Below are 54,875 nucleotides of genomic sequence, written 5' to 3' on the forward strand. Positions count from 1 at the left end.
GTGGCGCATTACCTTGATCATCAGGTCCGTGCCGATGTTGCCCGAACCGATGATGGCTACCTTGTGCTTGCCGGGCGGATGGCTGCCGCCGGCGCCTGCTTTCATGTCCATGTTGTCTCCGTGCCCGGGCAGTCCAGTGCCGCCAGGCATTCCGTATGCCGCTCCCTCAGCGGCCGAGTTCCTTCGCTGTCTTGCCCGCGATGCCAAACTGCGTCTTGGGCACCTCGGTGATCATCACGCGCACGCTCTCGATCGGCGCACCGATCGATTCCACGGCGGCGTCCGTCAGCGCGCTGATCAGGCGGGCCTTTTGTTCTTCGGTACGGCCTTCGATCAGAAACACTTGCATGATGGGCATGGCTTTTCTCCTGCTGGGTGGGTCGAGTGGGCTACATCGTACAGCGCCACCATCACGCTCGCCGCGCGCATCAGACGAAGCGCATCGATACGGTGCCGAGATGCTGGTAGCGCACCGTGATGTTGTCGCCGGCCGCCACCGCGACGGCCTCGGTCACGCCGCCGGTCATGATGAAGGCGCCCGCCGGCAGCTCGCGCCCGCGCGCACCGAGCATGTTCGCCAGCATGGCCACGCTGCTGGCCGGATGGCCGAGCACGGCGGCACCGGCGGCGGTGGCGACCACCTCGCCGTTCTTTTCCAGCACCACGCCGAGGTTCTTCAGATCAATCCCCTCGGCGCAGCGATGCGTGCCGCCCGCCACGAAGCGGGCCGACGAGGTGTTGTCCGCAATCACGCTCTTCAAGTCGAAACGGAAGTTCTCGTAGCGCGAGTCGATCACCTCCACCGCGGGCAGCACGAAATCGGTGGCGGCCAGCACGTCGCCGATATGGCAGCCCGGCCCCTTGAGCGGATGCTTGAGCACGAAGGCGATCTCGGCCTCCACCTTGGGATGGATCAGCGATGCGGTGTCAATGGCGCCGCCGTCCATGCAGGCGCCGTAGTCGGTCAGGAAGCCGTAGACCGGATCGGTCACGCCCATCTGGCGCATCTTGGCGAAGGAGGTCAGCCCCATCTTGAGGCCGGCGATGCGGGTGCCGCGCACTTCCTTGCGTGCCCGGATCGCGTCCTGGATGGCATAGGCGTCATCCCAGTCCATGTCGGGATGGGTGTCGGTGATCTTGCGCACCGGCTCACGGTTGAGCTCGGCGTTTTCCAACTGCTCGGCGAGCTGCTGGATGATGTCTTGGGTGAGGTTCATGGCGATGTCCCGGGCTGCCTATCTAGATCTGGGGTCCGTTCAAATGAAGCGCACGCCGGCCGAGCCGATGCCGCCCAGGCTGATGCGAAGCCGGTCGCCGGCCTGGACCGGCACCATCGCGGCGAGCGAGCCGGACAGGATTACCTCGCCCTTCTTCAGCCCGATGCCGAGGTGGCCCAGCGTATTGGCCAGCCACGCCACGGCGTTGGCCGGATGGCCAAGCGCGGCGGCGCCGGCGCCGGTGGCGACGATCTCGCCGTTCTTCTCCAGCGTCATGCCGACCGTGCCGAGATCGAGGCCGCGCGGGTCCACGGCCGCATCGCCCAGCACGAACACGCCCGAGGACGCGTTGTCCGCCACCGTGTCCTGGATGCGGATCTTCCAGTCGCGGATACGCGAGTCAACGATCTCGAAGCACGGCAGCACGTAGGCGGTGGCGCGCAGCACATCGGCATTGGTCACGCCCGGGCCTTCCAGGTCTTCCTTGAGCACGAAGGCGATCTCGCCCTCGGCCTTGGGCGCGATCAGCGTATCGGCGGCGATGGCCGCGCCATCGGCGTAGACCATGCCGGACAACAGGTGCCCGAAGTCCGGCTGGCGCACATCGAGCATGTCCATCACCACCCGGCTGGTCACGCCGATCTTCTTGCCGATCACGCGCTCGCCGGCGTCGAGCCGGTGCTGCACCATGGCGAGCTGGATGCGGTAGGCATCGTCGATGGAAAGCTCGGGGTAGCTCTCGGTCAGCGGCGCAATGGCCTGCCGCGTGGACAGCGCGTGGTGCAAGCTGGCGCCGATGTCGAGGATTTGTTCGGGTTTCATGGCCTGCCTCACAGTTTCACGCACACATTGCGCAGCTCGGTATAGAACTCCATCGAATGCACCCCGCCCTCGCGGCCAATGCCGGATTGCTTGGCGCCACCAAAGGCGGTGCGCAGGTCGCGCAGGAACCAGGCGTTGATCCAACAGATGCCGACGTCCAGGGCGCTACCCATGCGGTGGGCGGTGCCAAGGTCGGACGTCCACACGGTGGCGGCCAAGCCGTAAGGCGTGTCGTTGGCAAGGCGGATCACTTCGTCCTCGGTATCGAACGGCGCGATATGGCAGCAGGGACCGAAGATCTCCTCGCGGATCACGGCCGCATCCTCGGGCAGCCCGGTCCAGATGGTGGGCTGCACCCAGGCGCCTTCGGCCAGCGCGCCGGGCATCTCGGGCACGCCGCCGCCTGTGACCACAGTGGCGCCCGCCTCCGCCGCCTTCTTGTAGTAGGAGAGCACCTTGGCACGATGCTCCAGCGACACCAGCGGGCCCATGTTCACGCCCTCGTCGCCCGGCCGGCCAATGCGCAAGCCCTCGGCCCCGGCCTTGAGCGCCGCGACGAAGCGCTCGAAGATGGGCCGCTGCACGTAGACGCGCTCGGTGCCCAGGCAAACCTGGCCGCTGTTCTCGAAGGCCGAGCGGGTGATGCCGGCGACTGCCTTGTCGAAGTCCGCGTCGGCGAACACGATGCCGGCGTTCTTGCCGCCCAGTTCGAACGAGACGGGGCGCACGCCATTGGCGGCGGCTTTCATGATGGCCTCGCCGGTACGGGTCTCGCCGGTAAAAGTGATGCCGTTCACATCCGGGTGCGCGGTCAGGAAGGCCCCTGCGGAATCCGGGCCGAAGCCGTGGACCACGTTATAGACGCCCGGCGGCACGCCAGCCTCGTTCATCACCTCGCCGAGCAAGGTGGCGGTGGCGGGGGTTTCCTCGGACGGCTTGACCACGACTGCATTGCCGCATGCCAGCGCCGGGCCGACCTTCCAGGTCATCAGCAGCAGCGGCAGGTTCCACGGGCACACCACGCCGATCACGCCGCGCGGAGAGCGAACCGCATAGTTGATGGCCTCGCCGCCGTCCGGCGTGGCCATGGCGAAGCTCTCGGTCGGCACGTTCTTGACCAGGTCGGCGAAGACCTTGAAGTTGGCCGCGCCGCGCGGGATATCGACATGGCTGGCGAGGGACAGGGGCTTGCCCGTGTCGGCGATCTCGGCTTGCAGGAAGTCGTCGAAGCGGCGGTTGATGCCGTCCGCTACGGCGTGCAGTATCTCGACACGACGTGCCACGGTCATCTTACCCCACGGGCCTTTCAGCGCTTGCTTTGCCGCTGCGACCGCGGCATCGACCTCGGCCTGTCCGGCTTCGTGCACACGGGCGATCAGGCTGTTGTCGACCGGGTTGCGGTCGTCGAACTGGCGGTTGGTGGCCACCCATTCGCCGTTGATGAAGTTCTTGAACTCTTTCATGTTGTCTCGCTGGTTGCGGCAGGGTGTGCCGCGTCTTGCTGGTGATTCGCCTTTCTCCCCTCTCCCGCAAGCGGGAAAGGGGAGAAAACACTCGGCATCGGCGGTGACGCCGCGCCGGGAATCAGGTCAATACACTCAGGAACGCATCGTTCAGCTTCCGGTCGTGATAGAAGATCGCACGGCCCAGTTCGTTGTCGGTCCAGGTGATGGTCGGCTTGTCCGGATAGTGGATATACCCGCCGGAGAAGACCTCATTCCGGTTGCCAGAAGGGTCAAAAAAGTAGATGGTGGCGCCTCGCGTAATGCCATGCCGCGTCGGCCCGATATCGAGCGACACGTCCTTCTTGGAAATGATGTCGGCGGCCTTCAGCACCTCGCCCCAGTTGTCCAGGTTGAACGACGCGTGATGGAACTTGTTCTTCTCGGCATGACGAATGAACGCAATGTCATGCGCCTTGTTGGAACAGGTCAGGAAAGCGCCGATCATCATCTTGTCCGGGCCGGCCACCACTTGCTCGGCCAGCGTGAAGCCAAGCACGTCGCGAAACAGCCTGACGGTGCCATCCAGATCGTCGCCATACAGCAAGCAGTGATCGAAGCGGCTGGGCGCCATGCCGCGCAGGTCGTCCGGCCACGGGTCCGGGTTGCTGTCGCCGGTCAGGCAGCCCAGCTTGTCCTTGTCGGCGAAGAGTTCGATCGGATGGCCGGTGGGAATGGTGAAGCGGAAGCGCACGCCGGTGTGCGGATGCTCGCCGACAGGAATCCACCGGCAGTCCGATGCGAGGCCGGACTGCTCCACCTCCCGCGCCAGCCGTTCCAGCGTGCGGCCGCTATCGACGCGGAAACCCATGTAGTCCATGCCCGGGCTGTCGGCCTCGCGCAGCACCACGCTGTGGTGGTCGTGCTCGTCCCAGGCCTTCAGGTAGACGCGCCCTTTGTCGTCGCGCGCGGTTTCGATCAGTCCGAGTACTTCGGTGTAGTGTTTCAGCGCCGGTTCGAGTTCCAGCACGCGCAATGCCACGTGCCCGGGGCGCAATACGCCTGTCAATGCCATGACGGTCTCCTTGATGATGGGGTTATCGGTCCATCTTTTTATTGCTACGTTTTGCTGCAAGCTTGCTACGTTGATCCCTTCGCTTCCTGTGCCCTCTGCCGCTCCCGCTGCCGGTCCAGGCAGCGCTGCAGCAGCGCCACCGGCCGCAGGCTGATATCGCTGTCCGGATAGGCCTTGCACGCCAGCACCAGGCCACTGCCCTCCTCCTCAGCCGACAGGCAGGCCCGGCTCATCTTGCCGGTGCGGTAGCGGCCGGCCTCGATGCGCACCTTGCAAACCCCGCAGCCGCCGCCACGGCAGCCGGCGGGTATGCCGCGCTTGCCAAGCGCTTCCATCGCGCGCAACAGGTTCTGCTCCGGCGCGCACGGATAGCGCTGGCCGCTTCCCGCGATCTCCACGGTATGCATGGCGCCCTCTCCTTCAGATCTTGAACAGCGGGCTGCGCGCGCTGTTCTGCGCATCGCCGGCGGAGATGAACTTCTCGGTGTGGATGTCCTCCTCGAACAACCGGCCCTGCATCAGCGTGCGGATGCAGGCTTCAATCATCGGCGGCGGTCCGCACAGGTAGGCCTTGTGCCCCCGGAAGTCAGCGGTGGCGCCATTGGCGTAAAGCCCGTGCAGGACGTCATGCACGTAGCCGCGCGCACCATCCCAGCCACTGCCGGCCGGTTCGTCGGATAGCGCCGGCACATAGCGGAAATTCGGATGCGCGCCGGCCAGTGCGCGGAACTCCTCGTCGTAGTACAGCTCCGCGCGATTGCGCGCGCCTTGCACCAGCGTGATCGGCAAGGTCTCGCCGGCAGCCAGCATGTCCAGGATCATGGCGCGCGGGCTGGACAAGCCAGAGCCGCCCGCCAGGAACAGCATCGGCGCCTGCGCGGACTTGCGTACGAAAAAACGGCCGTAGGGCGCCGAGAAACCAAGCTCATCACCCACCGCGAGTTGCTCGTGCAGGTAGGCCGTAGCCTGGCCTCCTTCCACGCGACGCACATGCAGTTCCACCAGGTCGTCACCCGGACGGTTGGCCAGCGAGAAGGCGCGCGGCTGTTCGCAGCCGGGCACCCGCAGGTTGAGGTACTGGCCGGCCTGGAAGGCGGCTGCATTGCCGTCCTTCACGCGCAGCCAGATGCCCCGGATGGTGGGCGTCAGCGCACGGGTCTCCACCACTTCGGCGCGGTAGTCCGCCAGCGGCAGGCCGAGCGAGTCGGCATCCTCCTCGATGTCGGCCTCGATCACCATGTCGGACTGCGCGGTGGCGCAGCAGGCCAGGCACTGGCCGCCGTCGCGCTCGAAGTCCATCAGGGCGAAGCTGGACGCTTCGCCATGCTCGAACTCGCCCTCCACCACCTGCACCTTGCAGGTGGCGCACAGGCCGTGGCAGCAGGCGTGCGGCAGCCACACACCGTTGCGCAGGCAGGCATCCAGCACGGTCTGGCCGGGTGCGATCGGGATGGTCTGCCCGATCGGTTCAATGGTCAGGGAATACATCTTGTGTCTCCTACTTGCCTACTAGACGTTCTGATCGTTCCAGCCACGGCGCCGGCTTAGCTGCAACTGCCGTCGATGCCGTCCAGCCCCGGCGTGCGGAAGCGGATTACTGCCTTGTGGCCCAGGCCGTTCTCTTCCAACGTGCGGTCCAGCTCCGGCTGCCAGGGCGCGTTGCCGCGCAGCCATTCCACGCGGCTCCAGTCGATGCGGGCAAAGTCGGGGTGGTAGCCGTACACGCCGGGTAGCACGTTCTCCACGACATCGCGCAAACGCATCGACGGCGGAAAAGGCAGGCAATGCGGCGCGCAGAACAGCAGGTGGCGGTCCCAGCCGATGTACAGCAGGCGGTTGCAGTGGAACACGGCCTCGCGATCGGCCGGTTCGAACTCGTAGGGGCCAATGGATACGACGGACATGGTGGTCTCCTTATCTTCTGTCTCTTGTCGGTTGCGCGCTCAGGCCGCCGTGTCGGGCACGCCCTTCCAGGTACTCCAGTTCTTCTGATCCTGCGACCCCTCGAAATCGAGGTTGTCCGCGCCGACGTTGATGCGATACCACTTGAGCACATCGTCCAGCGAGGCGCCGCCGCAATTGCCCTGGTAGATCTGGTGCACGGGCAGCCAGGCCTGGGCGTACTTCTGCGGCTCGCCGTCGAAGATGTCCTTGCAGCCATCCGAGCAGAAGTGGAACTGCATGCCGTGGTAGGTGCTCTCGCGGTAGCAGGTCTGGGTGGGATCGTCAGGCTCCGAGAACACCATCGGGATCTGGCAGGTCTGGCACAGCATGGGCAGCGTTCCGTTATAGAAGCGCTCGCCTTCCTGTTGGCGTTCCAGCCAGTAGTCGAGACGCGGCTTGTAGTAGCGCGCGAAGGTGTCGGGATACTTCTCCGTCAGCCAGGCCATTTCGTCCTGCTTGGGCACCCAGGTATGGAAGCCGGCCGCGGCGGCGTAGTTGTAGAAGGTGCCCCAGGCCTCGTGGGTGATGCGGTCCTTGGTCTTGGTGGCTACCTCGTGGTACTTGGGCATGCGCAGGCCGTAGCGCTCCAGGTCCTTGAACAGCGCGCCGCCGGCCTGCTCGAAGTACATCTCCCAGGCTTCGGCCCACGACATCACGCGCTTGGGCAGCATGTAGTCCATCATCATGCCGACCAGCGTGAGCAGGCGGAAACCGCGCCAGAACCATTTGTCCAGCCACTTCTGCAGGATCGGGATATTGTCCGGGTCCTGCTGGCACAGGAACTTCACCACCTCCAGGCCCAGCGTCATATGGCGCGATTCGTCGGACTGCGCGGAGAAGCCGAACGTCACCGTAGCCATGTCGCCGTTGTAGGCCGCGCCCGACATGAAGGGCATGAACAGCAGGTTGGTCAGCACGTACTCGAAGGAGAACGAGATCGCGGTGATGAACTCGAACGGCCCGGCGCTCATGGCGTCCTCGAAATAGGACTTGGGCACGGACAGGTACCAGACCCGGTCGTGCATGTGCTGCCACTCGCCGAAGCCGTTGAAATACTTGTTGTAGACCGACAGCGTATGCATCTGGGTCTGGGCATGACGCAGTTCGTCGATCGACTGCATCTGCGCCGCGACCCGCGCACCGGCGCCGCGGAAGTGCCGCCCGAGATGGGCGTAGCCGCGGTGCGCCGCGTATTCCAGCGGGGTCACGCCGGTCAGGAACAGGCGCAGCGCATTCAGGTAGCGCGGGTCCGAGACGTTCAGGTGGCCGTTGTTCTGCACGAAGGAGTCGATGATGGCGTACAGCTTGCGCTCCTTCTCAGACTGGTATTTCCAGTAGGCGTCCATGGTCATGCGGAACGGGTCTTCCCACTTGTCCCAGTCGTGGATCTTGATGCCCTCGTACTTGTCGTAGGGAAAGACCTTGTCCATCGGCTCGTAGGTGGTTTCCCAGCCGAGGTCGCGGGTCATCGTCGCGTACTTTTCCCGCAGGTTCAGCTTCTTGCGTGCGTCCATGGTGTTCTGTCTCCGTTTGTCTTTGCTGTTGGCTGGCCGTCTCAGGCGTTCCAGTGCAGGGTGAAGGCGTCGTCGTCTTCGTCGATATTTCCCGACAGCGAAATCAGGTTCAGGTGGATCTCCTGCAGGTCCCACTCGCGGCCGAGCTTTTCCGACACCAGTTCGCGCACGATGGTCAGGTGGCCCGGCGCATCGATCTTCACCATGGCGGGAAACTGCGACACCACGGCGTGCGGGTTGGCCTCGGTGATGGCTTCGATGATGGGACGGGTGTCGTCGTTGCTTTGCAGCGCGATATAGACGTTGGCGGTCATGGCGGGCTCCTCAGGCGGCAAGGCCAAGCTTGTTCAGGCGTACGTCGAACTGCTCCAGGCACAGCACGACCACCTGCTCGCCACCTTCGCCCAGCAAGGTGTCGGCCACCGGCACCAGCGCCTCGGCCACCTGCGCGCGCGCGGCGCGAGCCCAGCCGGACAGCAGCACGCGGTTGGCGTCGGATTCGGCGGCGGCGGTCTGCACCACCGAGTCGACCCAGCGCGCATGCTCTTCGCGCCAGTCGTTCATGAACTCGGTCAGCACCGCCAGCCCGGTGCCGCAGGCGCGGACGATGGCGGCGTCGGCGTGCTGGTACACCATCGGGTAAAGCAGGCCGTCGAGCACCAGATTCTGGGTGACGAAGGTCTCGAACCAGTCCTCGATCACGAAGCTGCGCTCGACCATCCGGCGCATCGGCTGCCACGCGCCGTTCTCCATCCAGGCCACCTTGGCGCGCTCCAGCGCCACGCCGGTATTGCCGTCGAGCAACATGCCGATGCGCGTCAGGTACTGGGCGATGCCGAGACGGTCCATCGCGCAGTAGGTACAGGCCTGCGTGATGGCCGTGCCCCAGCCGTAGTCGGCGCAATAGAAGTTGTTCATGTTGGCGCCCCACTCCACATGGCGCAGCGGCAGCAGGCCGTCCGCCAGGCGGTCTTGCCATTCGGCGGGCAGCGCCTGCAGCAAGCCGCGCTTTTCCACGAAGGCGAAGCTCTTCTCGGTGGCGTCCTGCTGGCGGCCGCGCGCCGTCACGTAAGCGCCGTAGAAGTACTGGCGCGGGTCCTTGAGCGCGTACCAGTCTTTCATCACGATGGCCGTGCGGCGCTTGTCGTAGATCTCGTACTGCGGATCCCAGGTCGGGCGGTAGTGGAAGTTGACCTCCGACTGCACGTCGTAGGTTGCCTCCTGGTAGCGCGAGGCGGGCTTGTCGCCGAAGCGGCGGGCCACGTGGCCGTAGGTCTGGCGCAGTGGCTGGATCTGCTGGGTCTTGATGTCGACTTGCATCGCTTTGGTCTCCTGGGTCTTGCTGTTTTCTATTTGGGGGGAACGGGTGCGCGCGGCCTGGCGTGCTCAGTCGCCCTGGCCGGCCACCGGAGTTTCCGGGGGCAGGAAGCGCACGTGGTTGACGCTGCAGAAAGCCTCGAACATCGGCTCGGGCATGATCAGCTCGACGTTGAGCTCCGGGTCGGACACGCTGAAGGCGAACTGTACGAAGCCTTCGGGTGTGCGGCCGCCGACGCGGACGTAGCGGGGCGTGGCTTCAAACAAGGGGACCGACTGGTTGAACATGGCGCTGCTCCTTCGCTTGGCTTGTATGGCCTCTATTGCGAAGAGCGTGCCAGCGGGTGCAAATCACGACGGCACAAGGGGCCCTGGGAATCTTGCCGGACCGGCTTGCGCGTTTACCCGAAGCGATGCCCGCGCCACAGCTCTCTCAATTGATGAAGATGGCGGCGACATTTGATCAATTGATCAAATGTCGCGCCGGGCGGTGGTTTGCGGGAGTCGGCGGAATCGCGCGGCGCTGCAGCAGTGATGGGGACGGGGGGAGGTTAGAGGTAGGAGGGGGAAGGGATTGCAGGCGCATGCGGCGCAACAACCGGGTTGGTCACTTGCCTGGGGTGTGGATTGCTGACTGCATCAAATGATTAAATGGCTTTTGGGTAGTGGCTGGTGGGTGGCGCTGTTCGTTTGAGCGGCGTTGGTTTTTGCACCCAACAGCCGTACGACGTCCCGCTGTTGGGGTGGTCGGTGTTTTTTTGGGCGGCGATGGTTATTGCACCCAAAAGCCATACGACATCCCCCTGCGGGGGACGCCGGTCACTCTTCTTTGCCTCGGCGTAACTATTCAGCAGCCGGGGATAGGCGAAGGTGGGCAGCCAGAGAAGGTGCAGGTCAAAGCCGTGAAGAGCTCACGCTGCTGCTTGCGCAGCGTGGCGAGGTAAGAGCGGATGGTGCAAAACGCCTGCAGCCCATGTATGACGCGGAAGCCTCCGGAGATCTTCTGTTTGAGCTTGGGCATGCGGATATCCCGTTCGGCTTGGTTGTTATCGAACGGCACACGATGATCGGCGATGAAGCGCCACACCTCGGTCGCATATCGCTGGAGGCGAGCCAGCAGGTTGTAGGCGAAGGACTGTTTGGTCTTGCCGCGCGGGTCCAGGGCTGGATTCCGTGCCTGCGCAGGATTGTCCTGCTGTCCCTGCGCGATCAGCGCCTCAGCGCGGCGCCGGTAGTCGGCCAGGCGTGCTGGCGCCAGGCTGGTGTTGCCCCGCGTCAGATTGTCGTCGGCTTCGCGCTTGGCCTGGCGTAGCAGGGTGATCATGTCCTGAGCCCAGGTCTGTTGGGTGGTCTCCCAAATGTAGATGAGTTCGCGCAGATGATGCGCGTTGCACAGCGCGTGCTGGCACGCGTAGTCGGCATAAGGGCGCCAGCCGTCATGCACGGCCACACCGTCGAAGGCAGGCAAGATGTTGAAGCTATCCAATGCCTCTTTGCCACGCTTGGCGTGCGGGCCATACCAGGTCAGCCATATTGTCGAAGCGCTATGCAGCCACTGCTGCTTGCGCCCAACCCGCATGCCTGTCTCATCAAAGTGCACCACCGGCTCGGCCAGGATCGCTTGACGGATCTGATCAATTGCCGGTGCTAGCGCGCCGGCAGCCTCGTTGATGAAGTTTTGAATGGTGCCCGTGCTCACCGGCAGATCGAACAGATCTCGCAGGGCTTGTGCTGTACGGTCGATCGGCACTTGCTGGTACTGCGTCAGATAGACCCCCGCGGCTTTGACCCGAGGGCCATACTGCGCCGCCTGGCTGACCCCGCTCGGGAACTGGCTGGTATGGGTCTTGCCACAGCGGCACTGGGCAACTTGCACACGATGCTCGATCACTTCAAAGCGGATCGCGGGCAGATCAAACACTTGGCGGCCTTGCGGCAGCACGGTGACCTGATCTGCCGCAATGGCACTGCCGCAGACGTCGCAGCGCTCGGGCACCGGGTGCGTCACCGTGTGATCAGGGTCCTGCACCCGCTTGAGCGTCCTGCCCGGATGGCCGGGCTGACCACCCGGCGGGTTCGTGCCCGGCTCGCGCAGCGACTTCGGCTTGCGCTTCAGGCCGTCGGTCGAAGGCGGCTTGCTGGAGTTGTGGCTATCCTTCTCCAGCTTCGCCTCAAGCGCATTCAGCCGCGTCACCAGCTCAATGATGAGCGCGTCCTTCTGCTCTGGCGTCAGGTCGTTGAGGCTGGGGATCTTCGTCATGCGTAGCACTATGAAGCACTTCGCATCGGTTTACAACATCTGCTGAATAGTTACGCCTCGGCAAAGAAGACTAACGAGCTTGCCAAGCCCATGCCTGTGCCCGGCGTTCGCGAAGAAACGACTATAAAGGGGAGCGGCAGCGCTGCGATGACCGACAAGCCATTGGTGCGAGCTCGCGGCGATCGGCCTCGCTGCTGGGTGAGCCCGCTAACGAGCCTGCTCCGGGAATCGTCGGCGACAGTGGCGAGCGGCGTGAGCCGCATCCCGTTTGAGAGATCGAGTCGAATTCGACGCTTCCCATGGCGCTGCCGTTCATCAACGAGGATGGAGCAAGCCATGGCAATGCGCAAGCGAGACGACGAGGTGTTCCCGAACGCGGCGGGGATCGATATCGGGGCGTCGAGCCACTGGGTGGCCGTGCCGCGGCATCTGGCCGAGCAAGCTGGCTGCGAGCCGGTTCGCGAAGTCGGCGCGATGACGGACGACCTCAACGCCATGGCCAACTGGCTGCTGGCATGCGGGGTGGACACGGTGGCACTGGAGTCGACCGGGGTGTACTGGATCCCGGTGTACGAAGTGCTGGAGCAACGCGGGCTGAAGGTCTGGCTGGTCGATGCGCGGCAGATGAAGTACGTGCCCGGACGCAAGAGCGACGTGCAAGACTGCCAATGGCTGCAGAAGCTGATGAGCCTGGGGTTGCTGCGGGCGGCCTGGCGTCCCGGCGACGAGGTCTGTGTCGTGCGCGCGGTGGCCCGCCAACGCGAGGTGCTGCTCATCGAGCAGGCCAGTTGGGTGCAGCGCATGCAAAAGGCACTGGTGCAGATGAACCTGCAGCTCACCGAGGTGCTCAGCGACGTGATGGGCATGACCGGGCAGGCCATCATCCGCGCCATCGTGGCCGGCGAGCGCGACCCGAAGGTACTGGCCCGGCACCGTCACAGCCGCGTCAAGGCCAGCGCCGAGGAAGTCACCCGGGCGCTGACGGGTAACTGGCGCGAAGAGCATCTGTTTGTACTCGCTCAGGCGCTGGCCATGTACGACCACATTGCGCGGCATCTGGCCGAGTGCGATACGAGGCTGCAGGCCTTGCTGGGCAAGTTGGGCCACAGCAAGATCGACGTGGGCAAAGTCCCCCGAGCCGGCAGCAAGCTGCGTGCCGAATTCGATGTCTGCCAGGTCATGGCCAACTGGGCGGGCGTGGACCTCACGCGCATCAATGGGCTGGGCGCGACTGCGGTGCTGAAGATCCTCTCGGAGATCGGCCCGGACCTCAGCCGCTTCGCCAATGTCAAGCACTTCTGTTCGTGGCTGGGCCTGTGCCCCGGCACCAAGATCAGCGGTGGCAAGGTGCTGGCCTCGGGCACCAAGCGCTCGGCGAACCGGGCGCGCCAGGCATTGAAGTTGGCCGCCATGAGTCTGTCGCACAGCGACTCGGCGCTCGGCGCGTTCTACCGCCGGCTGTGCGCCCGCATGGACAAACCGCGTGCCAATACCGCTGTCGCCCATAAACTTGCGCGGATGGTGTACTTCATGCTGACCCGCGGCGAGGCCTTCGTCGACCAGGGCCAGCAGCACTATGAAGAGCAGCAGCGCCAGCGCAGTATTGCCGCCCTCAAACGCCGTGCCGCGGCCCTCGGGTTTCAGGTCAATCCGGTAGAGGTGGCCGCATGAACACAGCCACCTTCACTTCTGTTTCTCATGAGGGTCAGCAGCACTATGAAGAGCAGCAGCGCCAGCGCAGTATTGCCGCCCTCAAACGCCGTGCCGCGGCCCTCGGGTTTCAGGTCAATCCGGTAGAGGTGGCCGCATGAACACAGCCACCTTCACTTCTGTTTCTCATGAGCCAAAGGCCATCGTCGCTCAAAAAAACACCGACCACCCCAACAGTGGGACGTCGTACAGCTGTTGGGTGCAAAAACCAACACCAATCAAAGGAGCAGCGACCAACCCCACCCCAAATTACCCCCCCTCCCCCCCCCCGCCCCCCCCGCGTCTTCCACCGATACGCCAACTGCGGCCGCGTAATCCCCAACAACCGCGCCGCCTGACTCATATTACCGTTGGCGCGTTGCATCGCCGCTTCCATCAACACAGTCTCGACATCGCCCAGCGCGAGCTGCTGCTCCGCCATATGGTCGAGCAGCCCGTGCACCGCCGCTTCGCGCAGTTCCGGCAGCGTGCCCCTGACGCCCAGGCGCGGCGCGGTGTCCATCACCTGCGGCGCGCTGCTGGGCAGGAACAAGTGGTCCGCGGAAATCTGCCCGCCGTTGCTGGCCAGGATCACGCCGCGCTCGATCACGTTTTCCAGTTCGCGGACATTGCCCGGCCAGTCGTAGCGCCTTAGTTCCGCCAATGCGCGGTCGGTGATGCCGACGATCTTCTTGCCGTGGCGCGCGCCGTAGCGGGCAACGAAGCGCTCTACCAGCAGGCGGATATCGTCGAGGCGCTCGCGCAGCGGCGGGATGGTGACGGGATAGACGTTGAGCCGGTAGTACAGGTCCTTGCGGAAGGTCCCTTGCTTCACGGCTTCGGCCAGGTCTACGTTGGTGGCGGCCACCAGCCGTACGTCTACCTTGCGCGGCTCGGTACCGCCCACCCGCTCCACCTCGCCTTCCTGCAACACCCGCAGCAGCTTGGACTGCGCCGACGCCGACAGCTCGCCCAGTTCGTCCAGGAACAGCGTGCCGCCATGCGCCCGCTCGAAGCGGCCGGGGCGCGACTGGTGGGCGCCGGTGAAGGCGCCCTTCTCCACGCCGAACAGCTCGGCTTCGATCAGTTCATCGGGGATCGCCGCGCAATTGACGGCGATAAAAGGCTTGTCAGCCCGCGCGCTGACCGCGTGCAGCGCTTGCGCGAAGCGCTCTTTGCCGACGCCGGTCTCGCCCAGCAGCAGCACCGTCACATGGCTTGCGGCGGCGCGCTGCAACAGGCCCCAGGCAGCGCGGAACCCGGGCGCGCTGCCCACCAGATCGGCGGGCTTGCCGTTGTTGCGCTGCAGGGCGCGCAGGTGCTCGACCTCGCTTTGCAGCTCCAGGATGGTCTCGATCACCGGGTCGGGCTGGTAGAGCTTCAGCACCTCGGCGCCGTCCTCCCACGCTTCCGGCGGCTTGCCGACGATGCGGCAGTGATCGTGGCCGCAGGCGATGCACTCCACCTCGCGGTAGAGGATGGTGCGGCCCATCAGGGCCGAGGTATAGCCCGTGGCGTAGCCGATCTGCATCCAGCAGGCCGGCTCGTCGACGATACCGAACAGCTGGCGGTGAACGTCGCCTTCGAAGGAGTCCTCCCACAGGAATTCGCCGTCGTAGATGCCGGCGGCGATGTCGATATCCACCTTGACCGGGGTCACGCGCACCACGCCTTCGATGGTGTGCAGGCAGGGCCCGATCTCCAGCAGGCCGAAGTCGCTGTCGCCGGGGCGCAGCTTCTTGGCCAGCTCCGCGTCGCGCATGCCGGAATGGAAGCCCATGCGCATGAACAAGCCCCGCGCGCGCTCCATGCCCAGGGTATCCACCAATTCCTTGCGCAACGCGCCCAGCGCGCCGGTGTGGATCAGGATCATGCGCTGCTCGTCCAGCCAGATGGAGCCCTCCTCCATGGCAAAGCGCAGGCGCCGCGCGAGATTGGCCAGGCCATCGCGCATGGTGGCCGAAAACTTGTCGGTTGAACTGCTCATTGTCTCCTCTCTTGGCGGCCTCGAAATCTTGGCGCGCACGTGCTTTTTCTGGCACTGTATGCACATTATGTGCCATCGGCGCCCTCCGCCCGCGGCAGACGCCTGTCGCGCAGGCGAAATGTCGCCTATGCTTCCTTTACTGGATTCCCCTGCGCTTTCGCACTGCACCACAGACCATGGAAAAAACCGCATTTGTCTTTGCCGGCGGCGGCAGCCTCGGCGCCGTCGAGGCCGGCATGCTGCGCGAGCTGGTGGCGTGGGGCATCAAGCCCGACTTCGTCGTCGGCGCCTCCGCCGGCGCCATCAACGGCGCCTACTATGCCTGCAACCCGCACGTGGCCGGCACTACCCAGCTGGAAACGCTCTGGCGCGGCTTGCGCCGCGCCGAGGTCATGCCGTGGTCGTGGCGCAGCCTGTTCGGCATGTTGCGCGGGCAGCGCGCCCATCTGGTCGACTCCGCCGCGCTGAAGCGCCTGCTGTCCCGCCATTTCGGCGACATTCCGCTGGAGCGCGCCGAACTGCCGCTTTATGTGGTCGCCACCGACATGCAGACCGGCGCGGAGGTAGTGCTGTCCTCCGGCAGCCTGGTCCAGTCGGTGCTGGCCAGCGCCGCCATCCCCGGCGTGTTCCCGCCGGTGGCGCTGGGCGGGCGGCAACTGATCGACGGCGGCGTGGCCAATAACACGCCGATCTCCACCGCCATCCGCCTGGGCGCCACGCGCGTGGTGGTGCTGCCCGCGGGCTTTGCCTGCGCGGCGCGGCGCGAGCCGCGCGGCCCCATCGACCATGCCTTCAATGCGCTGTCGCTGCTGGTCGCGCGCCAGCTGGTACAGGACCTGGAGCGCTGGGCGGACCACGCGCATATCTCGGTGGTCCCGCCCTTGTGCCCGCTCGACGTCTCCCCGTACGACTACACGCAGTGCGGCACGCTCATCGACCGCGCGGCCGCCGCCACACTGGCATGGCTCAACGCCGACGGGCTCAGCAGCCGGCATATCCCCGGCGCGCTGCACCCGCATTCGCACGACGAAGCCAACCCGAGTTGCGACTTCGATCCGAACCAGGCGGCGCAGCACGAGCACGGCCAGCACAAGTCCCACGCCGGCCACACCCACGCTTCCGCCTCGCCGTAAGCCGGCTTCCGCACTGGCGAATTGCGTGCACGGCAAATCCCGCGAATGATGCGGGATCTCTACTTCCCGGATGGCAGGCACATGAGCGCAATTCTCGAAGGCATCAAGATACTCGACCTGACGCGCGTGGTAGCGGGCCCGTGGGCCACGCAGAACCTGGCCGACATGGGAGCCACCGTCTACAAGATCGAGAAACCCGGCGACGGCGACGACACCCGCAAGATGGGCCCGTTCCTCACCGACGCGCAAGGCGCGGCCACCAACGACTCCGCCTTCTACCTCGCCTGCAACCGCGGCAAGCAGTCGCTCACCATCGATATATCCAAACCCGAAGGCGCCGAGCTGGTACGGCAACTGGCCGCGCGCTGCGATGTGGTGGTGGAGAACTACAAGGCCGGCAGCCTGAAGAAATATGGGCTCGACTATGAGTCCATCCGCGCGCTGCGCCCCGATGTGATCTATTGCTCAGTCACCGGTTTCGGCCCCGATGGCCCCTACGCCGCCCGCCCGGCCTACGACTTCATCCTGCAGGGCATGGCCGGGCTGATGAGCACCTGCGGCCAGCCGGACGGCACCCCCGGCGGCGAACCGATGCGCACCGCCATCCCCATCACCGACATCCTCACCGGCCTCTACGCCACCGTCGCCCTGATGGGCGCGCTCTATCACCGCCAGGCCACCGGCGAAGGCCAGTACATCGACGCCGCCATGCTCGATGCCTCGGTGGCGGTCAATGGCCACCTGGCGCTGGGCTACCAGATGACTGGCAAGCTGCCCCGGCGCGCCGGCAACACCAACCCGGTGGCCGCGCCCTCCGAAGTGTTCGCGTGTCGCGACGGGCACCTGATCATCGCCTCCGGCAACAACGGGCAGTTTGCCGCGCTGTGCAAGCTGCTTGGCTGTCCGGAGCTCGCCGCCGATCCGCGCTTCGCACAGAACGTTGACCGGGTCGCCAACCGGGAGACCTTGCGCGAAGCGATTGCCGCGCGCGTTGCCGGGCGGGGTTCGGCTGAATTGCTGGAAACGCTGGAGCGTGCCGGCGTGCCTGGCGGGCCCATCAATGAGCTCGACGAGGTGTTCGAGGATGCGCAGGTCAGGCATCGCGGGTTGCTGGTGCGGTTGCCGCATGGGCGGGGGGTGGATGCGCCCAGCTTGCGCAGTCCGCTGCGGTTTTCGGCCACGCCGGTGGAGATGCGGTGCCCGCCAATGCTGGGGGAGCATACGGAGGGGGCCCTTCGGGCGGAGCTGGGGCTGGGTGAGGTCGAGTTGGAGGGGTTGAGGGAAAGGGGGATTTTGTAGATAGACTGGTACACCCTGACGGCCCGCTTCGCATCACGTGGTTGGGGAGGCCCTGGCGGGCCCACCCACCCACGTGGCGGGTGTCTTGCCTTACTTCGGCTGCGCCACTACCCGCAGGTACGGCTTGAGCGTCTTGAATCCTTGCGGGTACTTCTTCTTTGCGTCTTCGTCTGATACGGAGGTGGGGATGATCACGTCGTCGCCCGGCTTCCAGTTGACCGGTGTGGCTACCGTGTGTTTTGCGTTGAGCTGCAGGGAATCCAGCAGGCGCAGCACTTCGTCGAAATTGCGGCCCGCGCTCATCGGGTAAACCAGCATTGCCTTGACCTTCTTGTCGGGCCCGATGAGGAAGACCGAGCGCACCGTGGCGTTGTCCACGGCAGTGCGCGGGCCACCACTCGCGTTCGGGTGAATCATGTCGTAGAGCTTGGCGACCGTGAGGTCGACGTCGCCGATCATGGGATAGTTGACGGCGTGGCCCTGCGTTTCCGCGATGTCCTTGACCCAGTTCTGGTGGTCGCTGACGGGGTCCACGCTGAGCCCGATGATCTTGGTATTGCGCCGGTCGAATTCCGGCTTGAGGCCGGCCATATAGCCCAGTTCGGTAGTACAGACCGGCGTAAAGTCCTTGGGATGGGAGAACAGGATCGCCCATTTGTCCCCGATCCATTCATGGAAATTTATCTTGCCTTCCGTGGTATCTGCCGTGAAATCGGGGGCTTCGTCACCGATGCGAATCGACATATTCAGTCTCCATGTGATGGGTGGGTGCAAATCTACGGAAGGCCGACGATTGCGGCTGCATCCCGACGCTACGCTGAGGCTGCAGGCGTCTAGCCCAGTATAGTGGGCTGTGACCAGAAACAAGTATGGAAACAAGCGGCGCAAACGCTGCTCGGGTACAAGGGCGCTAGGCGTACTCCCGGATCAGGTCGCGGACCACGGGATACACCTCGGTCCGCCACAATTGCCCGGAGAACAGCTCATAGTGGCCGCACTGCGCCGCCGTGAGCTGCCGCCTGTGGCTCGGCGCGATGCCGCTGCACAAGTCTTGCGCCGCGTGGGTCTGGCCGCGGCCGGAGATGTCGTCCCGCCCGCCCTCCACGGTGAGCAGGCCGATGTCGCGAATGTCCCGGGGACGCACGGCGTGGCCCTGCACGCTCCAGTTGCCGCGGGCTAGGCGGAACTCCTGGAACACGATGCGGATGGTATCCAGGTAGAACTCCGCCGCTATGTCGAGCACCGAGTTGTACTCATCGCAAATGCGCCGGTGCGCCGGCGCATGCTCGGCATCGCCGTGCACCAGGTCAATGTAGTAGTCCCATTGCGCACCGACCATGCGCGCCGGATGCGCCATAACCAGGCCGGCATGCTGCAGGAAGCTGGGGTACACCTTGCGGCCCGCACCAGGATAACGGGCCGGCACCGTGCAAATCAGGTTGCTCTCGAACCACGCCAGCGGCTGGCGGGTGGCCAGGCGGTCCACGGCGGTCGGGTTGCGGCGGGCATCGATCGGGCCGCCCATCAGCACCAGGCTTCTTGGCACCGGCTCGCCGGCGCTGGCCAGCAGCGATGTCGCCGCCAGCGCCGGCACGGTTGCCTGGCAGACGGCGAGCACGTGCAGGCGCTGCCCGCCGATATGCCGGATGAACGCCTGTAACTCGCCGACGCAGTCGTCCAGGCGGAACGGCCCCTCGGCCGCGGGCACGTGACGCGCATCGCGCCAGTCCGTTACATAGACCTCATGAGCGGGCAGCAGCATTTCAACGACTTCTCGCATCAGCACGGCGTGATGGCCGGCCAGCGGCGCGCACACCAGCACCGCCGGCCGGCGCTCCGGCGCGGCGGCCGCCTCGTGGGCGAAACGCAGCAGACGGCAAAATGGCCGTTCCAGCACGACCTGCTCGTCCACTGCCACGACGCGGCCGTCCGCATCGAACGCGGTGATGCCGAAGGCGGGCTTCCCATAGGTCTTGCCCAGCCGGTAGAGATACTCATAGCCCGCAGCATAGCAAGACGCCCCAGGGACATGGGCGAACGGGCTGCCGGGGTCAGTGAATGCGTTCGTGGCCTGCGCGGCCCACGCTGTCCACGGCTCGATCAGCGAACGCTGGTACTCGATGAACTTGTACAGCATAGAGGTATGGGCTCGAGGAAGAATGCGCGGGAAGGTCTTTCAATATATGCCGGACCAGCGCATGCACAAGGCCGAACCGCACCACAGCCCAAGACGGCGCCCCGCTTCACCGGCCGATCAGCCAAAGAATGAACGACACCGCCGCGCTGACAAGCAGCGAGGTGGTGATCGGAAGATATAAGTGAAAGTGATGCCGATGGATAACGATATCCCCGGGCAAGTGGCCGAGCCCGAGCCCGGACAGCAAGGGCCAGAGGAGTCCTCCAGTTACCAGGATCAGGCCAAGGACGATAAGCATGCGCGACATGGACGGCCTCCGCATGATGGTTAGTGCACGACATCCGCTCGCGCTGGCGTAGCGTGGCGCGGGACTGTCGACTGTCAACGGGAGATGCTGCCGGCGAAGTAAGGCATGGATGCGGTGCTGCCCGGAGCGCTGAAGAGGGATCTGGGATTGGAGAAGATGCACGGTGCCCCCTATTTCCCCTATTCCCAGCGGTCATCCTTGACCTGCACCCTGCCGCCTGCGACCCGGACCGGGAAAATCGCCACCGGGTCGTACGCCGGCGGGGACAGCGCCGCCCCCGTGGTGAGGGAGAAATGCGCGCCGTGGCGCGGGCAGACGACTTCCTCGCCTTCGACGTCGCCGCCACACAAAGGCTCCGACTCGTGGGAACACATGTCCTCGACAGCGTAGTAGCTGCCGCCCACATTGAATACCGCGACCTGCACGCCGTCGACGTCAACGGTGCGGCACGTCCCGGGCTTGAATTCGTCGGCCAGGGCGACATCGGTCCATTCGCTCATCTCAGAGCAATCCCAGTTCCAGCCGCGCCGCCTCGCTCATCCGCTCTCGCGACCAGGGCGGATCCCATACCAGTTCAACGTCGACTTCGTCCACACCGCCAATTTCCATGATGGCACTCTCGACCACGCCGGGGAAGGTCTGCGCCACCGGGCAGCCCGGCGCGGTCAGCGTCATGCGGATGCCCACCTTGCCGGCGGCTTCGTCCACGGACAGGGCATAGACCAGTCCCAGGTCGTAGATATTGACCGGAATCTCGGGGTCATAAACGGTGCGCAACGCCTCTATCACCCGCCCCTCCATCGTATCGGGGTCAGGCTCGACCTGGTCTTCGTGTGCCTCGGCCTTGCGCAGCCAATCGATCATGCTCATTGCGTCACTCCGTTGATACCGGCTGGGTGCTGCCGCGCAAGGCGGCCTGCATGGTATGCCAGGCCAGCGTCGCGCACTTCACACGCGCCGGAAACGCCCGTACGCCGCCCAGCACTTCCAGCTTGCCCAACGGTGCGCTGGCCTGCGCCGGGCCGGATCCGGTCACGAGCGCATGGAAGCCGGAAAACAACGCCTGCGCCTGCGCCTCGGTCTTACCCTTGATCGCGTCGGTCATCAGCGACGCCGAAGCGGTGGAGATGGCACAGCCGGATCCCTCGAAGCTCGCATCCTCGATTACGCCATGACTGATCTTCAGGTACAGCGTCAGCCGGTCACCGCACAGGGGGTTGAACCCCTCGGCGCTGCGGTTCGCACCCGTCAGCCGCCTGCAATTGCGCGGAGAACGGCTGTGGTCGATCACGACTTCCCGGTAAAGATCGAGCAGATCGGACATCAGGCAAATACCTCCCGTGACTTGCGCACGGCACGGAACAGCGCATCCACTTCGTCCCGCGTGTTGTATAGCGCAAAGGACGCCCGCACCGTGGCAGGCACGCCGAACCGCTCCATCACGGGCATCGCGCAGTGGTGGCCGGCGCGGACCGCCACGCCTTCCAGGTCGAGGATGGTGCCGGCATCATGGGGATGCACGCCATCCAGGACGAACGAGAGAATGCTCGCCTTGTCCGCGGCCGTGCCGATGATGCGCAGGCCGGCAATCTGCGCCGCCTGCCCGGTGGCGTAGGCGAGCAGCGCGTGCTCGTGGGCCGCGATGGCATCCAGGCCTATTGCGCTCACATAGCCGATCGCGGCGCCCAGGCCGATCACGCCGGCAATATTGGGCGTACCGGCCTCGAACTTGAAGGGCAGTTCGTTGTAAGTGGTCTTGCGGAAGGTGACCTCGCGAATCATGTCGCCCCCGCCCTGGTAAGGCGGCATGGCATCGAGTAACGCAGCCTTGCCGTAGAGCACGCCAATGCCGGTGGGGCCGTAGAGTTTGTGCCCGGAGAATGCGTAGAAATCGCAATCCAGCGCCTGCACGTCAACGTTGAGGTGCGGCACGGCCTGAGCCCCGTCGACCAGCACCGGAATCCCCCTGGCGTGCGCCAGTTCGATGAGGTACCGCACCGGGTTGACCGTGCCAAGGGCATTGGAGAGATGGGTCACGGCAACCAGCCTGGTGCGAGGGCCAAGCAAACGCTCGAATGCCTCCAGCAGCAGTTCGCCCGCGTCGTTGATCGGCGCCACCCGCAGGATGGCACCGGTGCGCTCGCACGCCAGTTGCCACGGCACGATATTGGAATGGTGCTCCATCGCGCTGATCAGGATCTCGTCCCCGGGCCGCAGGCTCTGCCCGTAACTCGCCGCCACCAGGTTGATCGCCTCCGTGGCACCACGCACGAACACGATCTCCTCGCGCCGGGCCGCGTTGATCAGGCCTCGCACGGCGTCGCGCGCTGCCTCGTAGGCATCGGTCGCGAGTTGGCTCAGGGTATGCACGCCGCGGTGGATATTGGCATTGAGCGCGGCGTAGTAACGCGCCTCGCAGTCGATCACGCTCTGTGGCTTCTGGCTGGTGGCGGCGTTGTCCAGGTAAACCAGCGGCTTGCCGTTGACCGTCTGCCGCAGGATGGGGAAATCCCGGCGCAGCCGCATGACGTCCAGGCCAGCGGCCGGTACCGCGCGCTCCAGGGCCCTGAGTTCATGCGCGGCAGTGTTCATGTCAGCGCCTCCACCGGTTCCGGCAAATGGCCGCGCAACAGCGTTTCCAGCCGCGCGCGCAAGCAGGCCAGGCCCAGCCGGTCGACCATCTCCGCGGCGAAGGCGAAGGTCAGCAGGGCCCGCGCCGAGGCATCGTCGACCCCGCGCGAACGCAGGTAGTAGATCTGGTCGGGATCAAGCTGGCCTACGGTGGCGCCGTGGCTACATTTGACGTCGTCGGCGTAGATCTCCAGTTGTGGCTTGGTGTCGACTTCGGCGTTCTCCGACAAGAGCAGGTTGCGGTTGGACTGGTGCGCATCGGTATGTTGGGCATCGGGATGCACCACCACCTTGCCGTTGAACACGGCGCGCGAGGCGCCGGCCAGCACGCCTTTATAGAATTCGCGGCTCTTGCCATCCGGCCTGGCGTGGTCGATGCGGGTGTGGTGGTCGATATGCTGCCGGCCGCCGGTCATGTACAGCCCATCGAGCGAGCATTCGGCGCGCTCGCCATTCAGCCCGACCTGGATGTCGGCCCGCGCCAGGGCGCCGCCCAGGGCGAATGCACTGGAGGTGAAGCGGCTGCCGTGCCGCTGGTCCATATTCACGCCGGCGATGTGAAACGCCTTGAGGCTCTCTTGCTGCACCTTGTCATGTTCGACCTGCGCGTCACGCGCGGCGACGATGTCGGTGACGCTATTGGTGAAATAACCGAGGCCGTCCACCCCCACGTGGTGTTCCACGATGCAGACATGGCTGCCTGCTTCCGCCATCACGAGATTACGCGTGTGGGTGACCAGTTCCGGCTGAGTGGCAATGAACAGCAAGTGGATCGGCTGGTCGGGAGCAGTGCCGGCGGCCAGGCGGATATAGGCGCCATCGGTCATGAATGCGGTGTTCAAGGCAGCGAAGCCGGACGGGTAGTCGCTCATGCGGCGGCAAAGCAGCGCTTCCACAGGCTCCGGTGCGCGCTCCAGCATGGCGGCGAGGCTGACGAGTTCAACCCCTGCCGGCAGCACCCCGATGCGCGACCATTGCGGCTGGAGGCGGCCATCGACGAATACCATCAGGTGCGCGCCGGGCAGGGCGAGCGTCTCGATCCGCGCGGCCAGGGCGGCGTCCGGCTGGTCGCCGGACCGCGCCGGCCCCGCGGCAAAGCGGCTTCTCTCGATCGCGGCCACGCTGGTGTATTTCCAGTCCTCGTGGCGAAGCGTCGGAAACCCGGATTGCGCGAAGTGTTCCAGCGCCTGTTGGCGCGCGCGCGCGAGCCAGGGCAGCCGCCGGCCGGGCAATACGGCCTCGACGCGGGCAAACTCTGCAAGATAGTGTTCCACACCGGTTGCGCTCATGCCGAGGCCTCCGCGCCGGTGAAGGCCGGCGCCTCCATTCCCGCATAACCATGACGCTCAAGTTCCAGCGCCAGTTCGGGCCCGCCAGACCTGGCAATGCGGCCCTGTGCCAGCACGTGCACGCGATCCGGCACGATGTAATTAAGCAGCCGCTGGTAGTGGGTAACCAGCACGATGGCGCGTTGCGGACCGCGCATGGCACCGATGCCGCTGGCGACGACCTTGAGCGCGTCGATGTCGAGGCCGGAGTCGGTCTCGTCGAGAATGGCAAGCCGGGGCTCCAGCACCGCCATTTGCAGGATCTCGTTGCGTTTCTTTTCGCCACCGGAAAAGCCCTCGTTCACGGCGCGGTAAAGCAGGCTTACGTCCATCTCCATGAGCCTGAGTTTGTCCTTGACCAGCGCGAGAAAGTCCATGGCATCCAGCTCCGGCTCGCCGCGATGCTTGCGGATCGCGTTGAGCCCCGCCTTGAGCAGATAGATGTTCGAGACGCCCGGAATTTCCACCGGATACTGGAAGGCAAGGAAGACGCCCGCGCGCGCGCGTTCTTCGGGCGGCATGCCGAGCAGGTTCGCGCCGTCGTAGAGGACTTCGCCTGCGGTCACGACGTAACGGTCACGTCCGGCCAGCACGTGGGCAAGGGTGCTCTTGCCAGAGCCGTTGGGGCCCATGATGGCGTGCACTTCGCCGGCCTTCACGCTAAGGTCTATGCCGCGCAGGATGGGCTTGTCGTCGACTGAGACGTGCAGGTCGCGGATTTCAAGCATGGCTGGCCTCTTGCTCCGGTGTGATTCCAATACGGCTCCGAGGCAGCGCGTCCCGCGCGCTCCCCTAGCCGATGCTTCCCTCCAGGCTGACGCCCAGCAGCTTCTGCGCCTCCACCGCGAACTCCATCGGCAACTCCTTGAACACTTCCTTGCAAAAGCCGTTCACGATCATCGATACCGCGTCTTCCGGGCCGATACCGCGGCTTTGGCAATAGAACAGCTGATCCTCGCCGATGCGCGAGGTGGAGGCCTCGTGTTCGACGCGGGCCGTGGCATTCTTCACCTCGATATAGGGAAAGGTGTGTGCCGCGCATTTGTCGCCCAGCAACAGCGAGTCGCACTGCGAGTAGTTGCGCGCGCCGCTGGCGCCCTTTGCCATCTTCACCAGCCCACGGTATGCGTTCTGGCCGTGGCCAGCCGAGATGCCCTTGGACAGAATCGTGCTCCGGGTATTCCTGCCGAGGTGGGTCATCTTGGTGCCGGTGTCGGCCTGCTGGTAGTGGTTGGTCAGTGCCACGGAATAGAACTCCCCAACCGAATCGTCGCCCTGCAAGATCACGCTCGGATACTTCCAGGTAATGGCCGATCCGGTCTCGACCTGGGTCCACGATATCTTCGAGCGGGCGCCGCGGCAGTCGCCGCGCTTGGTCACGAAATTATAGATGCCGCCCTTGCCTTCCTTGTCGCCCGGATACCAGTTCTGCACCGTCGCGTACCGGATCTGCGCATCTTCCAGCGCGATCAGTTCCACCACCGCGGCATGCAGCTGGTTTTCGTCGCGCATCGGCGCGGTGCAGCCTTCCAGATAGCTGACGTAGGCGCCCTCGTCGGCGATGATCAGGGTGCGCTCGAACTGTCCGGTCTTCTGGGCATTGATGCGAAAGTAAGTGGACAACTCCATCGGGCAGCGGACTCCGGGGGGGATATAGCAGAACGACCCGTCGCTGAACACAGCCGAGTTGAGCGTGGCGAAGTAGTTGTCGGTGTAGGGTACGACCGTGCCGAGGTACTGCTGCACCAGCCCGGGGTGCTCCCGCACCGCCTCCGAGAACGAACAGAAAATGATGCCCAGTTCGCCCAGTTTCGCCTTGAAGGTGGTGGCTACCGAGACGCTGTCGAATACCGCATCCACGGCGACCCCCGCGAGCAACTCGCGCTCCCGCAGGGGCACTCCCAGCTTCTCGTAGGTGCGCAGCAACTCGGGATCGACCTCATCCAGCGTCTTGGGCCCGGTCTTCTGGGAGTGCGGCGCGGAATAGTAGGCGATAGCCTGGTAGTCGATGGGCGGGTGCCTGACGGTCGCCCAATGCGGCTCGGACACTGTCAGCCAGTGACGATAGGCCTTGAGACGCCACGCCAGCATGAATTCCGGCTCGTCTTTCATGGCAGAGATCATGCGGATCACGTCCTCGTTCAGCCCGCACGGCACCGTGTCCGTTGCCACGGACGTGTAGAAGCCGTGCTGATAGCCTTGGCTGATCAGTTCGTCGAGCTTGTGCGCCGGGGTTGCCATGTTCTGCCTTCGATTGCCTTGAGTCCCTCGAATGTCACTCGAGGGCCGGCTTACGGCCTGCCGCCTTCCAGGCGTGCAGTGTGCCGATATCCACTGGATGCGACATCGGTTGCGTCATATCCGCCAGCGTGACGCCATCCAGGGCATGAAAGATCGCCAGGCTGATTCGCTGCCAGTTCGCGCGAATGCGACACGTTCGCTCCTGGGCGCACAAGCCGGCTGCAATGCTGCATTCGGTCATGCCGGCAGGACCTTCCATGGCGTCGATCACCTGCGCGATCGAGATCTCCTGCGGCGGCCGAGCCAGCAGATAGCCGCCCTTGGCGCCGCGCAACGAATGCAGCAGGTGTTGCCGCGCGAGCATCTTCAGGATTTTGCTCGCCGTCGGTGCCGACACGCCGATCTCGGCCGCAACATCGGCGGCACTGCAGATCCGGTCGGGATCCCGCGCCATGTGCGTCATGATTACCGTGCCGTAGTCGGTCAGCTTGCTTAGCCTGAGCATCGTCCCCACCAGTACGTGCCATCTGGAACCAGTTTAGTCCTCTTTGCTCCGATGCGCAGCGCACCTTGCCAATGCGGCTGTAGTTCCCATCTCAATGGTGCGCGCGAGTCACTCTCGATCCGAAATTGGCTGGAAGGCAGGCCTGCGCCCGGCGCCGCCGCGTTGCAAGCAGCGCAATCGGGCAGGCCGCTTCAAGTAGACGAGGAAGTCGCCGGTCTCCTTTGCACCGCTGGTGCGAAGCGACTCGTGACGACGAGGCGGCTTCGGAGAAGCAAATCACGCACCGGGCCAAGCTCCGCTTTAGCGTCCCTTACCGCCCCCCTTCTTCGCTCGCCATCGAAGGCCGGCAGGCTTCAACTCTTCCTGGCCGTCTTCGCAACAAACGGCGTTGGCACATGCTGGACCGTTTCGCTGCCGCATTTGGGGCAAGGCGGATGGGCCGTTGCATGTTCCGCGAGATGTTCCGCGTGGTCGAAAACCTGACCGCACTTCTCACAACGGTACGAATAGGTGGGCATGACGCGCCTCCATCCTGCATGGTGCAGGGACTCGCTGCATCTGGTCTGCCTGTGACTTCCGGCACTCCGGCATTTCATTCTAGGACACCATCGCGGGCAATCAGGCCTTTCGTTTCGCATGACCAGTACCGCATCAGGCACCTGCGCTTCACGTCGCGCCCCTTGCGCGCTTTGCGTGCTTATTATGGAAACAAGCGCATGCCTGCATCAGGCATGACCACCATCGTCGCTCAGGAGTTGACCATGAACAAGCCGCACAAGGCGGATTCTGGCAAGACGCGGCGAACCGGACCGCCGGATCGGCTACACACGGATCGCACCATTCCCAGCATCCTCGATCCCACTGAACTGGATGACACGTGGGAGAACCTCGACGAGGCCGTCGACATCTTCGCTGAAGAAGCGCAAGAACCGATCGACTTCCGCCATGGGCACGAACCGGACGACGATGACACGCCGGATGAAAGCATGAACGAGATTACGCGCGCCGCCGAGAGCATTCCCGCGGACACACCCGCGGACCGGGCAGACCGGAGCGCGGAACGGGAGGAGCACCCCCCTATGCCGCCCAGCATCGATGACGTGTTGGACAAGGACCTGGTACCCGATCCGGCCGACGATGTGCCGCGCGCCGTGACGCCGCGCAAGCGCTAGGAGACCCGATCGCAGCCGCCGCCAACACGTTGCCCAAGGGCGCGCGGCCTGATGCGCGCCGTCGGTCGTGCCTCCTATACTCAAAGCGTGGACAGGGAGAGCCATGGCCCTTGGCAATGCCCTGTGCGACTCCGGCACAGGGCTTGAAGGGCAATCGCGGTGCCATGCAGGACGAGAGCGCGGCACCTAGGCGGAATGGAACCGCTTCGCTGCCAGCCAATAAGGACGCACCATGAGCAATCGTCGGTATGTGGTCATCATCGACCAACCCAAGGACATCTCCGACGAGCAGATGGCGGAGTACATCAAGCTGGCCATCGGCGCCTGGGGCGCGGGATTACCGCCACCGCCCCAGGACAGCCCCTTCTTCGACCTGGACGTGATTTCTGTCACGGCCAGCAAGCCGCACAGAGACGCGCCATGAGCCACTGACGCCGCCCGCGTCCCAGCGGAGGTACGTATGCGCTTTGAAGCATTTTCCTTTGGCTCCATCTGTATCGATGGAGAGACTTACCAGCATGATGTGGTCATCGATCAGGGAAAGGTGCGCAAACGCAAGAAAAGGGCATCCCGGCAATTCCGCGAGGCCTTTGGGCACACGCCGCTGTCGGCCATGGAAGACATACCCTGGAACTGCAGCCGCCTGGTTATCGGCACCGGTACCGGTGCCTTGCCGGTCATGGAGGAGGTGAAGCGCGAGGCCAGGCGCCGCCACGTCGAACTGGTCATTCTGCCGACCGCGGAAGCCATCGCAAAGCTAGCGGAGCATCCCCGCGACGCCAATGCGATCCTGCACCTCACCTGCTAGCCGTAGACGGAATGAATGCCCCCCGGCAGACCGCGGACGGGCGGGCATGTACCCCGATGCCGATGCTGCCGTCTTCCATGGGGTAAGGCACCTCGCCGCCACAGCGTTGAAGCTTGTGCTATCTTGGAAAAGTCGAGCGTTCAGTATTGGGGAGGACGCAAAATGTCAGTGATTTCACCGGACGAGAAAGCGGATTTCGTTGCCATCCTGCAGCGCCACCGGCTTGACGAAGCCGATTTCCTGCTGCAGGAAGGCGGCACGACCGACGTTGTGGACGAGGTCTACCCGCTCCAGGGCCAGATCAGCATCGTGCGCAGATCGACGCTCAAGGAGAGGGAATACCGGATCGGACATGGCACGGCTTGGACCGTCGAATTCGAGAAAGACCTGACACGGGGTACGTTCGGGTGAAACGGCGTTGAATCCCTGGCGCATCGCGCCACCAAGCAGCCGGTCTTGCGCGTGCCGGACGACGCTGAATATCGACGCGCCATCGGAACGGGTACATGCTTTCAACCGGCAAAGTATGCGTAACCCAGAAGCGGAGCAAGCGATGACCTCAGACGGATTCGCATCGTTCAAGGCACATTTGACCATGTTGTTGCGCGACCTGCCGATGGGAACCACGGCGGACCTGACCGAGGTGGCCGTTGCATACTGGGACGGCACGCGTATCGTCGGCAGCTACCTGCGCGACGGCGGGCGGCTGGACGAGCCGTTCGAATTCGACGAAAACGCCTGGGAGAACTGGCACGACGAGTTCGTCGGCTGGCTCGCCACGCCGACCTTCACGGAACGCGATGAGCTGAGGACTTGCCTGCTGGGCGCAGCCGCGGAGGACGCCGGCGATCCTGCCGGGCGGAACACGAGCAACGCCTCTCAAAGCTGGCTTCAGGTTGCGTACCGGCAGCAACATTAGGAGACCCGCGCCCACCGCCCCCGCCACCTCGCCGGGCTGGCGGCCTCGTCCTTTGCCTCCTCATTTACAATGCGCGGAGTTTTCGCCTTCTAAATCAGGCTCGGCATCTAACAAGCGAGGTCTTCATGATCATCAAACCGCGCGTGCGTGGCTTTATCTGCGTTACCACCCACCCCACAGGCTGCGAAGCCAACGTCAGGGAACAGATCGACTACGTCACGGCAAAAGGCCCCATCGCCGGCGGCCCGAAGAAAGTGCTGGTGATCGGCGCGTCGACCGGATACGGTCTCGCAGCCCGGATCACTGCCGCATTCGGTTCCGGCGCCAATACGCTCGGTGTCTTCTTCGAACGTCCCGGCACCGACAGCAAGCCGGGCACGGCCGGCTGGTACAACACCGCGGCTTTCCATCGGTTTGCCGCTGACAAGGGCCTGTACGCGAAGGGCATCAATGGCGATGCTTTCTCCGACGAGATCAAGCAGAAGACGATCGATACCATCAAGCGCGATCTCGACCAGGTCGACCTGGTGGTCTACAGCCTCGCCTCGCCGAAACGGACGCATCCGAAGACCGGCGAAGTGTTCAATTCGACGCTGAAACCGGTTGGCAAAGCGGTCAGCCTGCGCGGCCTCGACACCGACAAGGAAGTGGTCAGGGAGACCACCCTGGAGCCCGCGACACAAAGCGAGATCGACAACACCGTGGCCGTGATGGGCGGCGAAGACTGGCAGATGTGGATCGACGCGCTACAGGCCGCGGGCGTGCTGGCCGACGGCGTGAAGACGACCGCCTTCACCTACCTGGGCGAGAAGATCACGCACGACATCTACTGGAACGGTTCCATCGGCGCCGCCAAGAAGGACCTGGACCAGAAGGTGCTTGGCCTGCGCGACAAGCTGGCCGCCAAGGGTGGCGACGCGCGCGTCTCGGTGCTGAAGGCCGTGGTCACGCAGGCAAGTTCCGCCATCCCCATGATGCCGCTGTACCTGTCGCTGCTGTTCAAGGTCATGAAGGAACAGGGCACGCATGAAGGCTGCATCGAGCAGGTCTACGGGCTCTACAAGGACAGCCTGTACGGCGATGCGCCGTGCCTTGACCAGGAAGGCCGCCTGCGCGCCGACTACAAGGAACTCGACGCGGAGGTTCAGTCCCGCGTCCAGCAACTCTGGCCCCAGGTCACCAGCGACAACATCTACGCGCTGACGGACTTCACCGGCTACAAAAAGGAATTCCTGCGCCTGTTCGGATTTGAGATGGACGGAGTGGATTACGAGGCCGACGTGAATCCCGACGTGCCGATGCCTGGCCTGGTCTGAGTCCTGAGGCCTGAGAGCTGAATCACCCGGGGAGCGCAACGCTCCTGCAACAAGGAGCGACGCATGACGATTGTCGGGATGAACCACTTCACGGTACTGACCGCCGCGCTGGAAGACACCGTCCGGTTCTACACCGAGGTGCTTGGCTTCAAAACCGGCGCCCGCCCGCCGTTTGCCTTCCCCGGGGCCTGGCTCTATGCCGCCGGCGCGCCCATCATTCATCTCGTCGCGGTCGATGCACTGCCGGCACCGGCCGCGGGCGTGCTGGATCACATGGCCTTCAGCGCCACGGACCTCCGGCACGTCACCAGCCACCTGCGGCGCCGGGGCATTCCGTTCCACCTCGGTCGGCAAGCGGGCTCCAGCGTCTGGCAGTTGTTCCTGCACGATCCCAACGGCGCGAAGATCGAACTGGATTTCGACCCGCTGGAACCGCAGCCTCCGGAGATGTGATCCGGATCTGGTTACTCCACCTTGATCCCGCCCTTCCTGACCACGCCGGCCCATCTCACCGCTTCATCCTTGATGAATGCCTGGAACTGGTCCGGTGTCCCGCCAACCGGATCGATCCCATATTCGATCAGCCGCGCCTTGACGTCCGGCCGGTGCAACACCGCATCCATTTCGCCCGACAGCTTGTCCAGCACTGCCTTTGGCGTCTTTGCCGGCGCCAGCAGCCCGATCCAGCTGCTGGCCGTGACCGCCGGATAGCCCGCCTCCGCCATCGTTGGCACATCGGGCGCAGCCGGCCAGCGCGAGGGACTGGTAATCGCCAGGGCCTTGAGCTTTCCCGCTTTCACCTGCGGCATCATGGTCTGCACGGAATCGAAGATCATCGCCACCTGCCCGGAGAACAGATCGGGCAACGCCGGCGACACGCCCTTGTAGGGCACATGGGTCATCCTCATGCCGACGGCCTGCGAGAACAGCTCGCCGGCCAGGTGCGCGCCGGAGCCGTTGCCACTGGAGGCAAAGGTCATCTTGTCCGGATGGGCCTTGCCCCAGCTCACCAGTTCCTTCACGCTGCCGGGCGGCAGCTGCGCGCTTGAGACCAGCAACAGCGGGATGCGGCCGATCTGGCTGACGCCGGTCAGGTCCCTGACGGGGTCGAAGCTCATCTTGGGATAGAGGCTGGGATTGATGGCATGGGCGGCCACCACCACCAGCAGCGAGTAACCATCGGGCGCGGACTTGGCCACGTTGTCGGAGCCGATCATGCCGTTGGCGCCGGGGCGGTTTTCCACCACCACGGGCTGGCCCAGGCGTTCGGCCAGCTTCTGCATGACAAGGCGCGTCACCGCGTCGGACACGCCACCCGGCGTGTAGGGCACCACTACGCGCAATGGCTTGGACGGGTAAGGCGCATCGGCGCGCGCCGCGCCGGCTATGCCGCATGCCAGTGCCGCGGCCATCAGGCACGCTGTTAGCCGCAGGCCGCGGGACCGGATCGTTATCGTGGTTCTTCTCATGTCTCCTCCGTCAGGATGGCATCGGCGCGCCTGGGTCTGGCGGCCGACGTTATGCAATGGCAAGCCGGCGTCTACGCCCAGCCTTGCGGCACGGCCAGCGGGAAATCGAGCAGCATCTGCGCGTAGCTCTTGCCCAGCGGATCGGAGCGCAGGCTGGCCACGCCTCCGCCGCCCAGGGCGCGATGCAGCAGGAAGTTGAGGGCGTGCAGGCCCGGCACCTCGAAGCATTCGACTTCGCCTTCAACCAGGTGAGCGAAATACGCGCGCACCGCGGCCGGCGTCAGTTGCTCCCGCAGCAGCGGCAGATAAGCCGGCTGGCGCGCGATCACTCCGATGTTCTCGTCGTCGCCTTTGTCGCCGCTGCGTGCATAGGCCAGCGCGACGAGGGGAACGGTTACGCGTGGCCCTTCGGGCACCGCAAGTTCCGGCCGGGGCGCCAGCGATGCCGGCACCGACGGTCCGCCGACGTGGGCGGCGCAGGCAAGCGTCTCCGCCCGGCCATCCAGTGCGATCCGCATTGGCACTTCCGCCTTGGGCACCAGAAAGGAGAACACCTTGACAACCGGCTGGATATCCACGCGGCCGGCGAAGGACGAGCGGGTGCCGGCGGCCATCGAGGTCCCCGCCGACGAGCATTCGCGTTGCAGGAAACGCAGCGCCTGGGCCTGCGCATGGCGCGCGCCGATGCGCAGCACCACTTCGCGGGTCGGCAGCGCGCGCGCATGCGGCCCATATTGCGATTCGCTGCCGAGCAGTTCCACCACGGTATCGCTGTAGTCCGCGAAGCCGCTGGCAGCCAGCATGGCGCGGGTGCGGGCAAGCAGCGCGTCTGCCGTGCGGTGGGCCTTGGCGGGTGCGTCGATGCCGCGGATCGCCATCATCAGGCTGATCTGGTAGCCGTCCTGCCAGGTGCCGTTGGCCTTGTAGCTGGCGCCGGGCGCACGGCCGCGCGCGCCGTGCACGCGCACCTGGCCGGGAGCCAGCAGTTCGGCGCGCACCATGCGGAAGTCGCAAACAACGTCGGGCATCAGGTAGTTGCCGGGGTCGCCCACCTCATACAAGACCTGCTCCGCCACGGCGGCGGGATCGACCAGGCCGCCCGTGTGTTCGGGCTTGGTCAGCACAAAGCTGCCGTCCTCCGCGCAGTCGATCACCGGGTAGCCGATGCGGTCCCAGTCCGGCACACGCTGCCAGTCGGTGAACAGCCCGCCGGTGGCCTGCGCCCCGCACTCGATCACATGGCCGGCCAGCGTGCCGGCGGCGAGCCGGTCCCAGTCGTTCCATTGCCAGCCGAACTCGTGGGCCAGCGCACCGACCACCACGGCGCTGTCAACGCAGCGGCCGGTGATGACGATATCGGCGCCCATCGCCAGCGCGCGGGCAATGCCCTGCGCGCCGGTATAGGCGTTGGCCGACATCAGCTCGGCCGGCGGCGCGGCGCCGGTGTACAGGTCGGTAAGTCCCGCTGCGCGCCAGCCCTCGAAGGCAGGCAGCACATCATCACCGCTGACCACCGCGACCCTGGGCGTGAGCCCTTGCCGCGCGGCGGCTTCCATCAAGGCATCGCGGCAAGCCTGCGGGTTGAGGCCGCCGGCATTGGCGATCACGCGGATGCCGCGCGCCAGGATCTGGCCGAGGTGCGGCGCCATCGCCGCATGGACGAAATCGGTCGCATAGCCCAGTGCAGCATCCCTGGCGCGGGCACGCGCCAGGATCGACATGGTGGTTTCGGCCAGGTAGTCGTAGACCAGGTATTGCAGGCCGGGGACCTCCAGCAATTGCGGCGTGGCGATGGCCGAATCGCCCCAGAAGCCGGAGGCGCCGCCGATGCGGACGGTGCGCGCCGGGTTCGATGTTGCGGGAGCGGCGCTCATGTCCTGGACTCCGTTGCGTTGCCCTCGGGCTCCGCTTCGACGCGCGCCAGCAAGGCACCGGCCCGAGCCTGGCCGCCTTCGCGGGCGTGCAGTTCCGCCACCACGCCGTCAAATGGCGCGACGATGGCGTGCTCCATCTTCATCGCCTCCAGCACCACCAGCACCTGGCCGGCCCGCACCGGCTCGCCGGCCACCGTCTTCACCGCCACGATGCGTGCGGCCAGCGGCGCCAGCAACTCGCCGGCGCTTTCGGCGCTGGCCGCCTCGCGCGTCTTCCGGCGCGGGTCCAGGCGCGCGAAGCGCCATGCGCGGCCGGCGCTGAACAGGTGCACGGCGTCGCCTTCGGTGGCGAATACCAGCGGCAGCGCGGCACCGTTGCACTCGACCAGCGCACTGCCCTGCTCCGCATCGGCGCGCAGCACGCGCGCCCGGACGATCTCCGCGGCCGTGCCGCCGCTTTCGCACACGGCTGCCTCCCAGCCGTCGGCCACGGCGCGCAGATCCACGCGCCATTGGCGCTCCCCGGCGCGCAGGCCAAGGCTGCTGCCGTGCGCCACCAGTTCCGGGCGTGCCGTTGCCACCAGCAAGCCGGAGGCGGCCAGCGCCGCGCAGGCCACCTGCGTCACGGCGGGCTGCGCCGCGCGCAGCGCGGACTGCATATGCGCGTCGACAAAGCCGGTATGCACCTGGCTGGCGGCGAAGGCTTCGTGCGCCAGGCAGTCGGCCAGGAAGCCCTGGTTGCTGGCCACGCCCAGCAGCACGGTCTGCTCCACCGCGCGCAGCAGCTTGCGGCGTGCTTCTTCGCGGGTGGCGCCGTGGGCGACCAGCTTGGCCACCATCGAATCGTAGTGAACGGGGATCTCGCCGCCTTCCTGCAGCGCGTGGTCGACCCGCACATCGTGCCCGGCGCCCGGCGCGCGCCAGCGCAGCACCGGCCCGCCCTGCGGCAGGAACCCTGCGGCCACGTCCTCGGCGGTCAGCCTGACCTCGATGGCGTGGCCGCTTAGCGCCACCTGGTCCTGCGTGACCGGCAACGGCTCGCCGGCGGCCACGCGCAACTGCCATTCGACCAGGTCGAAACCGGTGATGGCTTCGGTCACCGCATGCTCCACCTGCAGGCGGGTGTTCATTTCCATGAAGTAGAAATTGCCGTCGCCGTCGAGCAGGAACTCCATGGTGCCGGCGCCGGCGTAGCCGATGGCCTGGGCGGCGCGCACTGCCGCTTCGCCCATGCGGGCGCGCAGCGCCGGCGATACCGCTGGCGACGGCGCCTCCTCAACCACCTTCTGGTGGCGCCGCTGCACCGAGCAGTCGCGCTCGCCAAGGTGGATCACATGGCCCTGCGTATCCGCGAAGACCTGGATCTCCACGTGGCGCGGCGCGATCACCGCGCGCTCCAGGATCAGTTGCGCGGAGCCGAAGGCGGCGCTGGCCTCGGAGCGCGCGCTGGCCAGCGCGCCGGGCAAGGCATGCGCCTCATGCACCAGGCGCATGCCGCGCCCGCCGCCGCCGGCCGCAGCCTTGACCATCAGCGGAAAACCGATCTGCGCCGCGGCGCGCAGCAGCGCAGCGTCGTCCTGCGCCTCGCCCTGGTAGCCAGGGATGCAGGGCATGTCCGCATCAAGCATCAGGCGCTTGGCCTCCGCCTTGTTGCCCATGGCGCGGATCGCCTCTGCCGGCGGGCCGACGAAGACCAGCCCGGCCTGCGTCACCGCTTCGGCAAATTCGGCATTCTCGGCCAGGAAGCCGTATCCGGGGTGCACCGCATCGGCGCCGCTGCTGCGCGCCGCTTCGACGATGGCGCCGATGTTCAGGTAGGACGCGCGCGGCGCGGCGTCGCCGATGCGCACCGCGCGGTCGGCGAAGGCCACGTGCGGGCTATGGCGGTCGGCCTCGGAATAGACCGCCACGGTGGCAAGGCCGAGGCGGCGCGCCGTGCGCATGATGCGCACGGCGATCTCGCCGCGGTTGGCGACGAGCAAGGTGTGGAAGGGTCGGCTGGTAGCGGGCATGGTACGTCTCGGGATGCGGAGTGTCGAAGTGGGCCGTTGCTGTGCGGGTTGCCCGTGTAATCAATCTTGCGTGGCCTGCGCGGCGCGTACGTCGGCGGCATCGAAGCGCTCCACCCAGGTGGCGTCGCGCTTGCCGCGAAAGGCCTGGATGCCTTCGGTGCCTTCGCTGCGCATGCATTGCGCGAACAGGTGCGCGGCCTCGTCCAACTGCTTGCCCTGCCCCACCTGTCCGGTGCGCGCCACCAGCGTCTTGAAAGCGCGGTTGGCCTGCGGGCCGCAACGGCAGATGCGCGTCAGCCATTCGGCGAGCAGCGCATCCAGCGTGGCGCCGTCCCCGGCAAGCTGATCCACCAGTCCCAGTGCCACCGCCGTGTCGCCGCTCACGCGCTCGCCGGACAAACCGAGGCGCCGCGTGGCAGCCGCCCCGATGCGCGCCACCACGAAGGGCGCGATCTGCGCGGCAATGATGCCCAGCGAGGTCTCGGACAAGGCGAAGCGCGCGTCGGGCGTGGCCAGCACGATATCGGCCGCGCAGCTCAGGCCCATGCCGCCGCCCATGGCCGCGCCCTCCACCGCCACCACCACCGGCACGGGCAGCGCGGCCAGCCGCTGCATGAAGTAGCCGAACTCACGATTGCGGCTGGCCACGGGATCGTCCGGCGCAGCGCCGGCATCCAGCCGCGCCTGGAAATTGCCGACGTTGCCGCCCGCGCAGAAAAAGCCGCCGGCGCCTCGCAACACCAGCGCCCGCAGCGCGGTGTCGGACTCGGCGCGCGCCACGGCGCGCGCCAGCGCGGCTACCACCTCTGGCGCGAGTGCATTGCGCGTGGATGGCACATTGAGGGTGGCGAACAGCACGCCCCGGACCTCGCGCACGATCACGGCGCTGGCGTCATTGGCGGTTTCGGAATTGACGGCGTTGGTCATGGCTTGGGAGTAGCGGATACATTGCGTGAAGAAGGAAACGGCCGGCAAGCTCAGTGCTTTGCCATCAGCCCCATCTGCTTGGCGATTACCGTGAGCATCACCTCGTCGGCACCGCCGCCGATGGAGCCCAGGCGGAAATCGCGATAGGCGCGCGAGGCATGGTTGTCCCACGTGTAGCCCATGCCACCCTGGAACTGCATGCACCAGTCGGCCACCTCGCGCGAGAGGCGGCCGGCCTTGAGCTTGGCCATCGAGGCCAGCTCCACCACGTCGCCGCCGTCGATATAGGTCTTGGTTGCCATGTAGACCAGCGCGCGCAGGGCTTCCATCTCGGTCTTGAGTTCGGCCAGCTTGAACTGGATGAACTGGTTGTCGAGCAGAGGCTTGCCGAAGGCGATGCGCTGGCGCAGGTAGTCGGCGGTTTCCTCGATCAGCGCATTGCAGGCGAGGCGGCGCGCCGCGCCGTTCAGGCGCTCTTCCTGGAACTGCTTCATCTGGTAGATGAAGCCCATGCCCTCCTCGCCAATGCGGTTGCGCGCCGGCACCCGCACTTCGTCGAAGAAGATCTGCGCGGTGTCGGAGCACCACATGCCGAACTTCTTGATCTTTTGCACTTCCACGCCAGGCGTGCGCTTGCCGCCCTGCCTGAGCGGCACGATGATCAGCGACTTGTTCTTGTGCACCGGACCGTCGGAGGTATTGCACAGCAGGCAGATCCAGTCGGCCTGGGTGCCGTTGGTGATCCACATCTTGGAGCCGCTGATGACGTAGTCGTCGCCATCGCGCCGGGCACGCGTCTTGAGCGAGGCCACGTCGGAGCCGGCGCCGGCCTCGGATACGCCGATTGCCGCCACCGCCTCGCCGGCGATGGCCGGTGCCAGGAACTCGCGCTTGAGTTCGTCGGAGCCGAAGGCGGTCAGGGCCGGGGTGGCCATGTCGGTCTGCACGCCTACGGCCATGCCGACGCCTTGTGCATGGACGTAGCCGAGGGCTTCGGCTGCGGCCACTGCATAGGAGAAATCCAGGCCGAGGCCGCCGTATTCGACCGGCTTGGTGATGCCGAGGAAGCCTAGTTCGCCCATCTTCTTGAACAGCGTGTGCGCGGGGAAGATTTCGGCGGCTTCCCATTCGTCGACATGGGGATTGATCTCGGCCGCTACGAAGCGGCGGATGCTGGCCATGATGTTGTGGTGGTCTTCGGTGTAGAGCATTTGGGTGTCTCCTTGTTCTTGGTGGTGCTGCCTGGGGGGCTACGAAGTCAAAGGCTTAATGGCTTTAATGGCTTGAAACCTAAAAGTCAAAGGCGGTTTCACCCCCCCCCTGCGGGGGGCGACCTACTTTCTTGTCTTGCCAAGAAAGTAGGCAAAGAAGGCGCGCCGGATGGGGCGACACCCCCTCGGGATCCGGCGAAAAGAGCGGAAAAGAGGGACCCCATACGGCCTGGTACACCTTCACGGCTCGCTTCGCATCGCTTGGGGGGCCCACACGGGGGGCGTTGGCTATTACGGGGTTCAGAACCTGGCCACGCCAAATTGCATTGCCCGCGGCGTGCGCGCCTCCGCCTCGCGTGCGGTGGCCAGTACGAAAGCCAGCACGGCGCGGGTGTCGCGCGGGTCGATTACGCCGTCGTCCAGCAGCAGGCCGCTGGTGATGAAGGCGCTGGCCTGGCGCTCGAAGTTGGCTACGATCTCGCCGCTCTGCCGTGCCAGCCGTTCCTCGTCCACCGCTACGCCTTTGCGCTCGGCTTGCTGGCGCTCCACGATTTCCAGCGTCATGGCGGCTTGCTCACCGCCCATCACGGCGGTGCGGGCATTGGGCCAGGAAAAGCAGAAGCGCGGGCGGAAGCCACGGCCGCACATGCCGAAATTGCCTGCGCCGAAGGAGGCTCCGCAATAGATGGTGATCTGCGGCACGGTGGAGTTCGACAGCGCCTGGATCATCTTGGCGCCGTGCTTGATCATGCCGGCCTCTTCCGAGGTGCGGCCGACAATAAAGCCGGTGGTGTTCTGCAGGAACACGATGGGCGTGCCGCTCTGGTTGCATGCCTGGATAAACTGTGCGGCTTTGGTCGCGCCGGCCGGATCGATCGGGCCGTTGTTGCTGATGAAGCCCACCGCGTGCCCTTCGATGCGGCCGCGGCCGCACACCGTGGCCGGTCCGAAATCCGGCTTGAACGGCAGCCAGGCGGAATCGTCGACGATGCGGCCGATGATCTCCAGCATATTCACAGGCTTCTTCACGTCCAGCGTCATCACGCCATCCAGTTCGCCCGCATCCAGGCGCGGCGGCTGGACAGGCTGGGGCGGGCGCGGCACCACGGCCGGCCAGTCCAGGCTGGCCACCACATCGCGCGCCAGGGCGATGGCGTGCTCGTCGTCCTCGCCCACGAACTCCGCCAGGCCGCTGACGGTAGCGTGCAGGTCGGCGCCGCCCAGTTCCTCGTCTGTGGCGATCTCGCCGGTGGCAGCCTTTAGCAGCGGCGGCCCGGCCAGGAAGGCGCGGGCACGGCCGCGTACCATCACCACGTAATCGGACAGGCCGGGCATGTAGGCGCCGCCAGCGGTAGACGAGCCGTGCACCACGGTGATCACCGGCAGCCCGGCGGCGGACAACCGCGCCAGGTTGTAGAAGATGCCGCCGCCGCGCACGAACTTGTCGACGCGGTACTTGCGCAGGTTGGCCCCGGCGGACTCGACCAGGTGGACAAAGGGCAGGTGATTCTCCAGGGCGATTTCCTGGCAGCGCATCAGCTTGAGGTTGCCGCCTTCGGTCATGGCGCCGGCGTCGATGCCGGAGTCGGTCGCCACCACCATCGCCCGCACGCCGCGGATAAAGCCGATGCCGGCCACCAGCGAGCCACCGGGGATGGAGGTGTCGTGGTTGGGATCGTCCATGCCGTAGCCCGCCAGGTTGGCGATCGGCAGGAAGGCGGAAGCGGGATCCAGCAGCCGGGCCAGGCGCTCGCGCGGCAGCAGCGCGCCGCGCTTGGCGAAGGCGGGGCGGGAACGTTCAGAGGCGGCGGCGGCGCGCTGCTCCAGCGCGTGCAAGCACTCGATCAGGGCTCGCATGCCGGTGCGCTGGCTGGCAAAGGCGGGACTGGCGGAATCGATCCGGGACTCGATGGGAAGCATGGCACTCGGCAAGGGACAAGGAATGCATCGATTGCAATCCAGGCGCCGGCGCGCGACAAGCTCAAACTCGCGATTTGTGCATAATGTGCACAAACCCGCCTTTGACGCACCTCCCGATGCCACCCCTGCTCGCCATGTCCGCCTCGCCCTCCCTCCTTTCCCGGCCGGCCTCCCCTCCCATGCCCGGTGTCCAGAGCCTGGATCGAGCGTTCAACCTGCTATGCCTGCTGGCCGAGCACCATGAAACCGGACTGACTCTGCCGCAACTGGTGGCGCAGACCGGCATCGACCGCACCACCGCCCACCGCATGCTGCGCTATCTCACCCACGCCGGCTTTGCCGGGCAGGATGAACAGGGAAAACGCTACCGGCTGGGCATGGCAGCCATGGCGATGGGCCTGCGCACCATGAGCCGCTCGCCGCTGGCCAGCGCTTGCGCCACGCGCATGAAGGCGCTGGCGCGCAAGACCGGCGACACGGTGTTCCTGATCGTGCGCATTGGCGACCACGGCTACTGCATGCATGCCGAGGAAGGCAGCCACCGGGTGCAACATTTTCACCTGCTCACGGGGAGCACGCGGCTGCTGGGACAGGGTACCGCCAGCATGGCGCTGCTGGCCAAGCTGGGCGACGAGGAAATCGCTGCGCACTTTGAGCGGCACCGTGGCGAATACGAGGGCACCGGGCTCAGCCTGCTCAAGCTGCAGCGCGGTGTGGAACGCAGCCGTAAGCTGGGCTATGCGCTGGCGGGGGCGGGGGGCGTGGCGGGGGTGGGCTTTGCATTCGCGTTGCCGTTGGCTGGCGAGGCTGCAATCAGTATTGTCTCGACGGCTTCGCGGATGCCGGTGGCGCGGCGGCATGAGATTGGGGGAATGATCCGGGAGGCATTTGGATGACGGGGCCTCAAAAAATATCCCCCCATCAGAGGGGATAAAAAAATAAATCCGCCCCCTGAAGGCCCGGCCTTCTACGCTTTTTATGTCAGAAATTAAAATATTGTAGTGTATGACCCATACAATCTGCGCTAAAGTGCAGTGCAGCAATTCATTTTGAACATTTTTGACATTTTGTGTTTATCCAACGAAGGCAATATCCTTGGACTCCACCTCTCCAGTGCACCGGCGAGCCATTTCCGGCCAGCCTTCATCTCATTCACGCCGGTACCGTTCGTGCCGCCTGGAAACTCTTCAAAGCGTCATTGACTGACACCTGCAGCGCCATCCGCGGACCGGATACATTCGACATTGACGCATATCAAATATGCATAAATACCAGGTCGAATGGCTTTGACCTGCTATTTCCTGTTTAAAAAAAATAACCTAAGCAAAAACACGCAACCCACGCGGGAGGGTTGCCCCGCCATGCCCCACAGGCGGCATGCGGGACACGTTGGATAACCCCAGCGGCACGCACGGTCGGCAGAACCGGGCGGCACGCTGCGGGAATGGGTGAATGGGGTCCCACCAAGGGATAAGGGGCAGCAATGCAGCACTCAGGGATATTCACACGCGATGAACTGGACAATTACTTTGCGTCGTACGTAGGCATGGAGGGCGGAAACCCGAGAGCCAGCGTGTGGATCTGCGACAGGAGCCCGCATCCGTGGTTCGAGCGCCTTGCCGGGCCATTGCGGCCGCGCACGGAACCCCGTGCATGGGATGACGCGTTTCGGGCGAAACACCGGGTCGATATGGGCAAGTGGCTCAACCACCAGCGCATTGCGCGCATCATGGCCGCGGCCCGCGCCGAGGCGCTGGGTATCCGGCTGGACGACAACGACTGGAAAGAATACTTCCGGGATCAGCTCTACGCACCGGACGGCGCGGAGTTCAAGCTGAACCTGTTTCCCCTGCCGATGCAACTCGATGGGCTGACGCCCTGGTCCAAGGTATTTCGCGGCCAGGCTGAACTCGTGCCCAAGGAACGCTACCTGGAACTGTGCCGGCATGGCGGGCGATTCCGCTTCCTGCGGACACTCTGCACGTACTGGCGGCCAAAGGTGGTCATCTGCATCGGCCATCGCCAGACCGACGACTTCGTGCGGGCTTTCGGGCTCGACGAAGCTGCTGGGGAGGTCCGGCAGCTACAGCCGGCAGACCAGGTAAGACTCCTGCATGTCTTCGTCAGGGATGGCACCACGTGGATCCTGTGCCCCGCCCTGGCCGGCAGCGCCGGAATGACTTCGGACGTGCAGCTCAATGCGTTCGGCAAGCTGCTTGGCGCGAGTCTTGAGGCTAGCGACTTCGATAGCTTTCCGGCGCCTGCCAGCAATCCGGAACGATTCCTGGAGAGCCATAACGCATTGCAGGTTGGGCCCGCAGCCAGCGGGCTTCCCGGAGGCGGATACCCTGCCCGGAGAAGTACCCATGCGGATGCCTCCCCCAGCCAGAACCAAACCTTGCGCGCTTCCCCGCACTGAACGCTTGAGGACTGGGTAAAAGCGCAGCGTTGCCAGGCCGGGGCTCCAGGCCTGGCAACGCGCGCTGGTGCGATCGGATACACGGCAAGCGACCGAGGCTGCAACTCACACTCCCCCTTTATCAGCTTCCATCACATCACCCTCCTCTTTCCATTCCCCCTTCCGTCACACTGCCACAAATAAAAAAAACGCTAAAATCACCAATCGCCAAATCATCAGGCGATCGCACTGCATGTGAGGCCGCCGGAAGCACCCCCTTCCCCTGGCCATCACCGGCAGTGCCGAAAAAGACAAACAATCTAGCGAAGGGAGCGGTCATTGTGGGAATAACGGGTCATGAATTGCGTAGCATGCTGGCAAGCCTGGCATGCGGGATGGGCCTCCTTGCGTCCGGCAGCCTGCTGGCGCAGGGCAGCGACAGCAAGGAACAGGAGATGGAGGCGGCCTGGCAGGCAGCGCAGTCCAGCGCCCAGGCTGGTCCGGCCACGGTAAAGCTGGGCGAACAGGCCACGCTGAAGCTGCCTGCCAGGGAAGTCTTCATTCCCCAGCCGGCCGCCGGCAAGCTCATGCACGCCATGGGCAACCTTACCGACGAGCGCCTGCTTGGCCTGGTGCTGCCCACCGGCGACGATGACTGGATGGTAGTGGCCAAGTACGAGCCCTCGGGCTACATCCGCGACGACGACGCCAAGGACTGGAATGTCGACGACCTCTTCAAATCGCTCAAGGAGGGCACGGAAGCGGCCAACGAGGAGCGCGAGAAACGCGGCATCCGCGGGCTCGAAATCGTCGGCTGGGTGGAGCGGCCCCACTATGAGGCGGCCAGCCATCGGCTGATCTGGTCGATGTCGGCACGCGAGAAAGGCCAGCCGGCCGATGCCCCCCAGTCCGTCAACTACAACACCTATGCGCTCGGGCGGGAAGGCTACGTCAGCCTGAACCTGATCACCGCGCGCGACCAGGTCGACGCCAACAAGCCCGTGGTGCGCACGCTGCTGTCCAATCTCGACTTCGCCGAGGGCAAGGCCTATGCGGATTTCAATTCCAGCACCGACAAGGTGGCGGAATACGGGCTGGCCGCGCTGATCGGCGGGGTAGCGGCGAAGAAGCTGGGCCTGCTGGCCGTCCTGGCGGCGTTCTTCGCCAAGTTCGCCAAGGTGATCATGCTGGCAGTGGCGGGCATCGGCTATTCCGCCACCAAGTGGTTCAGGCGCAAGCCGTCCGGTCCCGCACAGCCGAAGTGAAGGCGTATTCCTCCTCCCCGGCTACGGAGTTGTACCGATGACCAAGCTGCTGCTCCTGCTCCTGGCCGGCCTGAAGATGGGCAAGCTGCTGACCACGGGCGGCACCATGCTGCTGTCGATCGGGGCCTACGCGCTGATCTTCGGCTGGCGCTATGCCGTCGGCTTCGTGCTGCTGATCTTTATCCATGAGATGGGCCATTTCCTGGCCGCGCGCCGCCGCGGGCTGGCCGTGGGCGCGCCCACCTTCATTCCATTCGTCGGGGCCTGGGTCGAACTCAAGGACCAGCCGGTCGACGTCGAGACCGAGGCCTATATCGGGCTGGCGGGGCCGGTGGTCGGCACCCTGGGCGCCCTGGCCTGCTATTACATCGGCCGCAGCACCGGAAGCGGACTGATGCTCGCGCTGGCCTATGCCGGCTTCTTTATCAATCTGTTCAACCTGATCCCGCTTTCGCCGTTCGATGGCGGCCGCGTCACCGCGGTGCTGTCGCCGCGCATCTGGTTCCTTGGCGTGCCGGTGCTGGTGGCGATGTTCCTGTGGCGCCCCAGCCCGATCCTGATCCTGGTGGCGCTGCTGGCGGCCCCGCAGTTGCTCAAGGCCTGGCGCTACGATCCGCAGGCCCCGGAGAACCGTGCCTATTACACCATCAGCGCGGAAATGCGCCTGACCTATACGCTGTACTACCTCGGGCTGGTGGCGTTCCTGGCGGTCATGACCCATGACCTGCACGGCATGCTGGGCAGCATCCGTGCCGGCGGCATGGCCACCTGACGCCGGCGAAGGCGCCCAAACCCAATTCAACCTGAATACCAAGGCAATGAGAAGCAAATCGTTTTACCTGAAGGGCGCAGTGCTGTTGGCTGTGGCATCCATTCCCGCCATGACGCTGGCGCGCGACTACCGCCAGCCGGGTACGCTCGGCGAAGGCACGCAGGTGCACCGGTTCGTGCTGCGCGATCCGGCTACCGGCCAGGCCATGCCCGGGGCCCGCTACCGGCTGTTCCTGCCGGGCCAGCGGATCGCCGGCGTCTCCCCCAAGTCGAGCGAGCAGGACAGCGTGATCTTCGGCGTCACCGACAAGCAGGGCAACACCGTATCCGTACGGATGCCCAGGCGGCATGCCAAGGAAAAATGGATCCTCAACCCGATCGTCGGCGAAGGCGATTTCGGCGAAGCGTTTTCGATGCGCGGCGAGAGCAGCAACCATCCCGTGACAGGCATGGCCTACGTACTCGACCTCAACGACGGGTACCTGTTCTGCAACCGGACGGATAGCCGCGGCTACACCTACTATGCGCAAAGCCACAAGGCACAGACGATCAGCCTCGACTACACGTTTGCCGGACTGCAAGCGGGCGAATACGCGTGGTGCAGGCGCGAGTCCGACGCCATCACTGCCCTGCCGGCCGGCGTCGGGCCGGCGGCCGTCTTCCGGCAGATGCTGGCAAGCTACGAGGCCGGCAAGAACGAAATCGGCGCGGACTTCCAGGCGCGCATCCGCCGCAAGCTGATCGACCTGTCGATCGCGAGCCGGGACGACAAGCAACTGGACATCGCGCTCGGCCTGGCGCCCTTGCCAAAAGACAGCCTGAACGAGGTCGGCTACGCGCTGGTCGATGCCAACTGGATGGTCGGGCGCGGCATGGCGATGATCGACGAGGCCCTCGCCCACACGCCGGACAACCCTTACGTGCTGGACAGCAAGGGCTGGGCGCTGTTCCGCCTGGGCCAGCCCGCGCAGGCGCTGCCCTACCTCGAGCAATCCCTGGCCGCGTACGGCGAAGGCACCGAGAGCAACCTGGGCGCCCGGGTGGAAGGCCTGGCGCACAAGGGCGAGGTGCTGATGCGATTGCAGCGGCAAGATGAAGCGCGCGCCGCCTTTGTCGCGGCGCACGAGCTGGCCCCGGACGACGAGAAGCTGCTGCGCACGCTGGCCCGGCTAGAGGTGGAATTGCCGTAACGGCCGCGCACTGGCGGCGGCCACCCGCGCGCCACGCGGCATCGGGGCTGCCGCCTGCGGCTCAGCCCTGCTGGTGTTCCTTGAACCTGGCCAGCGCAATGGCCAGCGCGGCGCTGCCGATGGTCTGGACCAGCGTGGGATGCTGCGCGTAGAAACCGGCGATCTGGTCGATCACGCCCGGATGGGCCTGCTCGGCATGGGCGGCGATCTCCTGCACCTGTGCCGGGGTGAACTGGCTGGCCTGCGCCGGAGTGACCTGGGTCGCGCCAGGCTGCAGCAGATTGCCCAGCGCACCGCCCGCCACGCCGGCCAGCGCCGCCGGGCCCAGTGCGGCCAGCAACTGGTTGAGCAGGCCCGCCTGCTGCGCACCGTTGGACTGGCCGAACAGTTCGCCCACCATATTGCCGAAGGCCGGAGTCTGGTCGGAGCGGAAGGCGCCGGCCAGCAACTGGCCGAGCGCGCCCTCAGGCGCGTTCTGCGCGATGTGGTCTACCTGCTGCTCGGGATTGCCGCCCAGGGCGGTGGCTGCAGACTGCAAAAAATCCATCAGGCTCATGATCGGGTTCCGTGTTCCGTTGCGGGTGTTGCTTGCTGGTATCTGGCTTTCGGGGCGTGGCGTTGCGGCTCAGCGCCTGCTGATCAGGTGATAGCCCAGCAACAGGATCACCGCGCCCACCACGGCGCCGATAAAGCCGGCGGATTGCCCTGGGCGATACCAGTGCAGCGCCTGCCCGAGAAAGGTAGCGGCCAGCGCGCCGCCGATACCCAGCGCGGAGGTCAGGAAGAACCCGCTAGGGCCATTGCCGGGGGTGATGGCGCGCGCCACAAGCCCGGCCAGGAAGCCGATGAGAATAGTCCAGATCAGGTGCATGGCGTCAGGAGAAATAGGAAAAGGGCGCGCCCCCGGAAGAGCGCGCCCTGAAACGCCGCATTACTGCGCGGCGGACTTGGCCGGCGTAGCGGCCTTGGTGTGCTTGGTGGCTTGTGTCTTGTTGCTCTTGTGCGCGCTCTTTTCCACCTTGGTGGGCGCCTTGGGCGCGTCGGCGGCCGGGGCCTGGGCGAAGGCACCGGCAGCGAAGAGTCCAAGGGTCAGGATGGCGAGAACCTTCTTCATGTCTATCTCCAGGTGAGGCGCGCTTCGTTGCGCGTTGCCTGTAAAAACGGGCCGGGGCCTGCGCTTGTTGACAGCCGGTACTCAGCGCCGTGTAACAGTTCGTATCCGGCGCCGCGCCGGCGTACTCGTGCCGGCTTACTCAGGATACTTGCGCCGGAATGCGCAGTGTCTGTCCCGGATAGATCTTGTCGGGATCGCTCAGCATGGGGCGGTTGGCCTCGAAGATTTCCGGGTAGCGCGAACCATTGCCATAGCACTGCTGCGCGATGGCCCAGAGCGTGTCGCCCCTGGCCACCGTATGCCACTGCGATGGCGCCGAACCGGCGCTGACGGTCATGTCGTCCCGCACCTTCTCCACACCCTGTACATTGCCGCAGCACAGCACGATTTTCTCGCGCGTGGCCTGGTCTGGCGCCTGCCCGGAAACCGTCACCAGGCCCTGCGCGCCGTCCACCTGCACCGCCGGGCCCTCGCCCGACAAGCCCATGCTGGCGATATAGCGCTCGACCGCTGCTGCGGCGGCGCGGTTGGCGTCGTCGGCAATGCTTGCCGTATCCGCTGCCGGCGCCGCCTTGGCCGCGCCGATGCCCAGCAGCTTCTCGCCTGCGTCCTTGATGAAATCCAGCACACCCATTGTGTTCTCCGAGCGAATCAAAAAGATTGGCGGGCAAGGGCTGGCGCCCGGCCCGACAGGTAGGGAGACTAGCGCAAGGGCTCCGCAAAAAGCATGGCAGTGACAATCGTTTGCAATCAGCGCCTGCGGCATAATGCGGGCAGAAAAAGTAATGGCATCGCCAAAGAAACGCGAAAAACAACAAGAACACAAACAGGACGACAACCCTCCGATGAGCGCTATCGCATCCGCCAAGACCAGGCTCAACTGGACCACGCTTGGCCTGCTGACATTTCCGCCGCTGAGCTGGGCCGGCAATGCCATCGTCGGCCACTACGCCGCCGGCGCCATCCCGCCGATCACGCTGAACTTTGCCCGCTGGGCGCTGGCCGGGCTGCTGCTGGCGCCCTACGTATGGCGGAGCGTGCGCGAACATGCCGCGACACTGAAGCGGCACGCCGGCGTGATCGCCGCCATGGGCATGCTCTCCGTCTCCGTATACAACGCCATGCAGTACCTGGCGCTGACCACGTCCTCGCCAATCAATGTCACGCTGATCGGCGCCTCCGCGCCCATCTTCCTGCTGATCATCGGCGCGCTCTTCTTTCACGAACGTGTGCGCGGCTGGCATGTGGCGGGCGCCCTGCTCTGCCTGGCAGGCGTGGGCGTGGTGATGCTGCGCGGGGATCTCGGGCGGCTGGCGCAGCTGGACTTCGTGGCCGGCGACCTGTTCATGCTGGCGGGCACGATTACCTGGAGCGCCTATACGTGGCTGTTGCGCAAGAAGCGTCCGGACTTGCCGCTGGCAGTGCTGTTGTTCGCGCAGATCGTGGCGGGTGTGCTGGCCAGCGTGCCGTTCGTGGCGTGGGAGTTGCTGGCCACGCCGGCGGCGATTCAATGGAATGGGAAGGCGGCCGGCATCTTGCTGTATGTGGCGACGATTCCGTCGCTGCTGGCCTACTTTTCGTGGGACCGGGCGATTGCGAGCGGGGGCGCAGTTGCCGGTGTTTTTCTTTACGCTTACGCCTGTGTTTGCCGCGCTGATGTCGACTGCTTTGCTGGGGGACTGGCCGCGGTGGTTTCATGCTGCCGGGCTGGCGGCTATTGTGGCGGGGATTTGGATTGCCAATCGGCGGTGACGGGGTTGGGTTGGGATTTTGGGGCTGCTGGCTGCTGGCTGCTGGCTGCTGGCGCAGAGTGGGCGTTTTTTGGCGGGGTTTTATTGCTTCTAGCTGCTGTCGCGGCTGTGCGGGGTTGGCCGTTTTCACACACGGAGGTGTCACTTTTCTTTACTCGTAAAGAAAAGTGACCAAAAGAAAGCGATCCTTGCAGGAGGCTGGCTTGTCGCGGTTGCGCAGCCCAATGGTTTCGTCGTACGGCCCCGGGTTCTAACAGCCTCATGCCGTTACCGGTTTGAATGGCCACGATCCTGTCAATGGCGCTGGTTTCGTAGTGAGGCCCCCGGTAGCTGAATCCCTGCCCATTCGCCCATCTGCCGGTACCGGCGCGAACCGTCACGACAGATCACGTCGTGATGGTTTCGTGGTGGGGCGGGCGCGGTGGTGAAGGCCTCGGGCCTATCAATCCGGTGCCACCGCGCCCACGACGAAAACGGGACGCTTGCAACTTCGTGGCCGGCCGCTCCGCAAGCGACAGACGGCTTGAAGTATGGGATGGCGGACCTACCACGAAACAGGTGCCGTTCGCAGTAAGGGGCCATTCAAGCCGGTAGCGGCAGGATTCGTAAAGAAAAGTGACACCTCACATAGGTAACACTTGACTTACATTCCGCACGTCGAGGACACAATTTGACGCGAATTTCGTTGCTAGCCTGGCGTCCGAAAGGCGTGCTCTGAGACGCCGAGTAACGTGAGCACCTGACGCTGCAGATCCGTGAGCGGCACGTCAAAGACTTGCACGGTGTGCGCACCTTCGATCAACTTGTGGCGCTCAGCGAGACTGAATAAACGTAAGATTTGTTCGGTAGTGGGGCGTCTGCACTGACGCTGCTCCGGGTACAGAGGAAGTTCATCGATGTGCTCGCGCTTCATAGCAAGACGTAGCTCGCGCTCGATGAGCGCCTGCACGAGTAGCGCGAGGAAGTAGAGGGTGAAGAGCGCCTCGATTCTGCCCTCGTCCTTCAGGAACACGGGCGCGATCTCGTGCACGGTCTTGACCTGTTCGAAGCGCTTTTCGATCATGGGCTGGCCCTTGTGGGCTTCCAGCACCTGGGCCGGTGACAGGCTGCGATCGTTGGTCATCAGCGGGTACATGCCATCGCTTTTGTGGTCATAGGCGATCGCCTCATCGTCCGTGGTCCACTCGATGTCAAAGCGCCGCTTGGTGATCTTGCGGTAAGCGGTCTCGGGTCCGGGGCGACCCCGCTGCGTCTGCTTGTACTGATGTTCTTCGCGCACGGTGCGGCGGACTTTCAGGTAGCGGCCGACGTGGTGCTTCTCGAGAATCCCCTTGATCTGCAGATCGATCTCGGCGGCGCCCCGCAGTCTCGTCTTCGCGCCGGCGAGCCGCGCGCGTAACTGTTGGAGCGCTTCAATGGCCGCGGCAATGTTTCTGCGCCGCCGGGCCTCCTGGCGTAGCGTGAGTAGCGGGCTCCAGACCCACACGACTGGCCAGGCTTCGGCAGACGGTAACGGCGCCCGATAGACATACCAGCAGTCGCGCGGCCCGTCGCTGTGGCGTCGATTGGGGTGGTCGCACACACAGGTCCAATCAGGGGTGTTGGTCTGGATCCAGTGGCGGAACTCGCTGTCTTCCAACCGGTTGCGGGGCATCACGGTAACAAAGCGCCCGCCCGCGCGATCAATGTAGTCCGTGTTTTCTCGCGAACACAGTTTTGAATCGGCCACATAGAGAAAGTCGCTGCGCCCTGCCACGGCGCGCAGCGTATTCCAGGTCTCGATGTGGGTACGCGAGTCGCTCGCGTTGCCGTCGGCACAGCGAAACGCGATGGGGATGTTGCCGTCGGCGGTCATGGTGAGGATGAACAGCAACTGCTTCAGATCGGGGCGATGGTCCTTTGAGTGGCCATAGGTGATCACCGGTGCGGTTCGCCCGCGAATCTTGCGGCCTGAGGCGCCACGATAGCTGCCGCAGAAGCGGATCGAAGTGCTGTCGTTATGGCACTCGTCGAAGTTCACGCCGAAACGCTCCCCGACTGCCAACGCCACCTCGGTCAACAAGGCCGCCCGGTCGGCGTCAAACAGCCGATCCAGCGCGCGTCCGAGCCGATCATCGCCGAGGTGCGCCATCTCCTCCGCATGGATGCCGAACATCCCACTGGCGAAGCCGTGCACGGTGTCGTGTTGGCGGTAAATCGGCTCGCGTTCGACGATGATCGAGCGCAGCAGGACGCCCAGGGCTCTGGCGTGAGGAACCGCACAGCGTGCGTCCGAGGGGACGTGTCGATCGAGCACGTCCTCCAGGCCAATGCGTTGAATGAAGTGATTGATGAGGGGTAAAGGACCCAATCGCTCGCTGTGAAGGATGAAGCGAGCCTTGTGCGGAGAAGGTTCTTGCGTGCCTTTCATTCTGTCGCTAAGCTTAGCGACAGACGCCTAAAAGTCAAGTTTATGCCACGCCGTCCCGAAACCATCATCAAGCAAGCTCGCGAGCGGATCGAGCGCATCCGGGAGAGGCTAAATGCGATCGACTATCTGTGTTCCGGGACGCTACTGGAACGCATGAAGGTCTGCGGCAAACCGGGCTGCCGCTGCGCGCAGGATCCCGACGCACGCCACGGCCCGTACTATGAGTGGGGGCACATGAAAGACGGCAAGCTTGTCCATCGGACGGTCTCACCCGAGCAAGCCGCCGTGTTACGGCGTGCCATCGCCAACTACCGGCAGGCGAAGAGGCTGATGCAGGCCTGGGAGGACGAAACCGAACGCCTGATAGACGCCGAAGCGCCCCGCAAACCCTGACCTACCGGCGCCCGGGAAATTACGCGGAAATTCAATCGGCGACCTGCGGAAAGTAAGACTTGAGTCAAGCACATAGGTAACAGCTTTCTGCCCTGCATGGTCCCGGTAGCAGCCACCACGAATTTCAAGCCGTCTGTCGCTCACGGCGCGCGGCCACGAAGTTGCAGGCGCCCCGTTTCCGTCGTGGGCGCGGTGGCACCGAATTGATAGAACCAGGAACTTCTTCACCGCGCCCACCCCACCACGAAACCATCACGGCGTGATAGATCGTGACGCTCCGCGCCGGTACCGGCAGATGGGCGAATGGGCACGGAGCCGCTACCGGGGGCCTCACTACGAAACCAGCGCCATTGACAGGATCGTGGCCATTCAAACCGGTAACGGCACGAGTCCATTAGAACCCGGGGCCTGACGACGAAACCATTGGAGTTCCCAACGCCGCCACGCCAGCCTCCTGCAAGGATCGCTTTCTTTTGGTTACTTTTCTTTACGAGTAAAGAAAAGTGACACCTCCGTGTGCGTAAACGGCCAACCCCGCACAGCCGCGACAGCAGCTAGAAGCAATAAACCCCGCCAAAAAAACGCTAAAACCATGCCAAAGAGATACGTGCCCCCCCCCCAATCAACCCACCCCCAATCACCCCACCTCCAACCGAAAAACAGCAACCGACCTCTCCATCCTCTGCGCCTGCTCCCGCAAAGCATCGGCCGCCGCCGCCGCCTGCTCCACCAACGCCGCATTCTGCTGCGTAACCTGATCCATCTGCGTCACCGCCTGATTCACCTGCGCAATCCCGATGCTCTGCTCGCGCGACGCCCGGCTGATCTCATCCATCATCACCGTCACCCGCCTGACCGCACCCACAATGCTCTCCATGGTCGCGGTAGCGTCGCCGGCCAGCGCCGAGCCCGCCTCCACGCGCTGGACCGATTGCGAGATCAGCGTGCGGATCTCCTTGGCGGAACTGCCGGCGCGCTGCGCCAGGTTGCGCACTTCGGTAGCCACCACGGCAAACCCGCGCCCGTACTCGCCGGCACGCGCCGCTTCCACCGCGGCATTGAGCGCCAGGATATTGGTCTGGAAGGCAATCCCGTCGATCACCGCGATGATGTCGACGATGCGTTTCGAATCGGCCTCGATCTCGCCCATGGTCTGTAGCACGCGCCCCACCGAGGCACCGCCGGCCACCGCGATGTCGGAAGCCTCGCTGGCCAGCGCGCTGGCCTGGTCCGCGCTGCCGGCATTCTGCTGCACGATCGCGGTGAGCTGCTCCATGCTGGCGGCGGTCTGCTGCAGCGACGATGCCTGCTCTTCCGTGCGCTGCGACAGGTCCAGGTTGCCTTGCGCGATCTCGCCCGCGGCCACCAGCACATTCTGCGCGCCCTCCTTGGTATCGCCGATCAGCGCGCGCCAGGTTTCCACCAGCGACAGCAGATGCCGCTTCACATGGCTGAGTTCGTCGCTGCCATGGACCTCCAGCCGGATGCCAAGGTCGCCGGCGTTGATCCGGCCCACCATGTCCGCCACTTGCCGCACGTCCTCCCGCATGCCGCGGCTGAAACCGGCGAACAGGTAGAACGCCGCGCCCACGGCCAGCAGGGCCACGCCGCCCAGCACTTCCAGTTCCAGCTTGTCGGCTGCGATGCGCTGCTCCAGCATGGCGCGGGCAAGTGCGGAGAACTCCTTGTTGACCGAGGAGACCGCGTTGATGGCGGCGGTCGCTTCGTCGAAATAGGCCTTGGCCTCGATGTTGATGCCGCTGCTGCCCAGCATCCTCTCCTTCAGCGTGCGGTAGAAGGCGTCCACGGCGGCCAGTTGCGCCTGCGCGCTTTCCACCCGTGCGCGATACGCCGGCGCGCCGCGCGTCACGCGGCCGATATCGCGCCGCACCGATTCCAGTCCGTCCTGGATCTGCTCCCCGAGCGCGGCCAGTTCAGCCTGTTGCGCCGCATCGGAATAGCCGCCCTGGCTGATGATGGCGGCCCCCCTGCCACGCGCCAGCGCGCTCAGCTCGGCCAGCTTTGGCATCGGCCCGACTATCAGCGTGACCAGGTAGTACGAACCGCTATCGGGGTCGAGCGCGAGCGACGAGCGATCCGCCACATCGCCGATAAACAAGCGGGACTGCTTGACCAGCGCGCTATGCATGTCGAAAAGCGGCCCGGCTGTCGTGTTCAGGCCCGTTTCATGCATGCGTCGCCACGACTCCCCGAGTTTTTTCGCGTCGGGCATAACTTCGAAGCCCGCCGCCGCCCCGGCTTGCTGCATCAGCCCGTCAAGGTGTGCAGCGGCCTTCGCATCCGCGCCATCGAACGTGGCGCGAAATGCCGCGTTACCCGCCAGCACGGCGTTGGCCGCACCGCGCCTGACCTGTGTCTCGCGCATGAAGTCGAGCGCGCGGTCGACGATGGCGAGGCCGCGCAGTTCGTCCTGGCTGGCGCGGATCGACTGCGCCGAGAGGCTCAGCACCGCATAAAGCGAGCCGCTCAGCGGGATCAGGAACAGGATCGCAAGCAAGAGCAGCTTGCGCGTGATCGTCAGGCGCGCCATCAGGCGCATGGCAGGAGAAAGGAAAGTCACCACGAAAGACCCCAGAAAAAGCACTCGCATGTGCCTTGTATCGGCCGCATCAAGGCGTACTGAAGCGCAGTTTCCCAGCTTTTTTTCCATGCACAACTGCGGGGCGAAAACAGCACAAGGCGGGTGCAGAATGCCCGTAAATCGGGCGAAAAATGGGCGCAAACCGCGTGTAGAACGGGCACAAGACGATCACGAAAAAGCGGATGAGAGAGCCGACACAAAACAGACGCAAATCAAACGTAGAACGGTAGGCTTCGCGATGTCAGCGCGCCGGGCGGATTCCGATGTGGGAAACAGGCCAATGCGCGTAAGCGGTGTCCTTCTTGGGCACTTGCGCCCCTGCTGGCCCGCGAGACCAGGATTCCCAACCCAGGAGATGCCGATGCTGAGTCCACACGAATTTGCTACCTTGATGCTGGTCCACGATACGCAGGACCGGCTGGAACTCGATCCCGTGGATCTGGAAGCGTTGCTGGAACGCGGCCTTGTGTCGCTGGAGGAATGCGGGGCCGGCCATTGGTGCCCG

Annotated in this window: 56 protein-coding genes and 2 pseudogenes (2 of these 58 only partly in view); 19 read left to right on the top strand and 39 right to left on the bottom strand. The window is 65.1% G+C overall.

All coding sequences use genetic code 11. From position 1 onward, the window contains the following. The 14 genes from ACZY0R_RS03090 to tnpC all read right to left on the bottom strand — a co-directional run. Positions 1–111 carry the 5' portion of an acetaldehyde dehydrogenase (acetylating) gene (locus ACZY0R_RS03090; protein ID WP_045239865.1) on the bottom strand. 855 nt of this gene lie to the left of the window's left edge, so only the first 111 of its 966 coding nucleotides appear in the window; it begins with the start codon at positions 109–111; the stop codon falls past the left edge of the window. Positions 112–166: 55 nt separating this feature from the next. Beyond that, positions 167–460, bottom strand: coding sequence for a 2-hydroxymuconate tautomerase (gene thmT / locus ACZY0R_RS03095; protein WP_488859485.1), 294 nt, complete (start codon positions 458–460; stop codon positions 167–169). Continuing rightward, positions 429–1,217: a 2-oxo-3-hexenedioate decarboxylase gene (dmpH, locus tag ACZY0R_RS03100; protein ID WP_488857074.1), complete on the bottom strand. Its 789-nt coding sequence runs from the start codon at positions 1,215–1,217 to the stop codon at positions 429–431. The genes thmT and dmpH overlap by 32 nt, the downstream gene beginning before the upstream one ends. A gap of 39 nt (positions 1,218–1,256) precedes the next feature. After that, positions 1,257–2,039, bottom strand: a complete 783-nt coding sequence (gene dmpE, locus ACZY0R_RS03105) for a 2-oxopent-4-enoate hydratase (protein ID WP_488857075.1) — start codon at positions 2,037–2,039, stop codon at positions 1,257–1,259. A gap of 8 nt (positions 2,040–2,047) precedes the next feature. Then, positions 2,048–3,502, bottom strand: coding sequence for a 2-hydroxymuconic semialdehyde dehydrogenase (locus tag ACZY0R_RS03110; protein WP_488857076.1), 1,455 nt, complete (start codon positions 3,500–3,502; stop codon positions 2,048–2,050). A gap of 121 nt (positions 3,503–3,623) precedes the next feature. Continuing rightward, a complete protein-coding gene (locus ACZY0R_RS03115; RefSeq protein ID WP_488857077.1) occupies positions 3,624–4,556 on the bottom strand; it encodes a catechol 2,3-dioxygenase in 933 nt (310 codons plus the stop codon). Positions 4,557–4,621: 65 nt separating this feature from the next. Further along, entirely contained in the window at positions 4,622–4,963 is a 342-nt protein-coding gene (locus tag ACZY0R_RS03120) for a 2Fe-2S iron-sulfur cluster binding domain-containing protein (RefSeq protein WP_488857078.1), read from the bottom strand. A 13-nt stretch (positions 4,964–4,976) separates the two neighbouring features. Next, positions 4,977–6,044: an NADH:ubiquinone reductase (Na(+)-transporting) subunit F gene (locus ACZY0R_RS03125; protein ID WP_488857079.1), complete on the bottom strand. Its 1,068-nt coding sequence runs from the start codon at positions 6,042–6,044 to the stop codon at positions 4,977–4,979. Between the two features lie 56 nt (positions 6,045–6,100). Continuing rightward, the gene (locus ACZY0R_RS03130) at positions 6,101–6,460 is read right to left on the bottom strand and encodes a phenol hydroxylase subunit P4 (RefSeq protein ID WP_488857080.1); all 360 of its coding nucleotides are present in this window, start codon (positions 6,458–6,460) and stop codon (positions 6,101–6,103) included. 39 nt (positions 6,461–6,499) lie between these two features. Beyond that, positions 6,500–8,014, bottom strand: a complete 1,515-nt coding sequence (locus tag ACZY0R_RS03135) for an aromatic/alkene/methane monooxygenase hydroxylase/oxygenase subunit alpha (RefSeq protein WP_488857081.1) — start codon at positions 8,012–8,014, stop codon at positions 6,500–6,502. A gap of 41 nt (positions 8,015–8,055) precedes the next feature. After that, positions 8,056–8,328: an MmoB/DmpM family protein gene (locus ACZY0R_RS03140; RefSeq protein WP_035866715.1), complete on the bottom strand. Its 273-nt coding sequence runs from the start codon at positions 8,326–8,328 to the stop codon at positions 8,056–8,058. Positions 8,329–8,338: 10 nt separating this feature from the next. Beyond that, a complete protein-coding gene (locus ACZY0R_RS03145; protein WP_488857082.1) occupies positions 8,339–9,334 on the bottom strand; it encodes an aromatic/alkene monooxygenase hydroxylase subunit beta in 996 nt (331 codons plus the stop codon). Positions 9,335–9,400: 66 nt separating this feature from the next. Continuing rightward, the gene (locus ACZY0R_RS03150; protein WP_488857083.1) at positions 9,401–9,619 is read right to left on the bottom strand and encodes a phenol hydroxylase subunit; all 219 of its coding nucleotides are present in this window, start codon (positions 9,617–9,619) and stop codon (positions 9,401–9,403) included. Between the two features lie 559 nt (positions 9,620–10,178). Next, positions 10,179–11,591 carry an IS66 family transposase gene (tnpC, locus tag ACZY0R_RS03155; protein WP_488857084.1) on the bottom strand — a complete coding sequence of 471 codons (1,413 nt, stop codon included), beginning with the start codon at positions 11,589–11,591 and terminating at the stop codon, positions 10,179–10,181. Positions 11,592–11,927: 336 nt separating this feature from the next. On the opposite strand from tnpC, the gene ACZY0R_RS03160 reads away from it, so the two are divergent. Then, on the top strand, positions 11,928–13,262 hold the full coding sequence (locus ACZY0R_RS03160; protein WP_488857085.1) for an IS110 family RNA-guided transposase: 1,335 nt from the start codon (positions 11,928–11,930) through the stop codon (positions 13,260–13,262). Next, on the top strand, positions 13,259–13,402 hold the full coding sequence (locus ACZY0R_RS03165) for a hypothetical protein (protein WP_488857086.1): 144 nt from the start codon (positions 13,259–13,261) through the stop codon (positions 13,400–13,402). Before ACZY0R_RS03160 ends, ACZY0R_RS03165 begins: the two co-directional genes overlap by 4 nt. Positions 13,403–13,566: 164 nt before the next feature. Here the strand turns inward: ACZY0R_RS03165 and poxR are convergent. After that, positions 13,567–15,267, bottom strand: a pseudogene (gene poxR, locus ACZY0R_RS03170) (phenol degradation transcriptional regulator PoxR); the annotation flags it as partial. Between the two features lie 176 nt (positions 15,268–15,443). On the opposite strand from poxR, the gene ACZY0R_RS03175 reads away from it, so the two are divergent. After that, positions 15,444–16,400, top strand: a complete 957-nt coding sequence (locus ACZY0R_RS03175; RefSeq protein ID WP_488857087.1) for a patatin-like phospholipase family protein — start codon at positions 15,444–15,446, stop codon at positions 16,398–16,400. An 81-nt stretch (positions 16,401–16,481) separates the two neighbouring features. Next, a complete protein-coding gene (locus ACZY0R_RS03180; protein WP_488857088.1) occupies positions 16,482–17,699 on the top strand; it encodes a CaiB/BaiF CoA transferase family protein in 1,218 nt (405 codons plus the stop codon). Between the two features lie 90 nt (positions 17,700–17,789). Here ACZY0R_RS03180 and ACZY0R_RS03185 read toward each other — a convergent pair whose 3' ends face one another. The 12 genes from ACZY0R_RS03185 to ACZY0R_RS03240 all read right to left on the bottom strand — a co-directional run bounded on the left by ACZY0R_RS03185 (position 17,790) and on the right by ACZY0R_RS03240 (position 27,366). Further along, positions 17,790–18,443, bottom strand: coding sequence for a peroxiredoxin (locus ACZY0R_RS03185; protein ID WP_035862536.1), 654 nt, complete (start codon positions 18,441–18,443; stop codon positions 17,790–17,792). 166 nt (positions 18,444–18,609) lie between these two features. Continuing rightward, the gene (locus ACZY0R_RS03190) at positions 18,610–19,836 is read right to left on the bottom strand and encodes a polyhydroxyalkanoate depolymerase (protein WP_488857089.1); all 1,227 of its coding nucleotides are present in this window, start codon (positions 19,834–19,836) and stop codon (positions 18,610–18,612) included. Between the two features lie 106 nt (positions 19,837–19,942). Then, positions 19,943–20,143, bottom strand: a complete 201-nt coding sequence (locus ACZY0R_RS03195; protein ID WP_488857090.1) for a DUF2905 family protein — start codon at positions 20,141–20,143, stop codon at positions 19,943–19,945. Positions 20,144–20,322: 179 nt separating this feature from the next. Next, entirely contained in the window at positions 20,323–20,643 is a 321-nt protein-coding gene (locus ACZY0R_RS03200) for a Rieske (2Fe-2S) protein (RefSeq protein ID WP_488857091.1), read from the bottom strand. Position 20,644: 1 nt separating this feature from the next. Then, positions 20,645–21,013 (bottom strand): SUF system Fe-S cluster assembly protein, encoded by a 369-nt coding sequence (locus ACZY0R_RS03205; RefSeq protein WP_488857092.1) that lies wholly within the window; start codon positions 21,011–21,013, stop codon positions 20,645–20,647. Positions 21,014–21,017: 4 nt separating this feature from the next. Then, positions 21,018–21,467: a Fe-S cluster assembly sulfur transfer protein SufU gene (gene sufU / locus ACZY0R_RS03210; RefSeq protein ID WP_488857093.1), complete on the bottom strand. Its 450-nt coding sequence runs from the start codon at positions 21,465–21,467 to the stop codon at positions 21,018–21,020. Continuing rightward, positions 21,467–22,735 carry a SufS family cysteine desulfurase gene (locus tag ACZY0R_RS03215; RefSeq protein WP_488857094.1) on the bottom strand — a complete coding sequence of 423 codons (1,269 nt, stop codon included), beginning with the start codon at positions 22,733–22,735 and terminating at the stop codon, positions 21,467–21,469. Before ACZY0R_RS03215 ends, sufU begins: the two co-directional genes overlap by 1 nt. Next, the gene (gene sufD / locus ACZY0R_RS03220; protein ID WP_488857095.1) at positions 22,732–24,063 is read right to left on the bottom strand and encodes a Fe-S cluster assembly protein SufD; all 1,332 of its coding nucleotides are present in this window, start codon (positions 24,061–24,063) and stop codon (positions 22,732–22,734) included. Before sufD ends, ACZY0R_RS03215 begins: the two co-directional genes overlap by 4 nt. Then, complete coding sequence (gene sufC / locus ACZY0R_RS03225) at positions 24,060–24,830, bottom strand: Fe-S cluster assembly ATPase SufC (RefSeq protein WP_488857096.1); 771 nt, start codon at positions 24,828–24,830, stop codon at positions 24,060–24,062. The genes sufD and sufC overlap by 4 nt, the downstream gene beginning before the upstream one ends. Positions 24,831–24,894: 64 nt before the next feature. Then, a complete protein-coding gene (gene sufB, locus ACZY0R_RS03230; protein WP_488857097.1) occupies positions 24,895–26,343 on the bottom strand; it encodes a Fe-S cluster assembly protein SufB in 1,449 nt (482 codons plus the stop codon). 34 nt (positions 26,344–26,377) lie between these two features. Next, positions 26,378–26,848, bottom strand: a complete 471-nt coding sequence (locus ACZY0R_RS03235; RefSeq protein ID WP_488859486.1) for an SUF system Fe-S cluster assembly regulator — start codon at positions 26,846–26,848, stop codon at positions 26,378–26,380. A gap of 353 nt (positions 26,849–27,201) precedes the next feature. After that, complete coding sequence (locus ACZY0R_RS03240; protein ID WP_045243030.1) at positions 27,202–27,366, bottom strand: FmdB family zinc ribbon protein; 165 nt, start codon at positions 27,364–27,366, stop codon at positions 27,202–27,204. Positions 27,367–27,579: 213 nt separating this feature from the next. On the opposite strand from ACZY0R_RS03240, the gene ACZY0R_RS03245 reads away from it, so the two are divergent. From ACZY0R_RS03245 to ACZY0R_RS03275, 7 genes are all read left to right on the top strand, one after another. Next, positions 27,580–28,020, top strand: coding sequence for a hypothetical protein (locus ACZY0R_RS03245; protein ID WP_488857098.1), 441 nt, complete (start codon positions 27,580–27,582; stop codon positions 28,018–28,020). Between the two features lie 232 nt (positions 28,021–28,252). Continuing rightward, positions 28,253–28,444, top strand: coding sequence for a hypothetical protein (locus ACZY0R_RS03250; RefSeq protein ID WP_488857099.1), 192 nt, complete (start codon positions 28,253–28,255; stop codon positions 28,442–28,444). Between the two features lie 36 nt (positions 28,445–28,480). Further along, a complete protein-coding gene (locus ACZY0R_RS03255; RefSeq protein ID WP_488857100.1) occupies positions 28,481–28,828 on the top strand; it encodes an MTH938/NDUFAF3 family protein in 348 nt (115 codons plus the stop codon). 162 nt (positions 28,829–28,990) lie between these two features. Next, positions 28,991–29,239, top strand: coding sequence for a hypothetical protein (locus ACZY0R_RS03260; RefSeq protein ID WP_488857101.1), 249 nt, complete (start codon positions 28,991–28,993; stop codon positions 29,237–29,239). A gap of 142 nt (positions 29,240–29,381) precedes the next feature. Beyond that, positions 29,382–29,747 (top strand): hypothetical protein, encoded by a 366-nt coding sequence (locus ACZY0R_RS03265; protein ID WP_488857102.1) that lies wholly within the window; start codon positions 29,382–29,384, stop codon positions 29,745–29,747. A 125-nt stretch (positions 29,748–29,872) separates the two neighbouring features. After that, positions 29,873–31,063: an enoyl-ACP reductase FabV gene (gene fabV / locus ACZY0R_RS03270; RefSeq protein WP_488857103.1), complete on the top strand. Its 1,191-nt coding sequence runs from the start codon at positions 29,873–29,875 to the stop codon at positions 31,061–31,063. A 63-nt stretch (positions 31,064–31,126) separates the two neighbouring features. Next, positions 31,127–31,516, top strand: coding sequence for a VOC family protein (locus tag ACZY0R_RS03275; RefSeq protein WP_488857104.1), 390 nt, complete (start codon positions 31,127–31,129; stop codon positions 31,514–31,516). A gap of 11 nt (positions 31,517–31,527) precedes the next feature. Here the strand turns inward: ACZY0R_RS03275 and ACZY0R_RS03280 are convergent, their stop codons facing one another. From ACZY0R_RS03280 to ACZY0R_RS03305, 6 genes are all read right to left on the bottom strand, one after another. Next, positions 31,528–32,532 carry a tripartite tricarboxylate transporter substrate binding protein gene (locus tag ACZY0R_RS03280; RefSeq protein WP_488857106.1) on the bottom strand — a complete coding sequence of 335 codons (1,005 nt, stop codon included), beginning with the start codon at positions 32,530–32,532 and terminating at the stop codon, positions 31,528–31,530. A 71-nt stretch (positions 32,533–32,603) separates the two neighbouring features. Beyond that, positions 32,604–34,406 (bottom strand): acyclic terpene utilization AtuA family protein, encoded by a 1,803-nt coding sequence (locus ACZY0R_RS03285; protein WP_488857107.1) that lies wholly within the window; start codon positions 34,404–34,406, stop codon positions 32,604–32,606. Beyond that, complete coding sequence (locus ACZY0R_RS03290; RefSeq protein WP_488857108.1) at positions 34,403–36,418, bottom strand: acetyl/propionyl/methylcrotonyl-CoA carboxylase subunit alpha; 2,016 nt, start codon at positions 36,416–36,418, stop codon at positions 34,403–34,405. The genes ACZY0R_RS03285 and ACZY0R_RS03290 overlap by 4 nt, the downstream gene beginning before the upstream one ends. Before the next feature lie 60 nt (positions 36,419–36,478). Continuing rightward, the gene (locus tag ACZY0R_RS03295; protein ID WP_488859487.1) at positions 36,479–37,345 is read right to left on the bottom strand and encodes an enoyl-CoA hydratase/isomerase family protein; all 867 of its coding nucleotides are present in this window, start codon (positions 37,343–37,345) and stop codon (positions 36,479–36,481) included. Between the two features lie 50 nt (positions 37,346–37,395). Then, positions 37,396–38,556, bottom strand: a complete 1,161-nt coding sequence (locus ACZY0R_RS03300; RefSeq protein ID WP_488857109.1) for an acyl-CoA dehydrogenase family protein — start codon at positions 38,554–38,556, stop codon at positions 37,396–37,398. Between the two features lie 300 nt (positions 38,557–38,856). After that, complete coding sequence (locus ACZY0R_RS03305) at positions 38,857–40,476, bottom strand: acyl-CoA carboxylase subunit beta (protein ID WP_488857110.1); 1,620 nt, start codon at positions 40,474–40,476, stop codon at positions 38,857–38,859. A gap of 179 nt (positions 40,477–40,655) precedes the next feature. On the opposite strand from ACZY0R_RS03305, the gene ACZY0R_RS03310 reads away from it, so the two are divergent. The 5 genes from ACZY0R_RS03310 to ACZY0R_RS03330 all read left to right on the top strand — a co-directional run bounded on the left by ACZY0R_RS03310 (position 40,656) and on the right by ACZY0R_RS03330 (position 46,100). After that, positions 40,656–41,372 (top strand): IclR family transcriptional regulator, encoded by a 717-nt coding sequence (locus ACZY0R_RS03310; RefSeq protein WP_488857111.1) that lies wholly within the window; start codon positions 40,656–40,658, stop codon positions 41,370–41,372. 794 nt (positions 41,373–42,166) lie between these two features. Further along, positions 42,167–42,895, top strand: coding sequence for an XpsR family transcriptional regulator (locus ACZY0R_RS03315; protein ID WP_488857112.1), 729 nt, complete (start codon positions 42,167–42,169; stop codon positions 42,893–42,895). A 350-nt stretch (positions 42,896–43,245) separates the two neighbouring features. Continuing rightward, positions 43,246–44,139 carry a DUF2167 domain-containing protein gene (locus ACZY0R_RS03320; protein WP_488857113.1) on the top strand — a complete coding sequence of 298 codons (894 nt, stop codon included), beginning with the start codon at positions 43,246–43,248 and terminating at the stop codon, positions 44,137–44,139. 37 nt (positions 44,140–44,176) lie between these two features. Next, positions 44,177–44,911: a site-2 protease family protein gene (locus tag ACZY0R_RS03325; protein ID WP_488857114.1), complete on the top strand. Its 735-nt coding sequence runs from the start codon at positions 44,177–44,179 to the stop codon at positions 44,909–44,911. 46 nt (positions 44,912–44,957) lie between these two features. Further along, positions 44,958–46,100, top strand: a complete 1,143-nt coding sequence (locus tag ACZY0R_RS03330) for a tetratricopeptide repeat protein (RefSeq protein ID WP_488857115.1) — start codon at positions 44,958–44,960, stop codon at positions 46,098–46,100. A 61-nt stretch (positions 46,101–46,161) separates the two neighbouring features. Here ACZY0R_RS03330 and ACZY0R_RS03335 read toward each other — a convergent pair whose 3' ends face one another. From ACZY0R_RS03335 to lysM, 4 genes are all read right to left on the bottom strand, one after another. After that, positions 46,162–46,656 carry a hypothetical protein gene (locus ACZY0R_RS03335; RefSeq protein ID WP_488857116.1) on the bottom strand — a complete coding sequence of 165 codons (495 nt, stop codon included), beginning with the start codon at positions 46,654–46,656 and terminating at the stop codon, positions 46,162–46,164. 69 nt (positions 46,657–46,725) lie between these two features. Then, the gene (locus ACZY0R_RS03340; protein WP_488857117.1) at positions 46,726–46,971 is read right to left on the bottom strand and encodes a GlsB/YeaQ/YmgE family stress response membrane protein; all 246 of its coding nucleotides are present in this window, start codon (positions 46,969–46,971) and stop codon (positions 46,726–46,728) included. Positions 46,972–47,031: 60 nt separating this feature from the next. Next, positions 47,032–47,214 (bottom strand): hypothetical protein, encoded by a 183-nt coding sequence (locus ACZY0R_RS03345; protein ID WP_035863528.1) that lies wholly within the window; start codon positions 47,212–47,214, stop codon positions 47,032–47,034. A gap of 139 nt (positions 47,215–47,353) precedes the next feature. Next, positions 47,354–47,848 carry a peptidoglycan-binding protein LysM gene (lysM, locus tag ACZY0R_RS03350; protein WP_488857118.1) on the bottom strand — a complete coding sequence of 165 codons (495 nt, stop codon included), beginning with the start codon at positions 47,846–47,848 and terminating at the stop codon, positions 47,354–47,356. Positions 47,849–48,059: 211 nt separating this feature from the next. Between lysM and ACZY0R_RS03355 the strand changes: the two are divergent. Beyond that, positions 48,060–48,966, top strand: a pseudogene (locus ACZY0R_RS03355) (DMT family transporter). 687 nt (positions 48,967–49,653) lie between these two features. Here ACZY0R_RS03355 and ACZY0R_RS03360 read toward each other — a convergent pair. Continuing rightward, positions 49,654–51,375, bottom strand: coding sequence for an IS1634 family transposase (locus ACZY0R_RS03360; protein WP_488857119.1), 1,722 nt, complete (start codon positions 51,373–51,375; stop codon positions 49,654–49,656). A gap of 42 nt (positions 51,376–51,417) precedes the next feature. Between ACZY0R_RS03360 and ACZY0R_RS03365 the strand changes: the two genes are divergently transcribed. Beyond that, positions 51,418–51,768: a DUF6788 family protein gene (locus ACZY0R_RS03365; protein ID WP_488857120.1), complete on the top strand. Its 351-nt coding sequence runs from the start codon at positions 51,418–51,420 to the stop codon at positions 51,766–51,768. A gap of 637 nt (positions 51,769–52,405) precedes the next feature. Here the strand turns inward: ACZY0R_RS03365 and ACZY0R_RS03370 are convergent. Further along, complete coding sequence (locus ACZY0R_RS03370) at positions 52,406–54,379, bottom strand: methyl-accepting chemotaxis protein (protein ID WP_488857121.1); 1,974 nt, start codon at positions 54,377–54,379, stop codon at positions 52,406–52,408. A gap of 352 nt (positions 54,380–54,731) precedes the next feature. On the opposite strand from ACZY0R_RS03370, the gene ACZY0R_RS03375 reads away from it, so the two are divergent. Beyond that, positions 54,732–54,875: the 5' portion of a hypothetical protein gene (locus ACZY0R_RS03375; protein ID WP_035859690.1), read on the top strand. It continues 108 nt past the right edge of the window; only the first 144 of its 252 coding nucleotides appear in the window; its start codon is at positions 54,732–54,734; its stop codon lies off the right edge, out of view.

The sequence above is a fragment of the Cupriavidus sp. F041 genome, assembly GCF_057814235.1.

What these genes read in the sequence shown, in the direction of transcription:
- dmpH (WP_488857074.1), bottom strand. Translation starts at nt 1,217, where the DNA reads ATGAACCTCACCCAAGACATCATCCAGCAGCTCGCCGAGCAGTTGGAA.
- dmpE (WP_488857075.1), bottom strand. Translation starts at nt 2,039, where the DNA reads ATGAAACCCGAACAAATCCTCGACATCGGCGCCAGCTTGCACCACGCG.
- ACZY0R_RS03110 (WP_488857076.1), bottom strand. Translation starts at nt 3,502, where the DNA reads ATGAAAGAGTTCAAGAACTTCATCAACGGCGAATGGGTGGCCACCAAC.
- ACZY0R_RS03115 (WP_488857077.1), bottom strand. Translation starts at nt 4,556, where the DNA reads ATGGCATTGACAGGCGTATTGCGCCCCGGGCACGTGGCATTGCGCGTG.
- ACZY0R_RS03120 (WP_488857078.1), bottom strand. Translation starts at nt 4,963, where the DNA reads ATGCATACCGTGGAGATCGCGGGAAGCGGCCAGCGCTATCCGTGCGCG.
- ACZY0R_RS03125 (WP_488857079.1), bottom strand. Translation starts at nt 6,044, where the DNA reads ATGTATTCCCTGACCATTGAACCGATCGGGCAGACCATCCCGATCGCA.
- ACZY0R_RS03130 (WP_488857080.1), bottom strand. Translation starts at nt 6,460, where the DNA reads ATGTCCGTCGTATCCATTGGCCCCTACGAGTTCGAACCGGCCGATCGC.
- ACZY0R_RS03135 (WP_488857081.1), bottom strand. Translation starts at nt 8,014, where the DNA reads ATGGACGCACGCAAGAAGCTGAACCTGCGGGAAAAGTACGCGACGATG.
- ACZY0R_RS03140 (WP_035866715.1), bottom strand. Translation starts at nt 8,328, where the DNA reads ATGACCGCCAACGTCTATATCGCGCTGCAAAGCAACGACGACACCCGT.
- ACZY0R_RS03145 (WP_488857082.1), bottom strand. Translation starts at nt 9,334, where the DNA reads ATGCAAGTCGACATCAAGACCCAGCAGATCCAGCCACTGCGCCAGACC.
- ACZY0R_RS03150 (WP_488857083.1), bottom strand. Translation starts at nt 9,619, where the DNA reads ATGTTCAACCAGTCGGTCCCCTTGTTTGAAGCCACGCCCCGCTACGTC.
- tnpC (WP_488857084.1), bottom strand. Translation starts at nt 11,591, where the DNA reads ATGACGAAGATCCCCAGCCTCAACGACCTGACGCCAGAGCAGAAGGAC.
- ACZY0R_RS03160 (WP_488857085.1), top strand. Translation starts at nt 11,928, where the DNA reads ATGGCAATGCGCAAGCGAGACGACGAGGTGTTCCCGAACGCGGCGGGG.
- ACZY0R_RS03165 (WP_488857086.1), top strand. Translation starts at nt 13,259, where the DNA reads ATGAACACAGCCACCTTCACTTCTGTTTCTCATGAGGGTCAGCAGCAC.
- ACZY0R_RS03175 (WP_488857087.1), top strand. Translation starts at nt 15,444, where the DNA reads ATGGAAAAAACCGCATTTGTCTTTGCCGGCGGCGGCAGCCTCGGCGCC.
- ACZY0R_RS03180 (WP_488857088.1), top strand. Translation starts at nt 16,482, where the DNA reads ATGAGCGCAATTCTCGAAGGCATCAAGATACTCGACCTGACGCGCGTG.
- ACZY0R_RS03185 (WP_035862536.1), bottom strand. Translation starts at nt 18,443, where the DNA reads ATGTCGATTCGCATCGGTGACGAAGCCCCCGATTTCACGGCAGATACC.
- ACZY0R_RS03190 (WP_488857089.1), bottom strand. Translation starts at nt 19,836, where the DNA reads ATGCTGTACAAGTTCATCGAGTACCAGCGTTCGCTGATCGAGCCGTGG.
- ACZY0R_RS03195 (WP_488857090.1), bottom strand. Translation starts at nt 20,143, where the DNA reads ATGTCGCGCATGCTTATCGTCCTTGGCCTGATCCTGGTAACTGGAGGA.
- ACZY0R_RS03200 (WP_488857091.1), bottom strand. Translation starts at nt 20,643, where the DNA reads ATGAGCGAATGGACCGATGTCGCCCTGGCCGACGAATTCAAGCCCGGG.
- ACZY0R_RS03205 (WP_488857092.1), bottom strand. Translation starts at nt 21,013, where the DNA reads ATGAGCATGATCGATTGGCTGCGCAAGGCCGAGGCACACGAAGACCAG.
- sufU (WP_488857093.1), bottom strand. Translation starts at nt 21,467, where the DNA reads ATGTCCGATCTGCTCGATCTTTACCGGGAAGTCGTGATCGACCACAGC.
- ACZY0R_RS03215 (WP_488857094.1), bottom strand. Translation starts at nt 22,735, where the DNA reads ATGAACACTGCCGCGCATGAACTCAGGGCCCTGGAGCGCGCGGTACCG.
- sufD (WP_488857095.1), bottom strand. Translation starts at nt 24,063, where the DNA reads ATGAGCGCAACCGGTGTGGAACACTATCTTGCAGAGTTTGCCCGCGTC.
- sufC (WP_488857096.1), bottom strand. Translation starts at nt 24,830, where the DNA reads ATGCTTGAAATCCGCGACCTGCACGTCTCAGTCGACGACAAGCCCATC.
- sufB (WP_488857097.1), bottom strand. Translation starts at nt 26,343, where the DNA reads ATGGCAACCCCGGCGCACAAGCTCGACGAACTGATCAGCCAAGGCTAT.
- ACZY0R_RS03235 (WP_488859486.1), bottom strand. Translation starts at nt 26,848, where the DNA reads ATGCTCAGGCTAAGCAAGCTGACCGACTACGGCACGGTAATCATGACG.
- ACZY0R_RS03240 (WP_045243030.1), bottom strand. Translation starts at nt 27,366, where the DNA reads ATGCCCACCTATTCGTACCGTTGTGAGAAGTGCGGTCAGGTTTTCGAC.
- ACZY0R_RS03245 (WP_488857098.1), top strand. Translation starts at nt 27,580, where the DNA reads ATGACCACCATCGTCGCTCAGGAGTTGACCATGAACAAGCCGCACAAG.
- ACZY0R_RS03250 (WP_488857099.1), top strand. Translation starts at nt 28,253, where the DNA reads ATGAGCAATCGTCGGTATGTGGTCATCATCGACCAACCCAAGGACATC.
- ACZY0R_RS03255 (WP_488857100.1), top strand. Translation starts at nt 28,481, where the DNA reads ATGCGCTTTGAAGCATTTTCCTTTGGCTCCATCTGTATCGATGGAGAG.
- ACZY0R_RS03260 (WP_488857101.1), top strand. Translation starts at nt 28,991, where the DNA reads ATGTCAGTGATTTCACCGGACGAGAAAGCGGATTTCGTTGCCATCCTG.
- ACZY0R_RS03265 (WP_488857102.1), top strand. Translation starts at nt 29,382, where the DNA reads ATGACCTCAGACGGATTCGCATCGTTCAAGGCACATTTGACCATGTTG.
- fabV (WP_488857103.1), top strand. Translation starts at nt 29,873, where the DNA reads ATGATCATCAAACCGCGCGTGCGTGGCTTTATCTGCGTTACCACCCAC.
- ACZY0R_RS03275 (WP_488857104.1), top strand. Translation starts at nt 31,127, where the DNA reads ATGACGATTGTCGGGATGAACCACTTCACGGTACTGACCGCCGCGCTG.
- ACZY0R_RS03280 (WP_488857106.1), bottom strand. Translation starts at nt 32,532, where the DNA reads ATGAGAAGAACCACGATAACGATCCGGTCCCGCGGCCTGCGGCTAACA.
- ACZY0R_RS03285 (WP_488857107.1), bottom strand. Translation starts at nt 34,406, where the DNA reads ATGAGCGCCGCTCCCGCAACATCGAACCCGGCGCGCACCGTCCGCATC.
- ACZY0R_RS03290 (WP_488857108.1), bottom strand. Translation starts at nt 36,418, where the DNA reads ATGCCCGCTACCAGCCGACCCTTCCACACCTTGCTCGTCGCCAACCGC.
- ACZY0R_RS03295 (WP_488859487.1), bottom strand. Translation starts at nt 37,345, where the DNA reads ATGACCAACGCCGTCAATTCCGAAACCGCCAATGACGCCAGCGCCGTG.
- ACZY0R_RS03300 (WP_488857109.1), bottom strand. Translation starts at nt 38,556, where the DNA reads ATGCTCTACACCGAAGACCACCACAACATCATGGCCAGCATCCGCCGC.
- ACZY0R_RS03305 (WP_488857110.1), bottom strand. Translation starts at nt 40,476, where the DNA reads ATGCTTCCCATCGAGTCCCGGATCGATTCCGCCAGTCCCGCCTTTGCC.
- ACZY0R_RS03310 (WP_488857111.1), top strand. Translation starts at nt 40,656, where the DNA reads ATGCCCGGTGTCCAGAGCCTGGATCGAGCGTTCAACCTGCTATGCCTG.
- ACZY0R_RS03315 (WP_488857112.1), top strand. Translation starts at nt 42,167, where the DNA reads ATGGGCAAGTGGCTCAACCACCAGCGCATTGCGCGCATCATGGCCGCG.
- ACZY0R_RS03320 (WP_488857113.1), top strand. Translation starts at nt 43,246, where the DNA reads ATGCTGGCAAGCCTGGCATGCGGGATGGGCCTCCTTGCGTCCGGCAGC.
- ACZY0R_RS03325 (WP_488857114.1), top strand. Translation starts at nt 44,177, where the DNA reads ATGACCAAGCTGCTGCTCCTGCTCCTGGCCGGCCTGAAGATGGGCAAG.
- ACZY0R_RS03330 (WP_488857115.1), top strand. Translation starts at nt 44,958, where the DNA reads ATGAGAAGCAAATCGTTTTACCTGAAGGGCGCAGTGCTGTTGGCTGTG.
- ACZY0R_RS03335 (WP_488857116.1), bottom strand. Translation starts at nt 46,656, where the DNA reads ATGAGCCTGATGGATTTTTTGCAGTCTGCAGCCACCGCCCTGGGCGGC.
- ACZY0R_RS03340 (WP_488857117.1), bottom strand. Translation starts at nt 46,971, where the DNA reads ATGCACCTGATCTGGACTATTCTCATCGGCTTCCTGGCCGGGCTTGTG.
- ACZY0R_RS03345 (WP_035863528.1), bottom strand. Translation starts at nt 47,214, where the DNA reads ATGAAGAAGGTTCTCGCCATCCTGACCCTTGGACTCTTCGCTGCCGGT.
- lysM (WP_488857118.1), bottom strand. Translation starts at nt 47,848, where the DNA reads ATGGGTGTGCTGGATTTCATCAAGGACGCAGGCGAGAAGCTGCTGGGC.
- ACZY0R_RS03360 (WP_488857119.1), bottom strand. Translation starts at nt 51,375, where the DNA reads ATGAAAGGCACGCAAGAACCTTCTCCGCACAAGGCTCGCTTCATCCTT.
- ACZY0R_RS03365 (WP_488857120.1), top strand. Translation starts at nt 51,418, where the DNA reads ATGCCACGCCGTCCCGAAACCATCATCAAGCAAGCTCGCGAGCGGATC.
- ACZY0R_RS03370 (WP_488857121.1), bottom strand. Translation starts at nt 54,379, where the DNA reads ATGCGAGTGCTTTTTCTGGGGTCTTTCGTGGTGACTTTCCTTTCTCCT.